The organism is Moorena sp. SIO4A1 (assembly GCF_010672065.1).
Classification (GTDB): domain Bacteria; phylum Cyanobacteriota; class Cyanobacteriia; order Cyanobacteriales; family Coleofasciculaceae; genus Moorena.
The window spans coordinates 57,672-115,342 of the sequence record NZ_JAAHHX010000003.1 but is presented as its reverse complement, the minus strand read 5'-3'; the positions used below and the strand labels follow the sequence as shown (position 1 = coordinate 115,342).

Sequence of the window (57,671 nt, the reverse complement as noted above, 5' to 3'; positions counted from 1 at the left end):
AGCAAAACTCAGCCAGTTAGAGTATGGCTCTATATCGTCGAGTCGAGCAAATCATTAGTTGAACTGCGCCCTATGTTTGCAGGTTTTGCCACCTTCGAGTGGTTTGTGTTGCTGCTATGGGGAGTGATCTTATACACCCTGTTCATTGTAGAAACCGATAATTAGGACACTAGTAATTAGCATGCTATAATTGGCATATTTATCACATGGATGTGTCCTTAAAACCTGTAGAGTGGGTTGGCAGTTCCTTGGAAGATTTGAAAAAATTTCCCTCAGAAGTTCAGCAAGTGATGGGTTATGCCTTGTACTTAGCTCAATGTGGAGACAAACATCCCGGTGCTAAACCCCTCAAAGGATTCAAAGGTGCTGGTGTACTCGAAGTTATTGACAACTTTGATGGAGACACTTATCGGGGTGTATACACCGTAAAACTCCAAGGTGTAGTGTATGTTCTGCATACATTTCAAAAGAAATCAAAGCAAGGTATCGCCACACCCAAGCAAGAGCTGGAATTAATTGAAGCCAGGTTAAAAAGAGCCAGAGAACATTACTCACAACATTACACTCACGAGTAGAGGTAGTAATTATGGTCAAAGAAATTGAAGTACAAGCTAGTAGTGGTAATGTGTTTGCCGATTTAGGTTTAGAAAACTCTGACGAATTAATCGTTAAAGCAGAACTGGCTCGTAAGATTAGTAGTATTATTTCCAACCAGGGTATGACACAAGCTGCGGCGGCAAAGGTTTTAGGAGTAGATCAGCCCAAAGTTTCCGCACTTATCAATGGTAAGTTGGCGGGTTTTTCAATTGTGCGGCTGTTTCGCTTCTTAAACGCTTTGGGTCAAGATGTGGAAATTGTGGTCAAAACCAAACCATTATCTCACCCTGTGGCTCGAACACTAGTGTCGTGAACTTGCTGATGCTGAAGCAGAGTTATTCAGATAGTTGTCCTAATAAAGATGTACGTAAGTATTAAGCTATCAGCCTTTGACCTTGGCTGATAGCTGAGATAGTTAACTGTACTACATCCGCTCCAGTACCTGGATTCCCAGTAAAGACAATCCCAGTTTGAGAGTTCTAGCAGTCAAATCACATAGCAGCAGACGGGATGTCCGCTTGGGTTCTTCGGCTTTCAGTACAGGGCATTGGTCATAGAATTGATTAAACTTCTGGCTCAGTTCAAATAAATACTGACAAAGGCGATTCGGCATCAACTCTTTCTCAACTTCACCAAGAACCTGATTCAGTTGCAATAACTTCTTCCCTAGCACCAATTCTGCGTTTTCTTGCAACAAAATTTTGGCATCGGTTCCCAGTTGCTCAAAATCAATCTCCCCTTTGCGGCTAATTCCTTGAATCCGGACATAGGCATAAAGCATATATGGTGCCGTATTGCCCTGGAGTGCCAACATCTTATCAAAGCTGAATATATAGTTACTGGTACGATTTTGACTAAGGTCAGCATACTTAACTGCACTCATGCCTACGACTTTGGCAACATGCTCTTTAAATTCCTCAGTTTCCTCCCGACCTTCTTGCTTCAGTCTCGATTCTAAATCAGCACAACCTAGTTTTCACCGAGTTATCCATCTCAATACGCTCCTTTGGGTGGGAACTTGGCCTGAATCCTGACCGTGGAAAGGCTCTTACCCCTTTCGCTTCTATGAGCGCCTTCATCGGTCGCCCCTTGATTGTAAGCATAGCAAAACTAAGGCTTTCAAGAAACTCCTGGTCGAGATGCCAGGATCGCCTAGAAAGATTTGTGGCAGGCTTGACTCCAATTGCTGATGACCACTTCTCCCTCAGGCAACAATAAATTGCACCTTGACTGTTTTATGCGGGTTTATCCTGATTTATGACGGTTTAAGAGTATCTCTACAGTTCAAACTTCCTTCGGCAAATAGGTACATCATCCTGTTATTGTGCAACACCAGTAAGGCAGAAGCATAATCCCATTACTAATTTAGAGATTTATGAGGAGTTATCGATTCTCTAGCGGCAGCACTCACCCAATCAACGAAAAAAGTCAAAAAGACAAAACAAACCAGCGTCACGCCCACACTGCGATAATCAAAGCTGCTCAGTTGTTCGGTCAACAACACCCCTAATCCTCCAGCCCCAACTAATCCTACAATGACTGTCTCCCGCATACATACCTCCCAGCGATAGAAAATATAAGCCAGAAAACGAGGTAAATTCATCGGGAATATCCCATAGAGAAACAAGAGTGCTCCTGGAGTTCCTTGTGCTTTTAAGGCTTCTAAGGGAGGCTTTTCCAAATTTTCATTGATTTCTGCCATCAACCTGCCAAGGATGCCAAGATTATGCAATCCTAGGGCGATCGCACCAGGTAACACTCCCGGAAACATGACAAACATCACCACTAATGCCCAAATTGGGGCAGGAATAGCTCTGCCAAACATTAGTATGATCCTGGTGAATACTAGGATAGACCAGCCTTGTAAGGCAGCTAATCGGGAAGCTTTTGGACTGGGATTGAGCAATCCCCCTGGTAGCAAAAAATTATGGGCTGCCGGAAAAGACAGAACAATCCCTACAAGACCAGAACCAGCACTGGCCAGGACAGACATAACTAGAGTTTGTAGTGATAACTTCCACAGCTGCGACAAGGGCACAGCCTTAAAATCGAGGGGAAATGATGCTTGGGCAATGTCACCCAAGAGTTTTTGAGTTCGGGGAGACCAAAACTTGCTCACATCAGGACTGACATACAAAAACCCCAAACAGCACAAGGCCACTAAAATTAAAACTACTGTCAAATTAATCCGGCGGCGCAAGATGACACTACTGATGTCAATTACAGCACTTAATAAAACTAGGGCATAGAAAAATGTCCATAGTTGTTCGTAACGCAGAGACTGTAAACTCAGCAAGATCTCATAGCCCAACCCACCAGCCCCAACCAGCCCCAGTACAGTAGCTGAACGAATGGAACACTCAAAGCGATAGAGGGTGTAGGACAGGAGATTTGAAAAGGCTTGCGGAATGATACTGTAAAGAAAGGCCATCAAGGGGGACACGCCACTACTGAGTAATGCCATCAAAGCACCCCGGGGCGTTTCATCCAGAATTTCTGAGAAGACCTTCGCGACTATTGCCCCATAGGGAATGGCGATGGCCATAATGGCCGCCAGAGGATCTAAACCCCAGATACTGACAAAAAAAATGCCCCAGATCATCTCATGAATTGCTCTGGGGAAGGCCAGCAGTCCCCGAATTCCCAGCCAGATGGGTTGTCGCAGAGTCCAGTGAGGCAAGACTGTCAACCACCAAACCTGGGAGGTGATAACTCCTGCCACCACGCCGAGCAAGATACTCAGAAAAGTGCCACAGGCGGCATAAGCTAGGGTCGTGAGGGTAGCCTTCAGGGTCAGCTGCAGAAACTCAGGACTCACTTCGGGGTGCCAACTCGCCCGCAAGAATCGCAATAGTTGGTAAAATCCTCCCACATTAACAAGATCTTGCTCAAAGATACCAGCTTTAACAACCGCCATCCCGATAAAAATGACAAAACAAATTGCCCACAGCAGGCTGCGATTCAGTAATGGTGGACGAGATAAACTTTGAGTCATCTAAGTTATTGCAACGGATTTTAATAGTATTTTGCTTTCAAGGGAACAGGGAACATAAAACGGGTAACAGGGAACACAAATATAGATTTATATAATACCATAACACCCGAAAAATAGAGGTTAATAGACGAAACAAACGAAATAAATGGTAGTGTAAATATGTAATAAATTAGCTTGACTGTAGTCAAAATTTATGCAATTAATATAACTAATTTGGTCACGCTAATATCGTTTATAAAATTATTTTTTAAAAATGATAATTTTTCACACGTTTAATTTTATTTATTTGACTCGATTAAAGATTATTTGGAGATTTCTAATGTGTCTTAAACTTTACTTCGAATGCTATATAAGTTTAGACGGAAATGTTCCTAAAAATTTCAAACTATACATTCATCAGATCAGTCTCTGTAGCATATAATTTGTCGATCATGCTCTGAGACAAAACCCCTGGAGGAACATCAAAGACAATCTTTCCCCGTTGCAATCCCACCAAGCGATCGCAATGACTGCAGGCGAATTCGATAGAATGCAGACTAGTTACTAATGTCTTTCCCCCGGTTTCACTTATCTCCTTTAGCAAATCCATAATTTCCCGACTCATTTGCCTGTCCAGGTTAGAAATCGGTTCATCAGCAAGAATCACGTCAGGATTTTGCACCAGCACTCTAGCTAAGGCAACCCGTTGTTGCTGTCCTCCAGACAGTTCCTCGGTTGGTGCATAAAGCTTTTCGGGAATTCCTACCTGATCTAAAGCCTTGAGAGCAGTGTCTACCTCTTGGGGAAACAATAAAGAAATAAGAGCTTTCATCAATGACCAGCGTCCTAAATGACCGGCATTAACGTTATGAATCACCCGGAGGTTATTGACTAGATTGAACTGTTGGTAAACGGTGCCAAGGCGACGCTGCACCTGACGCAATTGGCGCGGGGAGATTCTAGCTAGATTACGACCTAAGACCCAGACTTCTCCTTGACTGGGGAGTAAGATGCCATTGAGCAGGCGCATCAAGGTACTTTTACCTGCACCACTCGCCCCCACTAGGGCAACTCGTTCCCCAGGATAAATCTTGAGGTTAAGGTTAGTCAATGCCCGAAACTGGCCAAATTGCTGGGATACCTGTTTGAGTTCAAAGATAGGAATTTTAGTCATTGGTGATTAGTGATAAGCTCTTCAGCATTTGGCGTTGCTTAATATTGGAATGATTTTAAAAGTTTTTAGGTGCGCTTTCCGCATCTAATTATTAAATTCGCCACGGGTCGCACCTGTGGAATGGGCATCTTGCCTGTTCGGCGATCTTTTCTGGCTGGCAGGATGCCCACCCTACTCCTATTCAGCGCGAAGACTGACGCAACGCCACCTAAATTGCTCAAAGGTAACAGGGAACAGCGGATAAAGGAACGGGGAATAGCCAATTTAAATGTAGATCAGCTTATTTACTTAATCTTGCCAATTTTCCGTCCAATTTTCTCAATTTGGGCATAGTTGTCATTTTTTGTAGAAATAAATTTAGTAGCTCCAAATAAGTCAAGAATTTCTTTTTGCTCGGGAACATTAGGATCTAGCTTTAACAAGGCGGCTTGAACCCGCTCGACAAAATCATCCCCGTAGCGTTCTTTGACTTTAGGATTAATCACCCAGTGATAATCATAGTAAGCTGGAGTTCGCCAAATCAACTCTACTTTTTTTAAGTCCACATTCCCAGCTGCAACGCGACTCTTCCAGACCTGTTCGTTCAAGGCTCCTACCTTGTAGCTCCCTGCCTCAACCAATTGAATGGTGGCATCGTGGGATTTGGAAAACCCAACTTCACCTTTAAAATCGTCTAAGGTTACCCCTGCTTGTTCGAGAAAATACTGGGGCATCAAGCGTCCAGAGGTAGATGACTCACTGCCAAAAGTTAAGGTATGACCTTTCAAAACTTTTAAATCTTTAATATCCTTAATGGGTTTGAGCCCGCTGCTTTTATTGGCGATAAAAACGGTGTGAAATTCAGCATCAATATCCCGTTGAGCGATCGCTTCAGCCTCTTCTACCTGTAACCGTGCTTGAACCCCAGTCAGTCCACCAAACCAGACCAGATCCAAGTCCCCCACCCGAAAAGCTGTTACCGCTGCTGCATAGTCAATCACAGGCTTGTATTCTACCGGAACCTTTAATTCTGCTTCTAGGTAAGCTGCAAGCTTGCCGTAGAGTCGCTGTAACTTTTCAGGATCTTGATCGGGGATTGCTCCAGTGGTAAAAGATTGAACCTGAGCCCCATTTCCAGACGAGGATGTAGAATCGGAGCTAGGGGAACAGGCAGTAACCGGTAGTAATAGGACTAAAAGAAAACCTAGTAAGATTTTTTTGTTCATTGTTTTCTTCCTTGATCATCAAACTGTGAAGATTATACTTTGGCTAAGGTAAAAATTGAATTTTTTTTATCCCAGATTTCGCCGATCAAGTTGTAGTATTAAAGTAATACGCTAATAATTCTGTGTAGCTTGGCGATTTTTTTTCCCTATAAATAGTTAATTTGGCGCTATCGATGTTTGATCAGCCACAGATAAAGCCTGATTATTACCTATGACACTGTCAAGTCTGGGATGTGGGTTTTATTGAAGCAAAATTAGATAAACTGAAGACAGCTTTTTCAATTTTTTCAACGGGTCTCATGCAGCCAGCTCCTCAACCGATCACCACAGATTTAGTCTTAGTTGGTGGTGGTCACAGCCATGCGATCGCTCTCAAAAAGTTTGCCATGAAACCTCTGCCTGGTGTCCGTATAACCCTGATTACCGACAATGCCCACACCCCCTATTCGGGAATGCTACCAGGTCATGTTGCCGGTTTTTACACCTACGATGAAGCTCACATCGACTTGCGTCGTCTGGCGGTGTTTTCCAAAGCCCAGTTATATTTAGACCAAGCGATTGGTCTGGAGTTAACTGAAAAGAAAGTAATTTGTGCCAATCATCCCCCTGTTGCCTTTGATTATTTATCCATTGATATTGGCAGTACGCCAGCAAGGGTTGGAACACCTGGTGCAGCTAAGTATGCGATTCCTGCAAAACCGGTTCCCCTGTTTTTGGCAGCCTGGGAGCAAATCGCTGCCCAGGTGGAACACAATCCCATGGGCCCTCTCACCTTGGGTATTGTTGGGGGTGGAGCTGGTGGAGTAGAACTGGCCCTGAACATGCAAGCAAAATTGCATCAAATTTTAACCGATGCTGGTCAACCGACGGAGAAGTTACAAATTCATTTATTCCATCGAGGTACTCAACTGTTACCCCAGCACAATCGTTGGGTCCGGGGTCACTTAGAAAAAATTTTATTCCAACGAGGAATTAGAATCCATTTAAGGGAAGAAGTGAGTCAAATATCTGCTGATGCCGATCAATCCCAACCCCTCAAGGTGATCTGTGACTCTGGCTTAAAAGTTGAATGCCACCATGTCTTTTGGGTGACTCAAGCCTCGGCTCCCAGTTGGATTAAAGCCTCAGGACTAGCCACTGATGAGCGCGGGTTCATTCTCGTTGCCGATACCTTACAGTCGATTTCCCATCCCCATGTCTTTGCTACTGGAGATATTGCCACCATGCAAAACTACCAGCGGCCTAAAGCTGGGGTATTTGCTGTTCGTCAGGGAAAACCATTATTTGAAAACCTGCGACGGATTGTCTTAGGCCAAAAACTGCTCCCTTACCATCCCCAGGCTCGATATTTAAGTTTAATTGGCACGGGGGACAAACAAGCGATCGCTTCTTGGTCATTTTTGGAGTGGCGCTCACCGCTGCTGTGGCTATGGAAAGACCAAATTGACCGCAAATTCATGGATAAGTTTGACGATTTACCGTCAATGGAAGCGGAAGAACCAAGCAGTAGGGGAGATCAAGAGTCCAAAAGACAAGAAGACAATCTCTCCAGTTCCCTGTTGCCATCACCGATTAGCAAACCCAAAATGCACTGTGCAGGCTGTGGTTCAAAGGTGGGTAGTACAATCCTAGAAAAGGTGATCAAACGGCTGCCGATCATGGGAGGAGCCGATATTATGATTGGATTGGGGGACCCAGATGACGCAGCTGTTTTGCAAGTGCCAGCCGGTCAACTGCTGGTACAGACAGTCGATTATTTTCGTAGCTTGATCGATGACCCCTATATCTTCGGTCAAGTTGCCAGCAATCACTGTTTGAGTGACATTTTTGCCATGGGAGCAACCCCTCAAAGTGCCTTAGCCATCGTCACCATTCCCTACGGGACAGACGAAAAGATCGAGGAAACCCTCTATCAATTGATGTCGGGAGCCAATAAAATCCTCCAAGACTGTCAGAGTCCCTTAATTGGTGGTCACACCACTGAAGGCGCGGAATTAGCCTTTGGTCTGTCCTGCAACGGGCTAGTTAATCCCGACCAACTTTTGCGCAAAAGTGGGATGAAACCTGGGCAAGTGTTGATGCTAACCAAAGCTATTGGTACAGGAACACTGTTTGCAGCTGATATGCGCTACCAAGCTAAAGGTCGCTGGATTGAGCAGGCCCTTGAATCCATGTTGCTCTCCAATCAAACTGCTGCCCAAGTCCTTCTTGAATCCGGCGCAACAGCCTGCACTGACATTACTGGATTTGGGCTGTTCGGACACCTTTTAGATATGGTAAAAGCCTCCCAAGTGGGAGTTGAATTAGACTTAGATGCCATACCGATTTTGCCAGGAGCCATAGAAACCGTGGAAGCAGGAATTACCAGTTCCCTACACCCTCAAAATTTACGACTAGCCATCTACATCAATAATGCTACCCAGGTTGGTGATTTAGCCAAATACCAGTTGTTATTTGACCCTCAAACCTCTGGTGGACTCCTGGCTGCTATTCCAGCTGAAAACGTTGATGAATGTATCAAGAAGTTGAAAACATTTGGCCACAAACAAAGCTCCTTGATTGGTAGGGTTATTCCTGCTCCGGAAACTATGCCAATTACCCTGAGGAATGTAGAATTGGGAATTGAGAATTGAGAATTGAGAATTGAGAATTGAGAATGCAGTATTGGGCATCTTGCCTGTCCTTAGTTCTTTGTGGAATGGGCGTCTCGCCCGTCCAAAACATGCAAGTTAAATGTCGAACAGCTTAGGTGGGCAAAAATGGGCGATTTATCAGTCTAATCCTTAAAGATATTCATTTTGCCCACCCTACTAGCTTTGATTACTTGTGGGATAGACATTTTACCTGTCCTTGCCCACCCTACTAGCTCTGCTTTTGCAGATTTTGTTCAAAGCTGTAAATCATCAGCAGTCCCCCAAGTTGCACCATTAATTGTGCCATTGTTACCATGACTTGTACGATCAGAAACGGTATTGCCACTCCCTTCGTTCAAAGGCCAATATCCCTCTAGTCCTGGTTCATTCCCGATCAAACGGCGGGATATATCCTTTTGGATTTCTGCCTGAGTACGAGTCACTCCCCAAAGCCTAACTTCAGCAATCTTACCCTTAAAAAGATGGGTTTCATTGTTATCGTTATATCTGCCAATTGCTAAATCATTTTCGGGCTTGTAATCAATACCAGAAGATTCTAGAGCTCGATTTGCTTTTTCTACTCCATCTACATAGACCTTCATTTCTTTACCATCGTAAGTTCCAGCAATATGATGCCATTGATTTAATGTAAGGCTATTGCTTTTACTATTCAAATAAATAATTTTTTGAGATGAGGTTTTCAAAGCAAAAAATATCCCGCTTTTCCCATTGAGTAAGAGACCGTATCCACTCTTAGCAGCACCTGTATCAAAAACATTGGAAATAATACCAGCCTCTCTAACTTGGGCTTCACAATAAACCCAAGCTTCTAGGGTGATCTCTTTGGCAATTTTAAATTCAGGCTGATTTCCCAAATCGATATAATCATCCTGACCATCAAACGTGAGAACGGCCTGTTTGGATGACACATTGGAAGACACAGAAGATGCCGAGGGTCTTTTCCTACTATTTGCATCTTCATCATAATAGCGACCAGTATCTACATTTTCTAGTACCCCCAAAGCATCGGGAACCAGCACGGCGGCGGAAAAGTAAAGGGTGACGAGGTAGGAGGCGATCGCTTTCTGGTCAATGCCCATCAACCGCACAGAGACACCTGGAATCTCTTCATGTTCGCCAATCAAACCTGTTTTACGTAGCCCTACAACTCCTTGCTGCGCTTCACCCACGCGCATCAGCAGAATATTGGATTTGCCTTTGGCGTCCACAGCAAGTTTGTTACTGGCAATAATGGGAACTCCACGCCAGGTGATAAAGGGCGATCCAAACAAGTTCACTGTGGCTGGGGGAACCCCACGACGAGTGCATTCCCGACCAAAGGCGGCGATCGCCTTGGGGTGAGCCAAGAAAAAGGCTGGTTGTTTCCACACCTTAGCCAGGAGTTCATCAAAATCATCTGGGGTAGGGGGGCCTGTGCGCGTTGAGAGTCGCATGGAAGGATCCGCCCTGTGGAGTAACCCAAAGGCTCGGTCTGGATCACCATTGCCATCGTTGTTGACAATTTCCCATTCCTTGCGCTCCCTTAGCCCTTCAATAGTCAAGCGCAACTGCTCTTGCAACTGATCTCTGGCATTGCTGTAGAGGTCACTGACCCGGGTATGCACCCGCACAATCGTTTGAGCCACCCTTAACGGATATTCCGGCGGATCATCGTCGTAGTCAACAAAGGTTTGGGTGAGGGTGGGTTCCCCTTCGTGACAACTTAAGATGTCAATGTTCTTTTCTCCGTCATCGTTTGCGGCAAAACCCTCTGAAATCCTGACATCCCGTCGGTTGACACGGTAAGTCCCCCCTGATACTTCAACCCAAGGCAATAGCTGGAGCAACCAGCGTGGTGAAATGGCCCGCATTTGCGGCGGGGATTTGGTGGTACAGGCTAGTTTCTTGGCTGCACGAACACTTAAACTCTGTTGTGGCTGCTCCGATGTGTAAACCATGGGATGGGTTCTCTTAAACGATTAGGGTTTTTATATTGAGTTTTAAGCTCGCAACGCATCTAATTTGTATAAACAACAATCATCAGTTTCTTGTGGGATGGGCGAGATGCCCATCCGAAACATACAAGTTAAATACGCAACAGCTTAAGATAACTGGTGTTTTGCTTTTTTAATTGCTGCGATCAGCTTATCTACTTCTCCAAAGGTGTTGTAAAAGGCTAAGGATGGGCGCACAGTGCTAGTCAACCCAAACCGTTTCAGGGTGGGTTGGGCGCAATGATGTCCAGCACGTACGGCAATGCCTTCACTATCCAAGAATTTCCCCATATCCTCTGAAGAAATATTCTTAAGGGTAAACGACAACGTACTGACCTTATCCGGCGCTGTACCAATCTGGCGCAATCCTGGAATAGCTGCCATTGCCGCTGTGGCATAGGCCATCAATGCTTCTTCATGTTTAGCCGCCGCTTCAAAACCAATTTGATTGAGATAGTCAATGGCTGCCCCTAAACCTACAGCTGCTGCCAGGTTGCCGGTACCTGCTTCAAATTTAGCTGGAATGTCGTTAAAGGTGGTTTTTTCAAAGGAAACAGACTCAATCATGTTGCCACCGCCTTGCCAGGGGGGCATCTCTTTGAGTAAAGCTGCCTTGCCATAGAGAGCACCAATGCCAGTGGGGCCAAAGAGCTTGTGACCGGAGAAAACATAAAAGTCAGCCCCCAGGTCTTGAACATTGGTTCGGAAATGGGGAACCGATTGAGCCCCATCGACCACCACCGTAGCACCATGGCGATGAGCCATAGCTGCCATGGTTTTGATGGGCAGCACCGTTCCCAAGACATTGGAAACATGACTCAGAGCAACGATACGGGTGCGATCGCTGAGCAGTTTTTGATATTCCTCCAGTAGGATTTGCCCTTGATCACTAATAGGAGCAACCTTTAACACAGCTCCTTTCTCTTGGGCTAGCATCTGCCAGGGCACAATGTTAGAGTGGTGCTCTAAGGTAGTGAGCAAAATCTCATCCCCAGCTTTAACATGCTTGCGACCATAGGTTTGCGCCACCAGATTAATCCCTTCGGTCGTACCCCGTACAAAGACAATTTCCTTGGCTAAACTTGCGCCCAGAAACCGTTGAATTTTCTCCCGAGCGTCTTCGTAGGCATTGGTAGAGCGCGCCGCTAGGGTATGAGCCCCTCGGTGTACATTGGAATTATCCTGCTCGTAGAACTGGGATAGAGTATCGATCACGCTCTGGGGTTTTTGACTGGTGGCCGCATTATCCATCCAGATCAGTGGCTTGCCATGAACCTGCTGGTGCAGAATTGGGAAGTCTCGCCGTACCGCTTCCACATCAAAGCCATCCTGGGGCAGTTGCGAGGTTTGTTGCTCAGTGGAAGGCTTGGATGAAGTTGACTCCGCCGGTTTTGAGTCTGGCAAAAAGTAAAACTTAGGTGTGCTTCCAGGGGGCAGGGGCACCGCTGCTGGAGGTTCGGTTAGAGACTGATGCAGATCTGCTTCACTCAGAGGAATGCGACCAACCCCTTCCTCTAAAATGCTCAGGAACTCGGCACCGGGTAGCATCTCAACCTGAGGTAGAGCCTCGCTGGTGCTCCGTCCCCCAAGTTGTTTGAGGTTTTGGATTTCCCCTTCCCCTTGACCTTGTAGCTCACGGCTTTGGGTTTCTATTACCCCTCCGAGTTGTTCGGGAGCCACCATGTTGCTACCGGATGGGTCACCAGCAGGTAGCGTAGAGGCAGCAGAGGTCATGGTTGGAGACAGATTTGGCAAAAAGTAATAATCGGGGGAACTTTCATCAAATAAAGACGCAGGTTGGGAAGAAGCCGGTGTTTTCCCCTGGATATCAGGAGAGGATTGTTGGCCCACTGCACCAGCTTGTTCAGGGTTTAGCACCGTTTTAGCTTTTGGTTCAACCTCCGATCCTACCTGTTCAGGGTTCTGCAATGCTGTACTGGTAGATCCTGCTGCTCCCATCTGGTCTGAGCCAGATTGAGGGGAAGCTGGAAGAGCTGGTTCTGTTGGCAGAACGGCTGCCATGCCTTGCTCAAACAGACGCTGTAATTCGGCTGAGTCGGGTAGGAACTCGCTGAGGCTGAGATCCCCCATCCCTGTCATGCCATTGCCACTGCTTGGAGATTGACTGGGTACTTGACGCCCTTGCCGATTGGCTTCGGTAGCAGCAGTGCTGGGTGCAGTTGTGCTTTTGGTTGCTGCCTCACTGGTTTGAGTCGGAGACAAGTTGGGGGTTTGTGCTGAGGAGATCTCAGGCATTAAGGCAGAGCCAGAGGTATCCCCCTGAGGCACTGGCGTTAATGGGGCAGATGTGGGTGTTTTTCCCTGCAGATCAGGAGATTGCTGACTAGTTCCAGCCATCTGGTCTGGGGTTGACCCGCTGGACAGCTGCTGTTGAGCTTCAGCTCCCAATAGGTCTAGGCTCTCCAGACCAGACATAAGTGGTTGAGCCTCAGAGATGATTGGGTCTATTATTTGGCCTAGACCCTGTAGGCTGGACAGCTGCTGTTGGGCATCACAGAGCAATTGCTCTGAACTTTGCCCACTATTGGTCTGCTGGGGTTGAGTCTCTTGTTGCTTGGGACTCTGGCTGCTGGATTGAGCTTGAGCAGCCGCCACAGGTTGACTTGAACCCTGTCCAGTCAGCATTTGTGGTATCATGCCAGCTATTGCCTCTGGTGAGGTTAGCGGTTCGGGTAGCTGGGCAAAGAGCTGATTCAATATCTGATCTAACATTTGGGGATCGGATAGATCCCCTCCGAAAGAGCTTTCAAGGGGTTGACTGTTCTGAGGCGATGGGGAAAGATTTAAACCTTGTTGTTCAGTCATAATTATGGTAGGTCGTAATATCTACGTTCTCCAGAACGCCTAGGGCGTCGGGCACAAGGCAGGCTACGGAAAAATAGGTGGTAATCAGGTAAGTGGCAATCGCCTGGTCATTGATCCCCATTAAACGCACGGACACACCTGGCACTTGTTCTCCAGACACGCCAGTTTTGTGTAGACCCACCACCCCTTGGGCGGCTTCGCCAACTCGCATCAGCAGAATATTGGTTTTGCCCTCGTTTACCTTCAACTTATTACTGGGAACTACCGGAACCCCTCGCCAGGTGATATAGGGAGAACCAAATAGTTGAACGGTTGCAGGGGGAACACCCCGAAGCGTACATTCTCGGCCAAACGCAGCGATCGCTTGGGGGTGGGCTAAGAAAAATGCTGGCTGTTTCCAGACCTTTGTCAATAGTTCATCAAAGTCATCCGGTGTGGGTGGCCCAGTACGAGTGGAGATGCGCATAGATGGATCTGCGGCATGGACTAAGCCATAGGCTTTGTCGGGATCACCATCACCATCATGGTTAATAATGTCGTTTTCCTTACGTTCCATCAATCCTTCAACGGTGATGCGCAACTGCTCTCGCACCTGATCCGTGGCATTGCTGTAGAGATCACCGACTCGGGTATGAACCTTCAAGATTGTCTGGACAATACTCAGGGGATACTCCCGAGGTTCATCATCGTAGTCAACAAAGGTTTGGGTGACGCTGGGTTCGCCTTCGTGACCACTTAATATTTCAATGTTCTTTTCCCCATCATCGTTCGTGGGCATCTCTTCTGTAACTCTGATATCTCGGCGGTTCACCCGGTAAGTACCACCTGAAACCTCAACCCAAGGTAGAAGCTTGAGGAGTAAACGTGGGGTCTTCCCCCGCATTTGGGGCGCTGTTTTAGTCGTCGTCGCTAAATTACGCGCTGTTTGAGTACTTAAGCTTTGTTGCGGTTGGTCTGGTGTATAAACCATCTTTTAAATCCAAGCAGTACATTAATTTAATTCACCAGCATTAATATACTATATGCTGACGCGGATAGCAATTTAGAGTAAACAAATCTTGTCTCTTGTTAGGTAATCGGTAATATTTTTTAATTAACCATGGCTTATTGTGCTTGTTGACAATGGATTTTACAAATTCTATAGTGTTTATTGAATTACCAAAACACTATAGAATCAAATATTGCACAACTACAAAAAACTTAATAACGGCAGTGATAACAATCAATTTCAGTACTTAAATAGTCAAATATTATCACTTTTACCTGTTCGCCGTTCCCTGTTCCCTAGTTTGACAGGTAAAATTTTAACTTGGTGCAGTATCTAAGTATACTCAGCTCTTGTACCTGATCAGACAAAAATAAAAACCTAGCTCATTTAACCAATGCATAAGTATATCTAACCAGGGCTATTTCATTGTAGAAAATGCGCTCTTTGTTTATCTAGTCCAAACTGGCACCATCTTTGTGCCTAAGCTATATTTGAAAAGTAATCAGAATGAAAGATATTTAGAGCAAAGTTACGAGCAACGACAAAGATTTAAGGTAACTGATGCATCCAAATACGTGAAGCATTTCACCAACAAGCAGCATTTTCGACCTTGCTTGTCAGTCAATATAATATAAGGCATCTTGCTGGTTTTGTGTCAAAGACTTTGTGCAAAAATCCCACACTCACACTTGGCGGTAGGCCATGGGTGGTCGATCACGCTTGCAGATTTGGGGCTTTTTTTCCTGGAAGCTAAAAGCTGATCAGGTCATCGAGAATCCTAAGTAAGTTGATTTGACTATAACCAATCAGCCCTCTTAGGGAGTGAGCAAAGTGCGATGTTGAGTTTGCGATCGCATCAGGGTTTGTATACAGTTCTAAAAAGTGTCACATAGTCTAGCAATATCTCAAACTATTTGGTATACTTAAGGGAGGTTAGTGAACAGCACAAGAAAATGTCGCAGAGTCTACCAAAAACTCTTATTATTTGTTAAACTTAAGTTAGGGTAACACCGACAGGGATTATTATGTAACTTAAATTAAAGCCGAAAACCAAGGGTTTAATAGTTGCGCTCTCTATCCCGGTGTTATAACTTTTTTGACATTTTTATGGCGCTCGCGGGATATTCCGTCAGAGAAGCGCGGAGATACCCCCTGGATGTGAAAGCATCTTGCATTGGCGGATCAAAGTCTATCTTGGTAGACTTTGGTAGCTAAAAAGTATCGGAAACGATCACAAACCCATAAGTCACATACTCCTACACTGAACTCAAAGAGTCAGTTTAGGCTTCTTGCCAACTACACCCAGCGGTATCGACTTTCGCCGACGCTGCGCGAACGGATACCTAGGCTTGCTTGATTAACGACACGGTCAGAAGTTACCGCTAGAATAGGGCAGCCTTTATGGTTAGTCGGTTATGCGTAAAGGGTTAAAACTTTGAGGCGCGCTTTCCATGATTAAGGCTGCCCTATTCTAAGGTTTCCTCTCCGGGATGCCCCTACGCATGAAGTTACCGTAAGGATAGTGGAGCCTTAATCATAAAGTTGTAACCCTTTTCTGCATAGCCTGCTGACCATAAAGGATCCACTATCCTAAGGTTTCGTCTCTGAGCCGGAACAATACAAAAATTCGATTTTTTCGCGCTGTAAATAGCTGACTTGCCCAGCATTTAAGGCCGTAGGCCACGCTACGTGAACGGCTTTGTTTATCAGTAGATATATTATAGCAATTCCATACATACTCTGTGCAAAATTCATCCCACACCTAATGCGCAGCATAGGTGTGGGATGAATTTTGCCGGACAGCTAATCAATAAGCATCCTGTAATTCGTAGAAGTCCGGTGATATATAATCCTTCCGCAAAGGCCAACCCACCCAATCTTCTGGCATCAAAATCCGCTTCAGGTTAGGGTGCCCTTCAAAAACTATACCGAACATATCGTAGGTTTCCCGCTCCTGCCAATCAGCAGCTTTCCATATCCAGTAAACCGAGGGAAGCTTAGGATTATCTCGCGGTAGGAATACTTTTACACGCACTTCCTCAGGCTGATCAGTATTATCACTCACTTTAATTAAGTGGTAAAAGCTTACCAAGTCTGCCCCAGGACCAAAATCATAGCCTCCTTGACATTGGAGGTAGTTAAACCCATAGGCATACAGAGCAGTAGCAATGGGAAGCAAGACATCTGGTTCAACTTTGAGTACCTCAACGCCTAGGTGATCCAACTCCATGAACTCATGCTCAAAACCGTTTTCCTTGAGCCATCCCGAGACTTTTCCCGCTTCAACTATCTCAGAGGATTGTGTGGTTTGCTCTACTGGTTTTGACTCTTCAGCCACGCTCTACCTCCTGCTTTTGATAGGATTTGAGTGCTGGTGGTACTGCCATTCCCATCCCCTCGGTCAACTCTTTGGGGGGAGTATAGCGCTCCTCCGATTGCAGGTACTTACCGGTCAAAATCTCTGGTACCACTTTCATGTTGTGAGTGGTGCTGTAGTAACGGTGGGTTTGCTTGAGCTGACCACGCTCCTGAATCGACTCGTTAGCCACCTTTTTGCGAAGCTTGACAATAGCATCCATGATTGCTTCTGGACGAGGGGGACACCCAGGTATATAGACATCCACTGGAATCAATTTATCCACACCACGCACTGCTGTTGGAGAATCAACGCTAAACATGCCGCCAGTGATAGTACAAGCTCCCATGGCAATCACGTACTTCGGCTCTGGCATCTGCTCATAAAGACGAACCAGTGCTGGTCCCATTTTCATGGTTATGGTACCCGCTGTGATAATTAAATCCGCTTGTCTGGGGCTAGAACGAGGAACCAAACCAAAACGGTCAAAGTCAAACCGCGACCCAATCATTGCCGCAAATTCAATGAAGCAACAAGCGGTACCATACAACATCGGCCAGAGGCTGGAAAGCCGCGCCCAGTTGTAAAGGTCGTCTACTGTAGTTAAGATTACATTTTCCGATAAGTCTTGAGTGACTTGGGTTCGCTCAATCGGGTTAAGAATTTTGTTTGTTTGCTGCTGTTCTATAGCAGCACTATCCTTTGTAAGATTAGATTTCATGACCATTCCAAGGCTCCTTTGCGCCAAGCGTAAACCAGAGCAACCACAAGAATTGCAATAAAAATTAGGGCTTCCACAAATGCCAGTAATCCCAGGCGATTGAAGGCGACAGCCCAGGGATAGAGGAATACAGTTTCAACATCGAAAATCACGAACACCAGGGCGAACATATAGTAACGAATGTTGAACTGAATCCAAGCACCCCCCACTGGTTCCATACCAGATTCATAGGTGGTGCGCCGCTCTGGCTCCCGATGGCTAGGTCGCAAAAGCTTGGAAGCCGACAGGGCTAGTAGGGGAACTAAGCTGCAAGCTAGTATGAAGCCTAAGAGATACTCGTAACCGCTAAGAACAAACACAATTGGTCAGTGCCAGGTAAAAACTGGCGTTAGTACTTCTTTACAAACTTTATTATAGGTGGTCTGCCCTTTTGAACGGTCCTCAGGGGTCAGTGGTTGGTTCTCAAAAGCCAATGACTACCATAGACTTCAAGGTTGCTCGTAGTTGATTGTACTCCCTCTCCCTAGAAGACCCTACTCTTTCAAGGGTTCATCAAAAATCGGGTCAGGCATCTCGGAGAAACTCCTGAGCTTAAATCGAAAGTTAAGAAAATCTGACACTTAGTGTGTGATAATATTTTTTAACATAGTTATTAAGATTTGCTGCTTAAGCTTACAGAGGAATGACTGAACGAGCCCCAGAGCAAACCCTAGCTGAACAGGCACCCAGCAGCTATGAATGCCGTGCTTGTGGCTATGTTTACGATCCGACTAAGGGAGATAGTAATCGCAATGTTCCAGGAGGGACATTATATAAGGATTTGCCAGATGATTGGCGCTGTCCAGTGTGCGGCGCTCCGAAAATTCAGTTTATTAATATTGGTGCTGTTAATGCTCCGTCTGGATTTCAGGAGAATCTTACCTATGGCTTCGGTGTTAACCGCATGACACCAGCACAAAAAAACCTTTTAATTTTTGCCGCTTTAGGATTAGGCTTTTTGTTTTTTCTGAGCCTTTACGGTTTGAACTGAAATCAGGGCAGTTGGCTTGTATGCGTGAACGTGAGCAACTGCTGGCATCACCAAAGCTTAGATCTAGAAGCCATCGCCCTTGGTGGGGTCTGAAAACCTACGGAGAACGCTGCCATACTCAAGAAGTTCTGGAAATAATGAGATATTTGATGAAAACGCTGAAACAAATTTTAATATTACTGGCGGTGGCATTAATTTGTGTCAGCTGCAAATTTCCTTCATCCATAAGCTATAATCCTTGGGCGGTTATTTCCTTACCTACAGAAGCGACCATGCAAGACCTTGGCTTTACCGGGGATCTTAGTCATGGATGGATTGTGGGTAGCTATGCCACAATTTTTGAGACTAAGGATGGGGGTAATACATGGCAACAGAAAGGCTTGGATCTCGGAGATGAAAATTATCGCTTCTCCTCTGTAAGCTTTGCTGGTGATGAGGGGTGGATTGTTGGTCAACCCTCGATCATGCTTCATACTAATGATGGGGGGGGATCTTGGTCTCGCATTCTCTTAAGTGAAAAGTTACCAGGTTCACCCAACAGAATCCTGGCTCTCGGACCCAACTCAGCAGAGATGACCACTGATGTTGGCGCAATTTATCAGACTAAGGATGCTGGTAAAACCTGGAAGGCTCAGGTAGCACAAGCGGTAGGAGTCACCCGTAATATTTCCCGCTCTGAAGATGGTAGTTACGTTGCTGTGTCTGCTAGAGGAAACTTTTACTCCACTTGGGATCCAGGTCAGAGTGCTTGGTTACAGCATAATCGTTACAGTTCCAAGCGTCTCCAGAATATGGGGTTTACCCCCGATGGTCGTCTGTGGATTTTGGCCCGGGGTGGTCAGGTACAATTTAGCACTGCCGAAAACCTAGAAGAGTGGGAAGAACCAATTTATCCAGATTTTTCCAACAGCTTGGGATTACTTGACTTAGCCTATCGCACACCCAATGAAATTTGGGTAGCAGGTGGCAGTGGTAATTTGCTTTGTAGCTTTGATGGTGGAAAAACCTGGCAAAAAGACCGGGATCTTAGGGATGTTCCCTCGAATTTTTACAAAATAGTCTTTGTAACACCAGAACAGGGGTTTGTCATTGGTCAGAAAGGGATTTTACTCAAGTATGAGCTGCCTAGCCAGGAAGCTTAGGGCTTGGAAATCCCTATGATCGATGCCAGTCAGTTTCGTTTTATCTTTCAACATCGAAGATGTAGAAAAAAACGGCACTTAGAACTATTATAGTTATGGAATTTTAAACGGTTGTTGGTAGGAGGAATCTACGATGGCAGGTACAACTGGAGAACGTCCGTTTGGTGACATTATTACCAGCGTTCGTTACTGGGTCATTCACAGTGTTACTATCCCAGCCCTATTTATCGCTGGTTGGCTTTTTGTGAGCACTGGTCTGGCTTACGATGCGTTTGGCACACCCCGTCCTAATGAATACTTTACTCAAGAGCGGATGGAACTACCAATCGTTTCCGACCGCGACAATGCTAAACAGCAAGTTGAAGAATTTGCTCCATAAGGTTTTTTAGATAAAGGCAGACAATCATGACTAGCAGTAATCCCAATCAACCAGTTTCGTATCCGATTTTCACGGTTAGATGGTTAGCGGTTCATACCCTAGCCGTTCCTTCAGTCTTTTTCTTAGGCGCGATCGCAGCCATGCAATTTATTCAACGATAGGAGAAGCAATTATGGAGCGGAATTCCAATCCCAATAGACAGCCGGTTGAACTCAATCGGACGTCTCTTTACTTAGGTCTATTACTGATTTTTGTGCTTGGTATTCTGTTTTCCAGTTATTTCTTTAATTAACTGATTTAACAGATTCGCCTAAATCCCCATCTTGGAGACGGCTCGGATGTAAACTGGAAAAGACTCTTAGTTAATTCCCTGGTAATTTCCGGTTAATCGCTAATTTCCTAGCTAAGATGCACCGCGATAGACATTTTTCCTAAGTTGTTTAGGTTATGGCACCTACGAATGAACGCTATTTCGTAGCCCTGTCACTAGTAGTTAAGTTAAGGGAAAAGTGCTGCTAGCTCAACAAGCCTTTACAATATTGCCGTTCGCGGAAGCAGGAAGAAGTCCGGCAAAGATTACTCCTGATAGGAGTTGCGCAAAATCTAAGCCACGAGGGAGGCTTTTCAACGAAATTACTAGTTATTAAGCCTTCTATCGTTAACTACATGTAAGAAAAAAAACTTGATTTAAAATTGGAGGTATAAGCTGTGTCTGGAGGGGGAAGAATTCCTTTATGGATAGTTGCCACTATCGCTGGTACTGGTGTCCTCGTAGTGGTTGGTCTTTTCTTCTATGGTGCCTATGTGGGAGTTGGTTCTTCCATGTAAGGTTGACCGATTTCTCTGATTAACACCCCGGCGAGGTTCCCTCGCCAAGGTAACGCGCACCAAAAGAAAGGCGCGAAATTAAACATGAAGTAAATCCACAGGTGCCCTTGACCCATTAAGAATTTAATTCTTAATGGGTCAAGGGCACCTAAGGATAATCGCTAGTTTAACTTGTAGCTGGCGGTATTTTTTTTGGTGATTAGCTTTTAAGACAGCCTGCCGGATATAGGAGTTTGTTGACAGGCTTCAAGCCAATTTAAAACAGGTGAAATTTTTATCGAATGTTTATCAGCTGATCCGGCAACATCAGTAATAATAAAGCCCCAACTTCCAATAAACAAAGAAGACCCACTATCCCAGCTAACGGTTTTCCTCCCAAACCCGTTATCCAAATTGGTCCAATGCCTGTGTAAGCAATTAACTCAGCTGAGTCCAAACAAGTTAAACCCCAAATCCAACCAGCATGTAGTCCCCATGCTAAACCCAGACTGCCTCCATCCACCCAACGGGCTAGGACTAATACCATTCCCATTAGCCATAATCCTGGTAACTGAGGGATAGTATCTTTTTGTTCCCAAACTAGGTGTAACAGGGCAAAAATCCCACTAGAGATGGCTGCTCCTACCCAGATAGAATAATCCTGCTGTAGTTGATTCACTAAGAAGCCACGAAAGACTAACTCTTCTGTAAGCCCAATCCACAGCCCTAATAACATCACTGGCAGTAATATCGGTCCCAAACGCTGCCAATTTTCAGAATTCCACCTCACCCAGCCTAGTAATAATTGCCCAGTAAATACTATGATTAAGCTGAGAATACCTACTCCTAGTCCCAATCCTAGAGAGCCTAAAACGCTTAATTTCCACTCCAATCCGTAATCGGAGAAAGGCACCCCCTCTAGTTGAGAAGCTCCCCATAAAATTAGGGGAGCAATCAGGTAAAGTGCTGCGAGTAGTGGTAACTTTTGGTCTGGTGCTAAAGGCTTATTTGGACGCCACTTTAAAACCATAGCTATAGGGAGAGCTAGGGGCAGCCACAAAACTGCCCAAGCTAGGAAAAAAGTGCCTACCTTGAAAAGAGTAGTTGACGTCATTAATGACACAAACGACCCATTAGTTGCCTGATCAAGAATAGCCATTGGCGAGATTGGCAAATTACTATCAAATGACTATAAGGTCTAAACTAAACTACCATAAGCGGCTGCCGTTTTCCTATGCCTTGCTTCCCTAACCACAGAGCACATCGGGCTGGTTAATAATAGCCTGCTTTATCAACTCCTCAGGTAGTAGAAAGAAGATTTTTGTTTCTACTGTCTTATTATGGGGCATCCTCACCGTAGGCATATGCTTGATTCTTGGTCATCAGCTTTTCAGCAGATCAACCAGTCCACTTGCTTAAAAAATGACATTTTCCAAGTAGAGGTTGGTCTGTCCTTTTTCGCCCAGCGTGCGCTTAGCGGAAGCTTTTTCAGGTTCTTTCCCTGGAGTTTCCTTGTACCTTATGGTACCGATACAATTATTTTGACACTCCCCGCTCGCCCAGAGACGGGGATTCTTGGCTCAACGATTCCCCTTGCCATGACAGGTTTTCACCAAGCACAGATAAGGCCAAATCTCCCCGGAGACGAAACCTTAGAGAGGGTCGCCTTTATAGTCAGCAGGCTATGCAGATGCATGGTTAAATCTTTTTTAATAAGGTGACCCTCTCTTACGGTAACTTCAAACCCAGCGTTTGGATCATTGATCCAGGTTCCGGTGTGCCGGAAACGAAACCTTAGTAGAGTGGAGCCTTAGTTAATAAGTTTTGACCCTTTTTATCATAGCCAGTCCCCTGTAAAGGCGACCCTCTACTTACGGTAACTTCAAACCCCACCGTACCTTGTTTAGAATGGGAGACAATCAACTTTAATACAATATCTACCTTACTTGTTTCATAGACTCCCAGATCGTTAGACGAAACCGAGGTGCACGTATCATTCTTTTAACAGGTTTTTACGTTGTCTATTTATATTAAGGCAAGTTGGTTGTCTGACTTCCTATTATATAGGACAGCGCTAGTTTAGGGATTACCGACAACAGAAGAAAAAAATATCCATTGACGCATAAATTCGTCAAGCAAGGTTATATCCCCCGGATAAATCACGGGGGCTTTACCCATAACGTCGGTAACAGATTCTTACAAGCTCACGTGCCCAAAAAATCTTCAAGGCTCGCCCCACACGGTCGTTTTTCATCCCCGCTCGCTTAGAGACGGGGGTTTCAAACTCGCAGGATTTTCTGTAAGAAGGATTACTTCTTTACGGTGCGACCCCGCGCTTTTAAAAAGCGCTAGGGAACACGCACTAAGAGGTGGCTTTCTTTGGTTTGTGAGTAGATACCTCTTCAGATTCAGGCTCTTCATCCACCTGCTTAAGATGGATATGCTTGTAGCCCAGTTTAATTTCAAACTCATCACCAGGCTCTAATCCCATGGCATGAGTGTAGGTTGAACCAATAACAATTTGACCATTTTTATGGACACTCACACGATAAGTCGGTTCACGCCCCCGACCATCTTTTGTGCCTTCTGGATCCAGGGGAACACCCTTGGCTCCTAAAACCGCATCATAAAAATCTGTTAAATTGACGCGGGTCTGGTCTGTTTTAGTTATAGTGTAATAGCCGCAACGCTTGGCTGTCTCTCGGCGAGGCAAGTGTGATAGCTCTTTTACTTTTTGAAGTAATGCTTTACCAGTTAGGGGAGTACTTGAAATCTCTGGCATAATCTCACGAGATATCCTTTAAACTTCAGAGTGGTCAAGATCATTAATGGCCAAACTTTGGCTCTATTAAAAATATATCGTTAAATCTATCTCAGTTGACAAGATATTTTGGATCATTTGTTTAAATCTTTACGTATTTCAATAATAACAGATCAGACAATCTCTGCCTAAGCCTTTAGGGGCAGTAAGATGATAACTATGAAAATAATCCAGGAAACATACCAATAGGATTGCACTCTTACACCAGAAGTCAACTAGCGAGGGGTATTGCTTCCCTAGGGACTACTCAAACAAGTATGGCCTAATTATCAAGAGTAACTACTTACCTCAACAGTAGTCCTGTTGCTCATATCATCCCTTAACCTTACCGATTATCCTTGTATATGTTGGAATACTCAACAGCTTAGTTTTATGCAAGTTGATTTTAAAATCATTCGACAGACTCAAAACACTGCGCCACTACTCCAGACTTATAGGCTGGATGTCCAGAAAGGAAACACGATTCTGGAATGCTTGAATCGTATTAAGTGGGAACTTGATGGTACTTTAGCTTTTCGCAAAAATTGTCGCAACACGATTTGTGGTAGCTGTGGCATACGAATCAATGGTCGCTCGGCTTTGGCCTGTAAGGAAAATGTGGGCAATGAATTGGGCAAGCAAAAGCTGCCAGATGACTCTAAAATCCCGGAGATTACTATAGCACCTCTGGGTAATATGCCAATAATCAAGGATTTAGTCGTTGAGATGAGCAGCTTCTGGGATAACTTAGAAGCTGTTGATCCCTACGTCAGCACTGCTGCTAGGAAGATTCCCGAACGGGAATTTTTACAGAGTCCTGAACAGCGATCGCATTTGGCTCAGGCAGGTAATTGTATCATGTGTGGTGCCTGTTATTCTGAGTGTAATGCCAAAGAAGTTAATCGAGATTTTGTCGGTCCTCATGCCTTGGCTAAAGCACAGCGTCTGGTGGTAGATTCCCGTGATAATACCACGGAAAATCGTTTGGAGAAATATAACGAAGGAACAAAAGGAGTCTGGGGTTGTACCCGCTGTATGATGTGTAATGCGGTTTGCCCGATGGGTGTGGCTCCTATGGATCAAATCGGTAAGATTAAACAGGATATTCTTGAAGGCATTGAGACCTATGATAGTCGTCCAATCCGCCACCGCAAAGTCCTAATTGATTTAGTCAAAGAGGGAGGCTGGATTGATGAGCGTAAGTTTGGCTTGCAGGTGGTTGGTAACTCATTTCGAGATATCCAAGGTTTGGCGAGCCTAGGACCACTGGGATTACGAATGCTAGTTAGAGGTAAGTTTCCCTTGAGCTTTTCTCCATCAGCAGGCACATCACAAGTGCGATCGCTAATTGAATCGGTAAAAAATTTGGAGTCTGAAGGATCTGATCAGTCATGAGTTCTGAAACACCCAATTCTAGTGAATCGTCTCAGGAGTCTTTTAACCAACCTGAACCAGCTTTTGGTTGGACTCCCTATGCTGAGCAAATCAATGGCAGGTTTGCCATGGTTGCCTTAGTTTGTATCGTGTTACTGGAGTTGCTCACTGGTCAAGGTTTGTTGACTTGGCTGGGTCTACTCTAAGGAATTTCCAACTACTATATAATGATCCCGAGCTTGAGATTTATTTGCTCTTACAATCAGGATTGTTGACGGTTGACGGTTGAACGCGCACGTGTGGCCGAAAGGCCAAGGTTGACGGTTTACTACCTCTGTTGGGATTTCCTCCTTGCCCTGACCAGCCAATTGTTGCGGCTACACAAATGTAGAGACCTAGCATGCTAGGTCTCTACAAAACTCTGGGCAATGAAAAGCTAATTAAACTGGAGTATTGCACCCGGATTGGCTATTAGTTGTGTTAATTAGATAGATTTTGGACCGCTGCTATACGAAAGTAGGCATTCTACAGAAAAGTCTACAGATTCAAGCTGTCTTACCATTGGGGAAAGAGCTATGGGGCTTTGGATTTGCTATCTGGCCATGACTTCCTGCTCGGGGAAGGTCTTGCTGAGCCATAACTTCGCTGATGTATATTTCCTGCTGAGGCAGTGGGATCACAATCCCCTCTTCTTCAAATCTTTCTTTTATAATTCGGCTGATGTCACAATAGGCTGTCCAGTAATCCTCTTTCTTAGTATAGGCCATAAACCAAATATTAACAGCATATTCAGCCAATTCCCCAGTGTCAATCCAAGGTGCAGGGTCTTCTAATACTAAAGGATGAGAGTTGGCAATATCCTTAAGAACTTGGATCGCTTGAGTAATACTATTGCTATAGCTGATCCTTACCGTGAGGAACATAGCGCGGACGGGGCTACTGGTTTCATTCTCAATAACGTTACCCCAGATTGAGTTGTTTGGCACGATAATGATTTTATTTTCATAAGTCTTGATGGTGGTGCAAACTAAGTTGACATCCTTAACCGTACCTTTTACCCCAGCTACTTCAATCATATCGCCCACGTCAAAAGGTTTATAGAGCAAGATCATTAACCCATTGGCAAAGTTACCGAGGGTATTTTGGAACGCAAATGCTACCACAAAACCAGCAGCTCCAATCATGGCCATCAGTGGACCAATACTGACCTCTAGGGCAGTGATCCCTAAAAGAAGACCCACCAAAAATAATCCTTGGCGGGTTATCCTAACCACGAACTGACGCAGCATAGCTGACATATTCGGGAACATCCACAAAGATTTCTCGAGCACTGTCCCTAAAATCAGGGAGAGGATGCTAAAGCCAGCGACAATTCCTAAAAATTTGCCAATGTTATTCGCCCAGCGCAGACCTCCTTCTTTAGACTGGAGCCAGCCGACGATGGTAATCCAGGTTCCTTCAGTGTCAGTGACGTCTACCTTAATCCCACTGATGGCATCGATGTATTTGTCGTACAACTCAACATCACCGCCTTTAGTTTCCAGCTCTTCCAGTACCACCTCAAAGCGATCGCTTAAAGCAGTGCGTTGCTCCCGCAGTGTGGTCATGTTGACCAGCACTTGCTTTTTAACTTCGGTCTTCGCCTCGACCGCTTCTTCTAGGTCTTGCTTGGCTTGGTCAATTCCCTGTCCAGTCTTTTTCTGCTCTTGTTCATCAGTAACGATTTTGTTGCTAATTGTTCCAATCTTATCTTGAACCTTAGCAACTTCTTCGTTTGAGGTTTTGGCTTTATCTTTCTCCGTTTCAGTACCTTCAACTGCTTTATCAATCGCCCCTTGCAAGGTTTTATCTTGCTTGGTCTTTTCCTCTTCTTTGACTGCTTCTTCTACTGACTCCTGAGCTTTTTCGAGAGCTTCCTGTGCATCTTCAGCAGCTTTTAAAGCTTTAATACGATCCTTAGCCGATCCCTTAGTCTCTATTTTTTCCTTAGTATCTGTCGCTTCCTCAAGAGCATCTTTGGCATCTTCTAGGGCATCAACAGCTTCTTTAGTTTGTTGAAGCTCTCGATTTTTGCGCTTTACAGCAATTTCCGCATCGCTAAGTTCTTTAACTTTAGTTTTAAGCAAGAACATCCACGCCTCAGCTTCACCATCCAGCTCATCCTTAGTCAAAGGCTTGAGCATTAGCTCTAGCTCCTCAATCGGAATAGTTGGATCGTCAGTGGTAACGGCTTTCTCTAAGACTGGATTAGTGGTCTGTTTAGCTTGAGCAGGTAACCACCATGCCCCAATAATTAAGAGACTGCCAAATAAAATGCTAATTTTCTTTTGTCGGTAACGAATCATTGGTTTTTCGTGTTAATAAGACGTTAATGAAGATGTAACCTGTATAGTTTGCTTGACTGCTGAGTGTTAACCAATGAAGATGTAACCTGTATAATTTGCTTCACTGTTGAGTCTTAACCGTTGACTGTCAACAGTTGCTCCCCCCATTACCCCCGAAGATCGGCAGAGCTGTTTCATTTTCGATTTAGACTGAGGGGGGCAGAGCAGTAGAGCAGCGGAGCCTAATTTTCGGCAAATATTCGGATTTTGACAGAATTTATCCCTTTATAATTCTCTCTATCTAACTAAGAAATGAAGATCCCGGGGGCAGTCAATAGTTAACGTTTAACAGTCAACACTCAACAGTCAACAAGGTATAGATAGCCTTTTATTGGTTCAAATCGAGCCATGTCCTTATTGTTGCCCAATATTTTTCATCAATAAACATCTTGAACAAAAATTTTGCAAAATCTTTGCTGAATACCGACTCCGCTTTGATCATATCTTTATTTCCCTGGCTGATAATTAATTTTTCATGGCTGCCATCATCCATAGCTTAGTTATCGGTAATGGTAGATTTACCAGCCGTATTTGGTATAATCTGCTTCTGTAAAACTCGGTAAAACCCTTTATTTTTACTGGGCTGTATTCTTAACAATTCGTTGAATGCTCCTAGAGAAACAGAATACTATCAAATCCGGTTGAATAACTTACTTCCTGGTGAGTATAGCAGGGGGAGCAGGAATCCTCATAAGGGTAGGTTTTTAACTTTGACCTCAGGTGTGGGGTGAGGTGTGGGGTGAGGTGTCGGGTGTGGGGTGAGGTGTCGGGTGTGGGGTTTGTCGTTAAAAATCATCATTGTCTTGATGCAATAGCGAGTAGGGAAAACCACGGCAATAGCGAGTGGGGGAAACCCCCGTGAGGCCACTGCATCGCTTCTTCGTTGTTTTCCTTTTCCTCTGATGAGGTTAAGTCCCATGTTTTACCCAAATGTAAAAAACCTACCCCTGTGAGGAGCAGGAATCCCCCCTAACCCCCCTTAGTAAGGCAGGGCTGTTTCATTGTCGATGTCAAAATTTTTTCTGAGGTTTTGAAACCGCCTTGGAGTAACGGAATCACCCTTTTTTTGTCTGATTAAGTATTTTAACCTGAAAAAAGTCGTTAAATTCTCTAAGCGCAAAAAGCTTGGGCAACGGAATAAAAAACCGAATGATATCACCAAAACAAAAAGCGCTCGCCGAGAGTGTAAAATAAAAGCTAACGCTATTTAATCAAAAAAAGTTTATCTATGAATAGCCTAATTCAAGCCCTCAAAAAAGTATTTGAAGTTACCGTATAACAGGGTCGCCTTATCACAAATAATCAACCCTTTTATGCGTAACCTATCACCCATGCGACCCTTTTCAAGGTTTCGTATCCGAAGGACTTTCGTCAACTCCAAGGACAACGGCATCCTTGATCAAGGGTTTTATTAATTATCATTATCGAACTTATCCAAGGATATACTAGGTATATATCTTTAGAAAATTTAGATAAATTTCATCAAGATTTGTTAGAGGTTATCTGAGAAGTCTCATTTGCTACATCCAAGCCCCCTAAATCCCCCAATTTTGGGGGACTTTTAGAAGCCAATTGACTCTTGTTCCCCCCAAACTTGGGGGGCTAGGGGGGCAAAATTCAGTATCAAAAAACTTTTCAGATATCCTCTTATTTAATAACTTAAATATTTTTTCGGATATAGTTACTTATTACTAAACCATTCGACCAGTGATGCTAGGAGTAAATTTATCAAATTTGTGAAAAATTTTTCATCAGTGGGCAAGTCAGTTTGCTTTTTATAAATCCTTAAGATATTGGATAGCTACTGATGGGAATATTATAAATATTAAGGTTAACTTATGTCACAATAATTCAATTAATTTTTTTTATTGTGGTAATCTTTTATTGATTTAGTCAGGAGTTAGGGTTAGTTTTAAATTTAACTCGTTTCTCTTGGTGCGCGTTCACGCTTAGCTTTGAAAAAGCGCGGGGTCGCACCGCTTGAGAATAATAAAAGTTCATAAATTCACCAAGTTCAAGAAGCTATCAGAACTTGCCCCCTTCAGAATCAAGTATTTACTCTGGATGCTATCCACTGCCAAAAACAAACCACCTTTGATATTATAAACTCCAATAATTATTATCTTATTGCCGTTAAAAAGAATCAAAAAAAACTCTATTATTATCTAGAATATGTGAGTAATCATCAAACCCCAATTACAGTTAATCGAACGATTGACAAGAGTCATGGCAGACAAATTGAGCGCATTACTTCAGGTGCGACCGGTCGCACCTGTTGAATATATTTGGTTAAAAACTAAAAATTTATTAATAAAATTTTGGGATAAATTACGGTAATTTGCGTTAGTTAAGTGGTTATTTACTTTTTTTATTCAAAGAGAAGTTTTTGATTTTAATAAACTTCATAAGTATGGTTTTTTGAAAAAAAAATAATAGGAAATAAACGATTAATTAAGCCAAGTGGATTTTTACGAATCATTTAGTACTGCTATAATTGGATACATTACTTGATTTTATTTATGGGGGGGTGACATCCACGCTAAAATCCTTACTGGGTAATAATTTCAGCCCATCAGTTATAAAAAGATAGATGCTGTTTTGGGCTGACATTGGATGTAGTTATAAGGGTTTGAGCTTCCAGAAAATGAAAGGAGGGTCAATTGGCTGTATCAAGCCATAGCTCATTGGCATCAAAGCCTTATATAGTAATGTTTTTAGGGCTCATGTTACCCCCTCATATTTTATTTAAGGTTTTATCTATAAGTTTAGCATACTAGATACTGAAGAACCCCCAATCCTTATTATTTCGTTTAAAGTGAACGCATTTGTGAATCATTGCAAACATCTCAAAGCTAGTGATGGACTTGCTTCGCAATTCCTGGAGATGTCTATTTTCCAAAAACAAACTTCAACCTAACTAAGCCATGTTCGACGATCTGCTCTCAGCCTTAAAAAGGCTAGATAAATTACTAGAGCAAGCAGTAATAACAGCACAAGCTGTCTACGGTTCAGAAGCAGCTACTGACCCTTATCGAGGTCTTCGTATTAATCGCGATCAGGTCAAGCAACTCCTAGATCGTGAACCAGGGATACCTTTGTTTGCAGTAGATGCAGAAAAAACTGAGTCCGCTCAGACTAACAATACACCATTAAACTGGCTGAAACAGACTTTCGGTTTGTCTGAATTTGATTTAGACGTGATGTTGATTGCCCTGGCTCCAGAAATTGATTTAGGTTACGAGCGTCTATATGCCTATCTCCAGGATGATGTCACTCGCAGGCGACCTAGTATTGATTTAGCCTTAAATTTACTATGTCCCTCTGCTGAAGCCAAACTGTTGCAACGAGTTCATTTTGCTCCTGACGCACCCTTAATCAAACATGGCTTACTTCACTTAATTCCTGACCCTCATCAGGTTAAACCACCAATATTATCCTATTATCTCAAGCTAGACGAGCAGGTTATCCATTCTCTGTTAAAACAAAAGCGTCTTGAACCGCGTTTAGAATCTTGGTGTCAATTGATAGATAGTCCTGCGGTTGAGGACAAGTTACCGATTAGGGATGACATTAAACACATACTTCCTAAGCTAGTCAAACACGCTCAAAATACCAGCCAGTCTCTACATCTGTACTTCTCTGGTTTGTCTTCTACTGAAAAACGCCGTGGAGCGATCGCCCTTGCCGCTCAACTCAACAAGCAGTTATTGATTGCGGATTTAGCTCAATCTTTAGCAATTAAGGAAGAGTTTGACCAACTGCTAAAACTGTTGTTCCGTGAAGCCTGTTTTCACAATGCTATCCTCTATCTAGAAAGTCTGGAAAGTTTAGATGCACTACAGACCAAAGAGCAGCATCTGTTATATAAAAGCTTACTTGACAGACTAACTGAGGAAAAAAGTGTGGTGATCTTATCTGGAACACAGTCGTTGGTGCCAAAGTTTACCAATCTCCAGGGTATGATTACTGTACCTTTTGCTACACCGGATTTTTATCAACGGCGCGTTTACTGGCAAGCTAGTTTAGAAACTAAAGAAATTGTACTTAGCGATCGCGACTTGGATACCCTCGCCAATCGTTTTACCTTGAGTTCAGCCCAAATAGCAGGAGCAGTAACAACTGCTTGTAATCAGGCTTTGTGGCGTGCTGCTGCCGAATTTGAAGAATTGCCATTAAACAGTACAATTAAGCCAACCCTAAATGACTTATTAGCAGCGGCTCGTGACCAATCTGGTAGCAATTTAACTGAATTAGCTCGCAAACTTAACCCTAAGTATAGTTGGCAAGACATTATCTTACCCCCCGATCAACTCGCTCAGCTCAAAGAAATTTGTAATCAAGCCAAGTATCGTCATATTGTCTATGAGAAATGGGGCTTTCACCGCAAGCTATCCATTGGTAAAGGATTAAATGTACTATTTTCAGGTCCACCAGGCACAGGTAAGACCATGGCGGCGGAAGTGATTGCTAATGAACTACAGCTTGAGCTATACAAAATTGATTTATCCCAAGTTGTCAGTAAGTACATTGGCGAGACTGAGAAAAATCTGAACCGCATTTTTATGGCTGCGGAAACAGCTAACGCTATCCTTCTGTTTGACGAGGCAGATGCTCTGTTTGGCAAACGCTCTGAAGTTCGAGATGCTCATGACCGCTACGCCAATATTGAAGTTGGGTATCTGTTGCAGAAGATGGAGGAATATGAGGGGATATCAATTTTGACAACAAATCTGCGCCAAAACTTAGACGAGGCATTTGTGCGTAGGTTAGCCTTTACAGTACACTTTCCCTCACCGGATGAAGCTAGTCGTCGGCGCATTTGGGAGGGGATTTGGACTGAGGAAATCCCCTTGTCAGCAGATGTAGATTTTGAGTTTTTGGCACGGCAGTTCAAATTGAGTGGAGGGAATATCAAGAATATTGCCCTAGCAGCAGCTTTTCTAGCAGCTGAGGCAGGTAGTGCAGTGATGATGGAACATCTGTTACAGGGCACTCGCCGGGAGTATCAGAAGATGGGTAAGGTCTGGAGTGATGGAATGCGATCGCATACATAATCCGCCCACGGTCAGTAGTTAGCCAGTTTTACACTAACGACGTACCTAGTGCTATTGTAAGCATTCAGCCGTTGGCCTTTGGCCAAGGCTGAGAGCTGAATCCTTACGTGCTATTTACCTGATTAAGCCACAAGTATAATACTGTAATCCTTGGGCGATCGCGAACATATTATTGATCAAGTTATTTCTTTTTATTCCTGTTATCTTATTTCTAGAATTATTTTAGTGAATTCGTATAAGGTGCTATGGATGACTTAGGGAGAAGAAAGTACACAGGTGACGGTAAGTGTCGCTACAAACCGCTTCCTGGTGCATGGCAAGAGCCAGAACCTTACATTGCTTCTAAGGCTTTGGCAGATGCAGTTAATACTGCTCTCTACCTGCGTCGTCCTTTATTATTAGAAGGTGACCCAGGCTGCGGGAAAACGCGATTAGCTTATGCGGTTGCCTATGAACTGGGTTATCCCCTCTACAGCTGCTACATCCGCTCTACCAGTCGAGCCCAGGATTTACTTTATGATTATGATGCCATAGGTCGGTTGTATGACATTCAGGAACGTCAAACTGCAGGTAATCCCAGGCAACCTTTGTACCGCAGAAATTATGTTAACTTAGGAGAATTGGGCGAGGCAATTCAGCAATCACAAAATGACATTCCTTCCGTGGTTCTAATTGATGAAATTGATAAAGCGGATCGGGATTTACCTAATGACTTGCTCTTAGAATTGGAGCGATTGCAATTCCAAATTAAAGAAGTACTAAACGTTCGTTTTGATGCTTTAAAAGGTAAAACCAAAGAAGAACGAATATATTTTTTACCGTTAATTATTATCACCAGTAATAGGCAAAAAGAATTGCCAAAACCCTTCCTACGTCGTTGCTTATTTTACTACCTTAAATTTCCAGAAAATGCTACCCTAAAACAGATTATCCAGAGTCATTTTAAAACTGAGATTACACGCCTATCCGAAGCAGCTATCCAAAAATTTGGGGAACTGCGGGAATTGAGAAATTGGCAAAAAATACCAGGTACCAGTGAATTTTTGGATTGGTTGAGAATGTTGGAACGAGATCAACAAGAGACCTCTCCAAAAAACAAATTTATGGTAAAATAAGATAAAATTTACCACTTTTATCAACCTCAAAAACCATGAGCTATACTTGGGATTACATCCAGAAAAATCCTAAACAAACAAAAAGATTGGTAGGAATAAATTATGAGCAACTATCTCAACTGATAGAACAAGCCAAGTTATTACATCGTCAACATCAAGAAAAAATTGAAAATCAAAAAGTCCGGCTAATAAAGCCTGGGGGAGGTGCTGGACAAAAATTATCAATTGAAGACCAAATAGTCTTGACATTAATTTACTTACGACATCACATAAACTTTCAACTTCTCGGACTACACTTCCAGGTGAGTGAATCTAAAGCAAACTCTACTTTTAACTACTGGCAATCTCTTTTCAGGGAAGCTCTACCAGCTTCTTTGTTAGAACAAGTAAAAAAGTGCCAAGAATCCGAGGATATAATTCGAGAAGCCTTAACTGAGTATGAGTTAATAGTAGATAGCGCAGAACAAGTCAGAGAAAGACCTTCAGACTATGATCAACAAAAATCCTTCTATTCTGGCAAGAAGAAAAACCATACATTTAAAAATCAATTTATTGTGTTGCCAAAAGGGGAAGATATTGTAGATGTAGTGGTCGGTAAACCAGGCCCCAAAAGTGACATAAATATTTGTCGGGAAAGTTTAAAAAAATTTGATGATAAGCAAAGACTGAGTGGTGACAAAGCTTATCTAGGAGAAGAACAAATAAGAACTCCCCATAAAAAACCAAGAAATGGTGAGTTAACCTCACACCAAAAGAAATATAACAAGCTATTATCTTCAAACAGAATATTTGTAGAACATGTGATTAGGTTGGTAAAAATTTTTAAAATAGCGGGAGAAAGGTTTCGCCTAAATTATAATAAATATTCTGGGGTAATTTTGACAATATGTGGTTTGGTAAGATTGAGAACAGGATCCTTAGTATTACAAGTAACAAAAGCGTCTGAAAGTGCTGAAACAATTGAGGTTGTTTATGCTCATAGTTTTGGTGATAAATTAACATCAATAGCTGGTTAAGCCTATTATAGCGTTAATTCAACGTAAAATTGAATTGGTCAATTTGAGCGCTGAAAAGCAGTGCCTGAGATACTTTCAAGTTTTTGGAGAGGTCTAAGGGAATCAAAGTACTGCTGAAGCATTAGCCGATACTCCGACCGCAAATCTGCCTCATCTAGAAACTCTAGTTAAAACTCAACAGGATCACGATGCCCTGAGCAAGACCAGGATACCAGATTAGTCACTGAGAGTATGATTGAGACTATGGGATTGGCCTTGGCCTTGGCCAAAAGGCCACGCTACGGGAATGGTCACGCTACGGGAATGGTCACGCTGCGCGAACGCGCCCGAAAATGAGCAATGACTACCTAAATTCAATTCCCAGACTGACGCCCTAATTCATACACACCACAGCTCATGCAAGCAATAATCCCAATACTGATTGCCCAACTGTGTCCCAGGCTAATTTCGACGGCGTAGTTACAAACTGCACCAATGACTAAAAAAGGCACAATACTGACAACTGACGCATAGAAAGCGTTTTGAGATTCTCTGACCTTGCTGGTTCGTTCAAATTCCTCAGCCGACATGTAAAATAATCCCTCAGCAAAGTTAAACCAGCGGTTCAATTGCTCCATAATCCATTGCCTCAAGGACGAGAGGCTTAAATATAGCGCTAGAGACCACAAAGATGCTCCTGCGATCGCGGTAGTATCCACCTCAAATCGGAAGGGTAAAAATTCAGTCAGCATCAGTTCACGCATAGGGTAGGCTGGGGCAAGGTGAAGTACCCCAGCCTGCTTCGCTGAGGCTGGGGCTTCCAATCTCAACTCAAATCAGGGACGGTCTTATTCGTCAATAGGGTTTCCCGCTTCATCCGCCGACGCCTCAACCAGAGGCGCTTTCCAATGGCCGGGGAACCCGGCCATTGGAAAGCGCGCCTGCTGATGAAAGGTCTTACTCAGCGTCCACAGGCAGACATCCGCCTTCCGCAGACGTATAGTTCTTTTCGACAGACTCACCTTGGAATTACGACTCTATGGTCAACCAGCTGGGGCTTGTCTCTTCCCTGAGCTCTGCTAGTACTTTTACACCTTTAAGGTAGCCTTTTAGTCAGTCAGGCGGGTCATCGACCAATTATATTCTAACACGATTCGCAACAAGTCCTCGTCTGGCTATCCATCCCAGAGATGAAACCTGATTGTTAGGGTCGCCTTTAGGGTTAGTCGATTATGCGTAAAAGAGGTGCCCCAGACGCGCGCCAAGGGTGTAGTGGAGCCTTTATAGGTGATTGGCTATGAGGATGCATGGTTAAAACTATTGTATTAAGGCTCCACTACACTTACGGTAACTTCAAGACCCGTGGCGAATTTAATTCGCCTACGGAAAGCGCACCTTTGGTTAAAACTTTGCCGATTTTGGCGACCCTATCCTTACGGTAACTTCAACACCTTTAAAGAAGGTGGGGAATTCCGCGAGTTTTGTTAATCACTAAGTTAACCAAGATTTAACTGCTTTATTTAACTTGATCGCTTTAGTGTTAACCGTTAATAGTTAACACTAAAGCGATCAAGTTAAACAGTTTACATTTAACCGTCAACCCTTAATAAAAAATTCAATCCTTAAATTGTGCAAGTTAAATTTGTATTAGCTTATTCAGGTATCTTAACAAAACTCAAGATTTTGATAAATATCCCAAAAACCCCAAACACCCTGCTGCTCGCAGGTGATCTGGAGGGATATAAATGGAAAGACCCCTAACTAGCTAAAGCCAGACTAGAACTAATGCGCAGTGGTTATTTATCAAGGCTTCTAATTTTCGCTGGACTGAGTTTAACGAGTTTAATCGGTTTAAGTACCCATTCGAGTTTCCCCAGCCAGCGAGTAACTGCATCAGAACCTCCCTCAACCTTGGTAGCCGGAGTAAGAAGTTTTGCCAAAGGGGGTTCCTTTCCCGTAGAAAACTTCCGGGGCTACACCTCTGGCTTCGGTTACCGACCCTCTCCTAGAGGTTCTGGATGGGAATTTCACCGAGGTTTAGACATAGCTGCCCCTGAAGGAAGCTATATTCGTAACTGGTGGAGTGGTAAGGTTATTAAAATTTCTGATGGTACTGCTTGCGGCACCTCAATAACTATCCAATCAGGCAAGTGGCAGCACATCTACTGTCACATGAAAGGATACGCAGTTAAAAATGGAGGTACTCGCTATTTAATTGACAACTCCGGTGGCATTCAGATCAAGGAAGGCCAACTGTTGCCTTCTGGAGCCAGAATCGGTCGAGTAGGGATGACTGGTCGTACCACCGGTCCTCATCTGCACTGGGGATTGAAGTATGGCAAGCAATACGTTGACCCAGCCCAGGTGCTGCGGGCAATGTATAAAACACGAGCTTGATTGGGACAAATGTTAATGGTTAATGGCCATTAACCATTAACATATTTCAAACATGCATGCCTTTGATCTTTTTAGTGCAAACTACGAAACTACCAATTGTTCCTTGTGCATCTGGGTGTGTTCTTCTATAATTCTGCGTAACTGGTCTCCTTCGATAGTTTCTTGATCTATCAACAGGTCTACTAATCGGTCAATTATTACCCGATTTTCCCGGATTAATTGACGAGCATGGCCATGGCAATGCTGCACAATTGTGCGAACCTGGGCATCAATGTGGGCAGCAATTTTCTCTGAGTACTCAGCCCTATTAATCACATTACCCCCTAGAAAGACTTCTCCCCCTGGGTCTTCTAAGGACAGAGGACCCAAATCACTCATTCCAAAGCGGGTTACCATCTGCCGTGCTCGTGAGGTAACTTGTCGCAAGTCCCCAACAGCACCAGTCGTAACTTCAGCCTCACCAAAAATTTCTTCTTCTGCCGCTCTACCCCCTAAAGTAGCAGTGATTTGGGCTTTGAGTTGAGCCCGAGTAATCAAACCTTGTTCTTCATCAGGAATAAACCAGGTCAAACCACGGGCTTGCCCTCGGGGAATTAGGGTTACTTTCTGTACCGGGTCGTGATCCGGTAGGAGGGTAGAAATTACAGCATGTCCTACTTCATGGTAGGCAATTAATCGCTTATTCTTGCTGTCCACTAGAGGAGTGCCTTCCATCCCAGCCACCACCCGGTCAATAGCATCATTGATCTCGAGCATAGTGATAGCATCTTTGCGGCGGCGAGCAGTCAGGATTGCCGCTTCGTTGAGTAGGTTGGCTAAGTCAGCACCAGTAAACCCAGGGGTACGCTTAGCAACAGTTTCTAGACAAACCTCAGGGTCAATCTTTTTGTTGCGAGCGTGGACTTCCAGAATGTTATTCCTGCCTTTGTAGTCAGGGTAATCCACAATGACTTGTCTGTCAAAGCGTCCAGGACGTAATAGTGCAGCATCCAGGACATCTGGGCGATTAGTGGCAGCAATAATAATAATACCTGTGTTCCCTTCAAACCCATCCATTTCCGTGAGCAATTGGTTAAGGGTTTGCTCCCGCTCATCGTTTCCACCGCCAATCCCTGCTCCCCGTTGCCGTCCTACCGCATCAATTTCATCAATGAAGACCAAGCAAGGGGCATTTTCTTTGGCTTTTCTGAACAAGTCACGAACACGGGAGGCACCAACACCCACAAACATTTCCACGAATTCGGAACCAGAGATGCTAAAGAAGGGAACTCCTGCTTCACCAGCGATCGCTTTGGCTAACAGAGTTTTACCAGTTCCTGGAGGACCCACTAGCAGCACACCTTTCGGGATGCGTGCTCCAACAGCAGTAAAGCGTTCTGGTTGTTTGAGGAATGTGACGACTTCTTGCAATTCCTCTTTAGCTTCTTGAATACCTGCTACATCATCAAACAGAACCCCGGTTTTGGCTTCCATCTGAAACCGTGCTCGGGATTTGCCAAAGTTTAAGGCTTGACCAGAATTACTCGCAGAGCGTCGCAGGATCATCATCAAGCCTGCTAGTAACAACAGAAGCAAAAATAAGTTGGCAATTAGACCTAAAGCGGCTGAGTTATCCGCAGAGCGCTTAATTTCAGTGGGAACATTCTGTTGACGGAGTTCCTTGAGTAGCAAGGAGTTTTGATCGAACAAAGCAACTCGTTGAGGAGGTTCATTCTCCTTGGCCTCCTTTAGGCTAACTTTAGCAATCTTAGTGGCTTCATCGATTTCTATTTTAGTGACTTCCCTATTTTTAACTTTCTTTAATAGCTCACTATAGGTTAGAGATTTCTCTTCTTTAAGCTGTGCTTGGGCTGGGGTACCCAGTATCACCCCTTGCCAAAGGAGCAAACTGGCAGCAATACGCCAGAATTTGACTAACTTGCGGTTTTCCTGAGGTTGCTGTAATCTAACCGAAGGATTTGCCAGCGGATGTGGAGAGGTGTTTACCTCTGCATTAGCCATCCATGCTCTCATCCAGAAACGTTTCTTCATGGCTGTTTGCTCTTTGGTCTTGCCTTGACTCAACTCCTGGGTAAACCTAGTTAGGCTTCAATAGAATTCACGCCCTTGAGTTGAAAATTCTTTCACTTTCTAGTCTAGCTCCCTAAAATCTGGCTTTAGCTGTAAGAAACTCATATTAAGTCCGGTAGCATCGGTAACCTGCTCTTGCCTAGATCGGGTTTCCAAACCTCACGCTGGTTTGTTTCTTAATCCTTCCTCCTGTAGAGACCTTGCCTGGAACATCTCTACAAATGGTAACCATACAACTGGACACGAGACCACTAGTTGACCTTGTAGGTTTGAGAGTCAACCATCAACCGTCAACCATGAACAAACATCTGATCAATTACACCGAAGTCGATGTCTTTATTTCTTCTACATGATCTGAGGGGGTTGGCGGAACCTGGGGGATTTCCATTGGTAAATCTTCCTGTTGGAGATCCTCTAGGGTAGTGACAAAATCTCTAATCCCTTGAAATTTTCCATAGACCGAAGCAAAGCGTACATAAGCCACTTCACTCTCCGAACGTAGGTAGCGCAAGACTAACTCACCAATTTCGTGACTGATGACTTCCCGACCAAATCGCTGTTGCAATTCTGCTTCAATCTCATCAACCAATGCTTCTAGGCGTTTTTGGAGAATGCCTGTTTTTTCACAAGCACGTATAATTCCTCGTAACAACTTGGAACGGTCAAATGATTCCCGCTTGCCATCCCGCTTGATCACAGTTATTGGCACAAATTCGATCCGCTCATATGTCGTGAAGCGATGTTTGCATCCCAAACACTCCCGGCGTCGCCTCACACTTTTTCCTGCCTCAGTAGAACGAGACTCAAGAACGCGGCTCTCGGTGTGGTGACAAGAGGGGCATCGCATAAGATAATTTTTTTTCTTGCTGAGTGGACTGATTGGCGGCAGATATTTGGAACGCCCTAAGAGTCGATACTTTCAAAATAACAAGTCTAACAATTAGATGGAAGATGAGCCGATATATACCTGTCCACTTACCTATATCCTATAGGCTCATGACAGGCTATTGCGGCTCAGAGCATCCACAGAACTGTTGAATTTCGATCTGAGAAATCGAGGTAAACTACTTCCCAATCTTAGGGGGTTCCCGAAAAGCAATGGCAAAAAATAGGGTGCCTAGGGCTAAGGTCAAGATTAAGATATAAGCAACTGATTCCATAGCTATAATTCCTGATTATCTCCTCACTTATCAGTCTACCTTGCATGGACCACAGAAATAGCAAAAAGGCAAAAGAAAAATTTCTTTTCTTCTGCCTTTTGCTTTTGAGTCAAACTGTGATAGGAGAGATTTAACCTCTAGATAGGCTCTGTCCTACGGGTAGTCTTATCACCAAGCTTCTGGAAGAAGCCCCACTCGACTTGCTCTTCCTCTAGGTCAGGATCGACACCAGCAAACACATCTCGATAGAGAGTGCGTGAGCCATGCCAGATGTGCCCAAAGAAGAACAACAGTGCAAAGACAGCATGACCAAAGGTGAACCAACCCCGAGTACTAGTGCGGAATACACCATCAGAGTTTAGGGTTTCGCGGTCAAATTCAAAGCCCTCACCCAGCTGAGCAGTACGAGCGTATTGCTTCACATCGAAGGGGTCAGTAAAGGTTTGACCATCAAGAACTCCACCGTAGAAGCTAGCAGTGACACCAGCTTGCTCGAAACTATACCTAGATTCAGCCCGTCGGAAAGGTATGTCCGCACGAACTACACCATTAGCATCGGTCAAAATGATCGGGAAGGTTTCAAAGAAGTTCGGCATCCGACGAACGGTCAGCTCCCGACCTTCACTGTCTGTGAACACCGCATGACCTAGCCAACCTTCAGCAATGCCATCCCCTTTGTCCATCGGACCTGTACGGAACAAACCACCTTTGGCAGGGGAGTTGCCGATATAGTCATAGAATGCCAGCTTCTCTGGAATCGATGACCAAGCTTCTGACAAGCTAGCACCATCAGCCAATTCAGCTTGTACCCGTTGGTTAATTTCCTGTTGGAAATACCCCTGATCCCACTGATAGCGAGTTGGACCAAACAGTTCAATTGGGGTAGCAGCACTGCCGTACCACATGGTGCCTGCTACTACAAATGCAGCAAAAAACACAGCGGCGATACTGCTGGAGAGTACCGTTTCGATATTCCCCATCCGTAGAGCTTTAAACAAGCGCTCTGGTGGTCGTACTGTTAAGTGGAATAAACCAGCAATAACCCCAACAACACCAGCAGCGATATGGTGAGCGACAATACCTCCAGGGTTATAGGGGTTAAAGCCTGCTGGTCCCCATTCTGGTGCGATCGCTTGAACACTACCAGTGAGACCATAAGCATCAGATACCCACATCCCAGGCCCCCAAAGCCCAGTCAAGTGAAAGGCACCAAAGCCAAAGCAGAGTAAACCAGATAAGAACAGGTGAATGCCAAAAATTTTTGGCAAATCGAGAGCTGGGTCGCCACTCCGTGGGTCTCTGAACACATCTAAATCCCAGTAAACCCAGTGCCATACGGCAGCCAGGAACAATAAACCAGAAAGGATAATATGAGTTGCAGCGACACCTTCAAAAGACCATAAGCCCGCATTGGTTACAGTTTCACCAGTGATACTCCAGCCCCCCCAGGAATCAGTAACCCCTAGACGAGCCATAAAGGGCATGACGAACATCCCCTGACGCCACATAGGGTTAAGAACCGGGTCACTCGGATCAAAAATTGCCAATTCGTACAGGGCCATTGAACCAGCCCAGCCTGCCACCAGGGCTGTATGCATCAAGTGCACAGCTAGCAGACGTCCTGGATCATTCAGGACGACCGTGTGTACTCGGTACCAGGGTAGTCCCATTGACTACGCTCCTCCTAATATAGAGTTTTTACTTCGACGCTTCTTTTGATCAATATGTTAGAAATCCCCTTGAAGTCTCCCCCGCTTGAAACACAGGGGATTCTAAGAGTCACGTTGTTCGAGGGGTTAAAAACCTGATCTGACAACGCTTACGGTATGATTTCTCAAATTTGACACTGTTTGGAGAGCTTTAACACTCTCCGACCGACCTTGGTTAGGTGTGAACCTAACTGTATCGCTACTTTGGTAGCCGCCCTAGATTTTGCCATTGGCAACTTAGGTAGGACAAAGTATGTATGAAACTAAAGTTTGTTTAAAGAAGTGTAACTATTGTTAGAGCCGATTGCAAGCGAACGGTCATGTTCTCAGGTTAGGGTCGGAAGCGCTTAACCAGCTATATTGGTCAAATTTCCGTTGTATTTGCCTAAATTTAAGCAATATAGCTTCTAAAACCTAAAAATTGTCAAATTCAGTCCGGTAGCCTCTTTACTGATTAGTAATAGTCGGACACAAATCAACATGAAAAAGGTATATGGAAAAAGGCACAAGGCTAGAACTTATGCCCAGTCGAGTTGAGTTCAAACGATATCACCTACAGCACTTAAGAGGGGAGGGGGAAGAGGGGGCAGAGTCTGGAGTTCGCGAAAGCTGGGGATCAAAGGGCTATTGATATGCCACTCGGTATTACAACTCGGTATTAGGGTTCAATCCTATGGCTAGGGTTTTTTGATTAATTGCTAACCCTAGCTATAACTTTGATCACAAGTCGCAATCAAAAGTATAACTTCTTCATCATTCCTTATCCTTACCCTCTTCTCCCTCTTTTTCCTTGTTCCCTGGTGCCTTTTCCCTGTACCAGTTAACCTTTGCCCCCTACCATGATTTCAGTATGTGTCATCGCTAAGCGCTCGATAACTTGCTCAGCAGTGATCAAGCGTTTTAGGACAACTTGACCAATAGTTTTTGCTGACTCAGGTGAGGTGTTAGCCATGGGTTTGACTTCAACCATAACCACAAGGTCTTCAACCTGATAGAGCCACAATTTTTCTCCTTGCTCTAGGATAGAAAGGTTAATTTGCTTAATTTCTGGCAGGCGTCGCCAAGCGTTTTCGTTCCAAAGACCTCCAAACTCCCAAACGCGCCCGACTATCCAGCCTTCCGATAAAAAGAAATATTTCACGTTGCTCTTCGCTAATCCTGCTCTATATTCCTATTTTCCACTCAAATTGAGTTTTTCAGCTTAAATTGACGATTTAATTCAACTTTTATCCAACAACGGCAATTGGTTAATTTCAGGACTTACGCACCAAGCTTGTCGGTTAAGACTGGGTGTCAGGTGTAGTGGAGATTTATAGAAGTTGACAAAATGATCAGTATATGATTAACAGCAGTAAGCATTGTTACTTGACCATAGTCTTTTGAGCTATAGCTGGTTACGGTATCAATTGATGGGTAAACTAATCTATAATTCAGATAAAAAAACGATAATACAAGCCAATCCAATTCTTATATAACCTGGCTTTATACAATCTATTGGATTGGCTATATATAGACTTAAAGCTTGATCTAACAAGCATTTAGTCCTCTTGAGAGGACTTGATTTACTCGCGGTGGGATTTTCATCCCTGGCGGACTATTGGTAGTAGTTCAAGATGTGATTTAAAATCGGCTGAGATAAAATTGTCATTGGTAAATTAACAAGTAATAAGTAACCAGTAAATAATTACTAATAACAAACTACTTTTGATTTAACTTTTGATTGATCTAAATTAGATACTACTTCATATAAATCCTGGGGTTCGTCGATCAAAAAATCTGGTTTGTATTGAGCTAGGACTTCTTTATAATTAAATCCCCAACTGACAGCAACTACTTTAATAGTATTTTTCTTAGCTGCCTCAATATCCCTAGTTTCATCTCCCACATAGATCACATCACCAGGATTTAAATTATGTTTTTTTAGGAATTTACGAATAACTTTTTCTTTTCCAAAGATGGGACTGCCTGAGTCAACAAAATCAAAAAGCTTTACCCAAGAATTATTTTCCAGGAAAAGGTTAACGTTTTCTGCCGAGTTAGATGTCAATATCCCTAATTGGTAACCTTCATATTTCAAATCGTTTAAAACGTCTATTATTCCAGGAATAGGAGTTAAACTTTGAATATCTTCGCGTAAGATTTTTTGGACTTTTTTCAACAAAAACGGGATTATAAACCTCGAAATACCCGATTGCTTAATAATTTCCCTAGAGCTTAAATGTCTAACTTGCTCCAATTTTTCAGCTGATGTGGGCTGATATCCAAATTCTCCCGCTAAGCTATTACTAATCTTGACAATGGCAGTAAGGGTATCAGCCAGAGTCCCATCAAAATCAAAAAGAATTACTTTTACACTCATTGAGCAATTAACAATTAACAATTCGCAATTCGCAATTCGCCACCCGCCACCGAAGTAATCAATGACTAGTCAGACTAGTCAACCGATTTTTGAGATGCATCAATATTAGCTTGGGCATTGCGCCGTAGCATATTTGGCTTAATACGCCGCAGCGCAGAAGCTGGAAACCGTCGATTCCACTCCTGATCAGATATAGTAGCTAATTCTGTGAGTCGAGGAGCCACATTCCAAGGGTAGGGCTGAAACTCTACCACATCAGTTTCTTTAGCAAAACGTTGGTTCCAGGGGCAAACATCTTGACAGATGTCGCAACCAGCAACCCAGCCTTCTAAATGGGGTTTAATCGATTCCGGCAAGTTTTCAGCCCGATTCTCAATGGTATGATAAGCGATGCAGCGGTTGGCATCAACGACAAACGGTTTGGTAATAGCACCCGTTGGGCAGGCTTGAATACAGCGGGTACAGCTACCACAGTGTGAAGTGTGAGGGGTATCTGGGGTCAAGGCTAGGTTAGTCAACACTTCCCCTAAAAATACCCAACTGCCATACTCCCGCGTAATTACATTACCATTTTTAGCAATCCAACCAATACCTGAGCGCTGCGCCCAGACTTTATCTTGTACTGGCCCTGTATCAGCATAGTAACGCACCTGGATTTCTTCTGCTTGTGCTTGTAACCAAAAGGTCAATTCCTTCAATTTTTTATGCATGACCTTGTGGTAATCTCTGCCCCAACCGTAACGGGAGATTTTCCCATACTCAGGGTTTTCGGGACGCTGGTGAGGGGTGTAGTAGTTGAGAGCAACACAAATTACCGACTTCACCTCTGGCATACAGCCACGAATACCCAAGCGTCGAGGATTTGCCATCCAAGCCATGTCTGCTTGATACCCTAACGCTAGCCAAGCCTTCAAGTTTTGCTCTGCTGAGTCATGATGATCAACATCCACAGCTGCAATTCCGACCTTATGAAAGCCCAGCGAGCGAGCTTTCTGTTTTACCTCAGTGCTAGTAACTGGTATATCCAAGCTGTATTTACGAAGTAACTCTACCTGTAGGGTGTGTTAATAACGCACCTTCACCCAACACTTTTCACCCAACACCATTCATCCTTTCCCCAATCTCTACAATAACCACAGTAATGTTATCCCTACCGCCTTCTTCTTTAGCTGCTTCAACAAGGATATCCAGAGCCTGCTCAATACTTGAACTATCTTGGAGAGAGGAAGCAATCAATTCATCGGAAAGTTCTTCGGTGAGTCCATCGCTACAAAGCAAAAGGCGATCGCATAATTTAACTTCTATCCGATAGACATTGACTTTAGGTAAGTCCTTTCTGCCTAGACATTGAGACAGAACATGACGCCAGGGATGCATCCGAGCCTGTTTAGCTGTTAGTTCTCCCAACTTAACGGCTCTGGCTACCCAGGTGTGGTCTTCTGTAATCTTCTCTAACTTAGAATTTCGGAACCGATAGAGGCGAGAATCTCCTACATGAGAAAACCAACACTGGTCTTGACGGAACATCACCACTACGGCAGTGGTTCCCATATCTGACCGTTCTGGATGAGTTTGCTGATCGTTGAGGATAGCCTGATTGGCCTGATAGATCGCTTGTTCTAGTAACTCATCAGAAGGAGTTTGAGAGTTCCAATCTTTATTCAAATAAGTCTTAATCGCCTCAGTGGCGATTTTACTTGCCTCTTGTCCACCGGCATGACCACCCATGCCGTCGGCAACAATAAAGAAGCGACCGTCCGGGTCTATGTAGTAGTCATCTTGGTTAACTGTACGTAGTAAGCCCGGATCTGTAATACCGGCGAAGCAACTTTTCATCACATCGGTTGTTTACTGGCTTGATGCTTTCTGCTCGTCTGTGAGCTTCAGTTTGATTTTGATGGATAGAAACATGATTATTATCGACCTGATTCAGTTGAATTAAGGAAATGTCCAACAATGTCCGGATAAATGCCGAAACATCCAACGATTTTCCCTCCTAGTACTTGCTACTACGGTGGATAGATCGTGGGATAAGGAGCTATTACGACTTTACAACAACTAAAACATGCGATCAAACCGGTCAAGCCGTCGGAGCAACCTAATTAAGGCAAATCCTAACATAGCTGCCACCAAAACGACTACTAAGGCTAGTACGACATTACCATTGACAAATAATATAGTAGCCGAAAGGGTGAAGGCACTGATTAATAAAGTATAGTTGGTTCCCAACTGAATACCACTCAGCCGTCGTAAAACCCGGTCTGATTCAATAGAGCGCACTCGAATGCGCAGGTCTCCTCTTTCTAATTTTTCAATAGTACTTTCAATGCGTTGGGGCAAACCTAATGCTGTACTACTCATCTGTGCGGCTTGGCGTCCCAGTTCATTAATAAAGCTATTGTTGTCGGGAGTGTTGCCGTTGGTCATAATCTCTAGTGCGAAGGGTTTTGCAACTTCCATAAAATTAAATTCGGGGTCTAAGCCTTTACCCACTCCTTCCAGTGTAGAAAAGGCTCGCATCACAAATGTGAAGGTTGCTGGGAATCGAAAAGGCTGGCCATAGGCAATTTCGTAGAGGTCATCGCTGATGTTAGTGATCGATTGATCCTCAAAGGGCTTATCCATGAAATTATCCAGCATGTACTGAACTGAGCGCCTTACCGGTCCCATATCACTCACTGGTGAGAGCGCACCCAATTCAATTAGGGAAGTCACCACTCGGTCGCCGTCTTTTTGGGCAATGCCAAACAGGGTTTCCATAAGTTGCTCGCGCACATTGGCCTTAATCTGCCCCATCATGCCAAAGTCGTAAAAGATCAGGGAACCCTGATGACTAACCGCAATATTTCCTGGATGGGGGTCAGCATGGAAGAAGCCATCATTTAGCAACTGCTGTAGGTAAGCTTCTGCTCCCAGACGAGCGATTAATTTGCGGTCTAGACCAGCTGCTTCTAGAGCTTCGTAACTACTAATCTTAATCCCTGGTAAAAATTCTAGGGTCAAAACTCGTGATGAGGTATAGCGCCAGTAGATACGGGGTACCTTCACCCAGTCATAGTTGCGGAAGTTGCGGCGAAACGTATCTGCGTTTCGGCCTTCATTAAGATAATCAATTTCTTCCCAAAGAATACGACAGCACTCTTCATAAATCCCGCTCCAGTCCCGACCACGCCCCCAGTCTGGATGGTTTTGAAAGTAATAGGCGATCCCCTTGAGAATTTTTAAATCAATGGTAAACAGTTTTTTTAAGCCTGGTCTTTGGACCTTAATCGCTACCTCTTCACCACTGCGAAGTTGAGCTTTGTGAACTTGCCCTAAGCTAGCCGCCGCCAGAGGAATTGGGTCAAAAGCACTGAACAGTTCCTTGATGGGCTTGCCTAAATCTTCCTGGATGATCTGCTCAACTTGCTCGTAACTAAAGGCAGGAACCCGGTCTTGTAGTTTGCTCAGTTCTTCTACATACTCACTAGGGAATAAATCGGCACGGGTGGAGAATAACTGTCCAACTTTGATAAACGTTGGTCCTAGATCTAAGAATGTATCTCGAATCCAGATAGCTTGTGTTTTGCGTCTATATGCGTGCTTTTGCTCTGTATATCCTCCCCGATAACTCCAAGGTTTACCATCAAGCCACAACCCAGTGATGAGGGTTAAAACAAAACGCCAAATATCAATAAAACGCCTTTGACGGGAGTAATTTTCTTGATTCCACCGATAAGCTTTTTCGCTGTATTGCTTACCTATAGAACTTTGGCTAGACACATTGCGTTCCTGATTTATTGTAAGGTTAATAGAGTTTTGAGAAAGAGCAGACACTCGGATTTCTCTGTAAGGTTTTTATCAAAAAAATAGCAGGTTATTAAAAATTATGTCGAAACTACTCACTTCTGTAGATAATCTAGGGTAGTAACGATAAATCTTATCAAGATTGCTTGCCATAGTTTTTTAATTCAGTACGCAAGCTGGCAATTTCTGCTCGCAGCTCATCAATCATGGCTTGCAGATCAGCTGGCTTCGATCCTGTTTTCCCTGTGTTACTAGCTGTGTTACTAGCTGTTTTACTACTAATAGTAGAATCAGCTTCTGCTCCGGCTTCGCGATTGGCACTTTCTATTACCTGCTCGGTAAACTGCCGCAGTCGCTCACGCTGCTCAGCATCAAACTTGCCTAACTCACTCAGGGCATTGGTTAGAGCATCCTCGAGCTGCCGATTAATGGCTTGAGCTGCAGCCCTACCCAGAAAAAAGGCATGAATTACAGAGTTACTCATTGATAAGTTTCTTTAGCTTACGTAACAAATTATAACGTACTTGCCCAGGATTATGACTTAATTCAAATCCAGTTGCTTGCCTCGTATATCCTCAGTTTGTGCAATATCCCATGTCGTTATAATTTAAAAATCACATATTATATCATTTTATGTATTTAAATCTCACAGGACTTAGGCAGTAACTTTTCCTTCGTAGCCCTACTAATTATTAAGTGCGTTTGGTGGCCAGTGTGCTGTAAGTCCTGTGGAAGTATGAATATGAATAAAGCACCTTGATCAGGTTGAAAGTGTTTCAGAGTTGGGGTTCTGACAAAGGCCAATTGCTGCGAGGAGGGAAGGATTGATCGGTGTGGAAGATGGTAGAACCAGGTTCTTTTTGAGAGTTAATTCGCAGTGCGAAACCAAATCCTAATCCGGCTGAGGCGGCAAGGGCACCGGTCATCAGTAGGGCTTTCAGTGGGAATCCAGCTTTGGTAGTTTTGAGTTTTGAGGTTTGAGTTTTGAGCTTGGCGTGGACAGTTTTGAGAACAGCTAAGGTCTGAGTGCTCAGTTTTGAGGTCTGAGTGCTCAGTTTTGAAGTCTGAGTGCTCAGTTTTGAGGTCTTAATGCTCAGTTTTGGGGCAATTAATGACTTTTGCTGAGGACTCAGCACTTTCAACTGAGAACTGCTTTGAGGCACTTTTTCCTGAGTTGGCAGCAGCGATAACCAAGCTTCTACAGTTTTAGGACGTTGATTGGTGACCATGTGCAAGCCACGCCAGACTGCTTGTTTAACTACTGGAGTTAGGTTTTGTGGACATGGTGGTAAGTCCGGCAGGAAAAGAATATAGAAACCTTCCTGGGCATGCAATACTTCCCTGACTGGTGCAGGTAGGGGTGGGTTTCCAGTAAGCAAGCAGTAAAAGGTTGCGGTTAAGGAATAGACATCGGTTGCCTGGGAAAGTTGCCCTTTAGAAATGTACTGTTCCGGGGCGCTATACCCAGCAGCAATTAAACTGGCGTGGGTTTGCCTGACTCCTAGGGTGAGTTGACTAGTAATACCAAACTCACATAGCACTAGTGTATCGGTATCTTGACGCAGAATGATATTTTCTGGTCTAACATCTAGATGCAGCAAACCCTTTTGATGTAAGATACTAAGGGCATCGCCAATTTGACGAATGTATGCAATAGCTTGAGCTTCTGGAACCAAATTGGCTTGGATGAGTTCAGCTAACCTCTGCCCCGGAATATATTCCATGACTAGGTAAGGTCGTCCGTCAGCTTCAAAGGATTCGATTACCCTGACTAAATGCTGATGCTGACAGCCGCTCAAGAGCCTACCAAGGGCAAGAAATTGCCGCTTGAACTGGTCACCATGGGGATGGTGGCACAGATTGTCGCTGAGGGTTTTGATCACGACGGTTTGACCAGACTCAGCGTTGATGGCTAGGTAGGTGATGCTAAAGACACCTTTGCCTAGCTGGCTATGAAGAACATATTTGCCGTTGTGCAAGACTGTGCCTGCCTTTAAGTCCATGAAACTTCAGTTCAACTCCCACCTATGCTAACCTTAAGTGGTGCAGAATGGTTGACACCACCTAGGTTTCGTTTCTCACTTGTTGACAATCAAGGATCAAGGAAAAACCAGGATAACTATCAGTCAAATTATTCAGCTTAACTATTCTGTAGCAGGAGTTGTTAATCAGGATCAAACATTACCAAGGGTTACCAATTAGGGTAAAAGCGCTCCAATAGTAGGGATGTCGTAACTCCACATCTGGCAACTTAGCTAACGCTGGCGGTAAAGGAAAACTGCCCTGATCCGTTACCAACTGCCCTCTCTCGAGACGTACTGTGCCCCTGAGCAAATTTAACTGAGCTTTCCGTATAGCCTCGGCTTTGACTGGGAGTTGCTGTAATTTTTCGTAAAACGTTGTCATTAGCCCCAGGGTACCCTCATCGCTGACATACCAGAGACTTCCCAATGCGGACTTGACCCCCGCTAGCACTGCTAGACCGGCAAATCCTAATTCGGCTTGCTCGTCTCCTAAGGCAGTACGACAGGCACTTAAGACCAACAACTCCACCTTAGGCTTACTTAAGCCTAGTTTAGGCAACTGGTTAAGTTGCAGCTTGGTATCCCACAGCTGGATGTAGGAATTACTTGGCTTACCGGCTAAAAATTCACTATGGGTAGCCAAATGAACGATACCAAAGGGTTGTGAGGCACGAGCTTTTATCAAATTTGCTACGGTGAACGCTTCGTTAAGTAATGCCTTTCCTGACCACAGTTGTTCTGTAACCATCGATAACTCTACAGGAACTGCTGGTAATGGGTTTTTGTTCTTAAACTGGGATGCTCCCATCGCCAAGACTTGAAATTTCCTAATGTCTACATAGTTCATGTTGGTTAATGATAGAGTTGGCATCAAACCAAGGCTATATCGTTCTACAAGAAACCCAGTGCCATCATGAAGTGCTGCCATGGGTAAGGAGCGCAAACCAACGTCCATGATAAAGGCAAGATTATTTATTTTTTGGGCTTTTAGCTCCTGCTCTACTGGATCAATCAACCAACGATACAACTGCTGAGCCAAGGGTAGGTAGACATTTGCGCTTTCGAGATTGGTGATACTCCTGTGGAATTCCCGAGCAACAGAGAGAACTTGCGATCGCGTTGCTCCCTGCACCTGTTTTCGAATTACTGCTCCCGAAGCCGTAACGACTAGTAATTCCAGCTGTGTATCGAGATTTTCTTGCCAGTGTGACCTAGTCTTTTGCCGATTTTCCGTTCTCTCTCGTTCCGGTTTGGTTGACGTCAATCCTTTAGAATTGACTAGATTGCCCTTAGTAGTTTCCGGTTTAAATTCTGGTTTAAAGAAGAGGTAAATTAGGGCTGGTTTGAGTCCAGTAATATTTTCAATCTGGCGCAGGTGGGCTTGGGCTTCTTCCAGGGTGACTATGGGAGTGTTGCTAATGCCTAGATGTTTTTCAAAGGCATAGGTAAAGCCTCCCTCAAGTTGTTTAACATCAGCTTCAGCTTCTAGGGTAGATTTAGAGGATTTACTGGTAACTTGCTGTGGGACTGATTGTGCCAGTGATTGACTAATATTAGTACTATTAGTATTAGTAATCTCTGCTATAGTCTGTGGTGCTGGTTGATTGTAATAAATGTTGATTAAATTCGATTTAGGGGGAAAATTAACAAACTCAAGGTTTTTAAGATTATAATTAGGTTCTAATTTAGTATTTTTATGGTTTATTTGAGTGTATTCTGTTTTGGGAGCAATTGCCTGAGGCTTTGGTTGAGTAAGAATTGGTAAGAATTCAAGGGAATACTGATATAGTTGAGGGCGACTGGGGAATATATTAGCCGGATTTGAATAGGGATTGGTAGCCATTGCTTGACCTTGGCTAGTCGAATTTGAAATCACATCTTCAGCCATTGCTTGACCTTGGCTAGTCGAATTTGAAATCACATCTTCAGCCATTGCTTGACCTGCGCTAGTCGAAGAATTACCGAGCAAATTGGTAGCCATTGCTTGACCTGCGCTAGTCGAAGAATTCCCCAACAAATTGGTAGCCATTGCTTGACCTGCGCTAGTCGCATTTGAAGATGGCTCCCCAGTATTAATTTCTATATCACCTGAATCTGAGCTCGTTGAAGTCAAAAAGGATTCTGGTGGAAGAATGGTAGAATCACCTGTAGAAATAGCTCCCTCTGTACCATTAGTAATACTATTTCCCACCTCAAAGGGGGTTTGCCCGTTTCCCCCATGACTGATGGTGATTTTTCCTCCACCATCTCCCCCAACTGTAGCAATGCTGACTGCTGTTTCTTTGCCCTCGATTAAGGTGTCAAACGTCCCAGTGGCTCTAAAAAAACCTTCTGTGGTAATTTCCACATTGCCGCCTTTCCCATCAATACCACCTTGGGCATTGATCCAGCTAACCTGAATATTATCGCCATCGAGGGTAACATCCCCTCCCTTGCCAACTGTTGTTGATGAGTTAAGCTCTTCTGTGCTCAGAGCCTCAGACGCTGTGATTGTAATCGCTCCCCCATTTGTCTTGATATCACCTAGAGTGACATTAACGCCATTAATGGTGATATCTCCAGAAAAGTTCAGAGACACGTTAGGGGCGGTAATATCATTACTAGTATTCAGAACAATGTTGCCCAAAACTTGTTCTAGGGCATTCGCGCCAAGGGTAAAGCCAGATGTCCCCCCATCCCCCGACAAAATTTCCATCACATCAAAACCAAGGGGATTATCTGCTAGCTGCTGACCAGCAATCCCTGTCCCAGGTACAATACTAATGTTATTGTGGTCGAATGTAATCGTGCCGTTTTCACCAAGAGGGGCGGTGACATCAACTTTTGTGCCATCAAAGATTAAAGTCTGTTGGCTAGATATCTCAACTGTCCCAGCATCTGGGGACAATGGGGACAATGAAGTTTGCTCTCCAGCGCCACGGGCAGTAATCTCGCCATAGAATGCTGTGGTTTCCTCTGACCAGACAGTAACTCGACCTCCGTCTCTATCTGCCGCTTCTCCATCAGCCTTAATCAAGGAATCACCGCTGACAAAGGTGCGATTGGCATTTAAATTTACATTGTCTGGATTGTCTTGGGGGTGCTTCCCAATCCACACCTGGCCACCATTACCGCCGGAAGAGTCAATGGTGGCATTAATTACAGCAATGCGATCGCCTAATACTGTTACACTGCGTCGCCTAAGTTCTGGGCTGGAAACATCTAGGGTCCCCGAGACAATGGTTGTTCCTGTCTCAGTGGGAACTGTGGTGCCAGAATCTGTCAGCTGCACGGTTCCATTGGAATTGGCACTGAGTCCCGTCTCAATGCCTTGGGCTTGTCCTGTCAGTAGCTCTGGTATATCTAGTGCGGTAATTAATGGTTGCCCATTTGGTGTACGAGGGGGGTCAATCTCTAGATTCAACAAATTTCCAGATTGAGAAATCTTAACCAGACTTTCCCCTGGTACAGCAGCGATAGTAATATTGCCTCCCGGTGCCTTCACTTGCCCAGTGTTAATCACACTACCCCCGATCAAGGCGATAGTGCTATTGTCTGGCACTTCCAGCTCACCAGCGTTAATGATACTTCTTTGTTGGGCTAAATCAAAGGCAAAGCTAGTGGGGTCACCAATTAAGTTCTGGTAATTATTATTGTCACCAAAGGCATCAAACCAATTCCCGTCCTCAAAGCCAATCCCAGTCGCTGTGGTTGCTGTAAAGGAAGCAGGGACATTTATTCGAGCACCAGCCCCAAAAATAATTCCTGCTGGGTTCATTAAGTATAAGTTAGGGCTGCCACCGCTTGTGATTTTAATTAGACCATTAATAATTGAGGGATCACCGCCTACGACTCGTCCCAAAATATTCCTAACCTGGGGATTATTAGAGATAAAATTGGCAATCTGACCGGAATCGAGTCCAAATTCCTCAAAACTGTGGAACAGATTCGGTTTATCGCCACTAGAGAGGCTACCACCAGTAATATCGAAGCTTTGACCATTAGGAGTTACAATTGTCCCTGCACTGTCTTCTGCTGAGGTGATTTGTGCTATTGCTGGTAGCCCAGTTGGGGAGAGCAACATGGCTACCCCCCAGGGCATGACTTGAGCTAGAGATTTGCGGTTGAGGAATGAAGGAGAGATTGTTCGGTTAGAGCCTTGAGGAGGGAAAATCTTGCCCTCTAGGCGGCTCCACCGTCCTTGGTACTTAGAATAATTGCTGCGCTTGGGTTTTAATACCGGTTTCCCCATAATCTTCATAGCAACCCCCCCTAAGGTTCTCTGTCTAGTAGTCATGCAGTCTAGTAGTCATGCACCTAATTTGAAACAGCTGTAGCACCAATCCACTAAGGGAAGGCCATGGTAATTTTACTAATTTAAAACTAAATTAGCCATATTAAATTAGCGGTAGTGGTACACAAGTAGTGATTTTAGCTCCTGTTACTTTGACCAGACTGTAGCCAAATCACTACTTGTTGATCACTACCAAATTAGCCATCCTTAGTGATCACTGTTCACAGTAACAGAATAGGTGTAACTTATGGAATGTTCTGTCTAGCTGGCAACAACTAAATGGTTGTCTTGTGGTACATGTTGAGGTACTTCTGCCGGTAATCCTACCAGATCTTGGTACATATTGATATATTCCCTGGCTGACTTCTCCCAACTAAAGTCTTGGCTCATAGCTCGTTGCTGCAAACTCCGCCATTCTTTCTGGTAGCGGAAACCTTCCCAAGCCCGAACCATACAAGTATAAAAATCTAACGGTTCATAGCGGTCAAAGCAGTAACCGGTGCCAGTTTGCTTGATCGGATCATGGTGGGAAACGGTATCCACCAAACCCCCAGTACGTCGTACTATGGGGATACAGCCGTAACGCATAGCCAGCATTTGGCTAATCCCACAGGGTTCAAAGCGGGAAGGCATTAAGAATAGATCACTACCAGCATAGATGCGTCGAGCTAGAGGATCGTTATAGAGGATTTGAGCAGACATTCGTCCTGGATAGCGGGATGCGATTTCCCACAGTTGGGTTTCATAGTAGCGCTCTCCCGTACCTAGGACTAAAAATTGACAATCGGTGTAAGCTAGGAAACCCTGTAAAACTTGCACGAGCAGGTCAATCCCTTTCTGTTCCACTAAGCGGGAAACCATACTGATCACACAGGTATCCGGGTTGATGGCTAAGCCGACTTCTTTCTGGAGGGCTACTTTGTTTTTGCTGCGGATGTCGAGAGTATCTGCGGTGAAGTTGTGAGGAATGTAGTTATCGGTTTCGGGATTGTAACTTTCTGTATCAATACCATTGACAATTCCAACAGTTTTACCACTGATAAATGACAGCAAACCTTCTAAGGATTCACCGTATTCAGCCGTTTGGATTTGTTGAGCGTAGGTGGGAGAAACAGTATTTACCCGGTTAGCATACTGTACAGCTGCTGCCATAGTATTATGACCTTGCATATACCAGGGACACCAAGTAATTTCTTCTAAGCGCCAGCGCTGGGGGCCTTGATAAGCCAGGTTGTGAATTGTGAAAACTGTGCTGATATCTGATGATTGGTGCATCCAAACCGGAATCATGCCCGTGTGCCAATCATGGCAGTGAATAACATCAGGCTTCCAGTAGTTCCAAGCAAACTCAGCTGCACCATTGGCAAATAGGGTGAATCGCCAGTCTTCATCATCTCCAGAATAGATTTGGCGACCAGCAAAGGCAGCATGACCAAATAAATATAAGGGGACATCAGTCTTGGGTAGTAGGGTTTCAAACACATTGAAGTGTTGAAACATAGCATCACCGGACCACACTGGTTCCTCTGGAATCTCCATTTTATCGGGCAAAAAGCCGTAGTAAGGCATGAAAATTCGGACATCGGGTCCCAATTGCCTCAAGGTTTTGGGTAATGATCCCACTACATCCCCCATACCGCCAATTTTCGCGATGGGAGCTGCTTCCGCCGCAACGAATAGAATCTTCATCTGTTAGTTGTCAATTATTTGTTGTTAGTGCCTAGGAAATAGCTGCAAGCTTGAAGGATGAAGTGCATTTGATCAAGCCTGAAACATGGAGCAGAACTTTTCAGGAATTGACCTTTAACTCCTCTGTTGACTTGATCGAAGAACCTTCAGCTTTCCGGCTATCCTAGCTTACTCTAGCCTTCTGAAAAATTCTACGGTAAAAGAAAAAGGCTATGGCTTAAAAAACCTTTTCCTTAGCCTTTTCCTACACTAAAAGCGGCTTTGCGAAAATTATAAAATCTATAGCGTTTCGGACAGGAATTGGATTGAATTTTCAGCTATATTCCTATTCCCGCTCGATTTGAGCCAAAATTTCATCCAAAATCTCTTGTGCTCCCTGTTGTTTGAGCTGTTCGGCAAGTTCGAGTCCCAGATTTTCTGCTTGACTCTGCTCCCCTTGAATGGTATCTTTGACAAGTCTTTGCCCATCCACACTAGCCACTATAGCTGTTAGGGTTAGGGTATTGCCTTCCAACTGAGTGTCTACACCGATGGGAACTTGACAGCCACCTTCGAGCGCTCTTAATAATGACCGTTCCGCGTAACAGCGTTGAGCAGTGGGGGGATGTGCGATCGCATTGAGTAGTTCTAAGACTTCTTGATCATCCTCACGGCATTCAATTCCCAAAGCCCCTTGTCCCACAGCATGGAGTGAGATCTCTGGTGGTAAAATTTGGTGAATGCGATCGCTCATGTCCAGTCGTTGTAGCCCAGCTACTGCTAAAATTAGTGCATCGTAGTCACCAGCATCCAGTTTGGCCAGTCTGGTGTTTAGGTTCCCTCTAACATCTTTAAAACTCAGATGGGGAAAATGGTAGCGCAGCTGAGCCAGCCGTCTGAGGGAGGAGGTTCCAATTATCGAGCCTTCTGGCAACGTTTCTATCTGTTTATCTTGGTGCTTTTGGTGCATTACTAAAGCATCTGCGGGGTTCTCCCGTTCTGTGACGCACCCTAACACCAACCCTTCTGGCAATTTGGTGGGCAAGTCTTTGAGGGAATGCACCGCAAAATCGATCTCATCCCTAAGCATTCCCAATTCCAGTTCCTTAGTGAATAACCCTTTATCCCCAATCTTAGATAAAGCCACATCCAGGATTTTATCTCCGTGGGTACTCATGGTCTGGACTTCAAACTCTCGGTCTGGAAAATGTTTTTTCAGTTGCTCTTGTACCCAGTAAGTCTGAATCAGAGCAAGTTGGCTTTTCCGAGAACCGATGCGAATTGTCCGGGCAGGACTGGTAACGGTAGAGGTCATAGGGCTGTCAATTTCTACAAGGCAGATCAATTTACTTGTTCTAGACTACCGCAGAAGGTGACGTTTCCCTTTCCGTTTCTGTCATTAGCTAGTTGTCATTTGTCATTTGTCAAAAACTAAGGTGTAGTATATAGCATTTCTGTAAGCTATCAGCTATCAGCGTGTCGCGTATCAGCTATCAGCTTTGGAATAAAACAAGTAACCATTGGAATAATGCTGAGTTATAGCAGAAGTCAGAAGTCAGAAGTCAGAAGTCAGAAGTCAAACTCTTGCGCTTACTTAGGTTTGAGACTTTTGTCATGTCCGCGCCTGCCCTGGCGACTGCTATACCTCAAGCGCGTCGTTCGCACAGCGTGGCCAAA

The 57,671-nt window shown here is 44.2% G+C and carries 45 protein-coding genes and 2 pseudogenes; 16 read left to right on the top strand and 31 right to left on the bottom strand.

Annotated features, from left to right (window positions below; all coding sequences use genetic code 11):
- The first annotated feature begins 206 nt into the window (after nt 1-206).
- The gene (locus F6K53_RS03620) at nt 207-575 is read left to right on the top strand and encodes a type II toxin-antitoxin system RelE/ParE family toxin (protein WP_293021351.1); all 369 of its coding nucleotides are present in this window, start codon (nt 207-209) and stop codon (nt 573-575) included.
- Between the two features lie 11 nt (nt 576-586).
- Complete coding sequence (locus F6K53_RS03615; RefSeq protein ID WP_293072406.1) at nt 587-910, top strand: helix-turn-helix transcriptional regulator; 324 nt, start codon at nt 587-589, stop codon at nt 908-910.
- Between the two features lie 111 nt (nt 911-1,021).
- Here F6K53_RS03615 and argS read toward each other — a convergent pair.
- The 4 genes and pseudogenes from argS to F6K53_RS03595 form a co-directional block, all read right to left on the bottom strand.
- Nucleotides 1,022-1,558, bottom strand: a pseudogene (gene argS, locus F6K53_RS03610) (arginine--tRNA ligase); the annotation flags it as partial.
- A 399-nt stretch (nt 1,559-1,957) separates the two neighbouring features.
- Nucleotides 1,958-3,592, bottom strand: a complete 1,635-nt coding sequence (locus F6K53_RS03605) for an ABC transporter permease subunit (RefSeq protein ID WP_293070279.1) — start codon at nt 3,590-3,592, stop codon at nt 1,958-1,960.
- Nucleotides 3,593-3,977: 385 nt separating this feature from the next.
- On the bottom strand, nt 3,978-4,745 hold the full coding sequence (locus tag F6K53_RS03600; RefSeq protein ID WP_293021574.1) for an ATP-binding cassette domain-containing protein: 768 nt from the start codon (nt 4,743-4,745) through the stop codon (nt 3,978-3,980).
- Nucleotides 4,746-5,029: 284 nt separating this feature from the next.
- Nucleotides 5,030-5,950, bottom strand: coding sequence for a putative selenate ABC transporter substrate-binding protein (locus F6K53_RS03595; RefSeq protein ID WP_070391728.1), 921 nt, complete (start codon nt 5,948-5,950; stop codon nt 5,030-5,032).
- A gap of 299 nt (nt 5,951-6,249) precedes the next feature.
- Here F6K53_RS03595 and selD point away from each other — a divergent pair, with 299 nt between their 5' ends.
- A complete protein-coding gene (gene selD / locus F6K53_RS03590) occupies nt 6,250-8,583 on the top strand; it encodes a selenide, water dikinase SelD (protein WP_293026121.1) in 2,334 nt (777 codons plus the stop codon).
- Between the two features lie 254 nt (nt 8,584-8,837).
- On the opposite strand, the gene F6K53_RS03585 is transcribed toward selD, so the two are convergent.
- The 4 genes and pseudogenes from F6K53_RS03585 to F6K53_RS03570 all read right to left on the bottom strand — a co-directional run bounded on the left by F6K53_RS03585 (nt 8,838) and on the right by F6K53_RS03570 (nt 14,373).
- Complete coding sequence (locus F6K53_RS03585; RefSeq protein WP_293043618.1) at nt 8,838-9,512, bottom strand: LamG domain-containing protein; 675 nt, start codon at nt 9,510-9,512, stop codon at nt 8,838-8,840.
- Between the two features lie 54 nt (nt 9,513-9,566).
- Nucleotides 9,567-10,541: pseudogene (locus F6K53_RS03580) on the bottom strand (family 2B encapsulin nanocompartment shell protein); the annotation flags it as partial.
- Nucleotides 10,542-10,685: 144 nt separating this feature from the next.
- On the bottom strand, nt 10,686-11,915 hold the full coding sequence (locus tag F6K53_RS03575; RefSeq protein ID WP_293070285.1) for a cysteine desulfurase: 1,230 nt from the start codon (nt 11,913-11,915) through the stop codon (nt 10,686-10,688).
- A 1,480-nt stretch (nt 11,916-13,395) separates the two neighbouring features.
- On the bottom strand, nt 13,396-14,373 hold the full coding sequence (locus F6K53_RS03570; protein WP_293026123.1) for a family 2A encapsulin nanocompartment shell protein: 978 nt from the start codon (nt 14,371-14,373) through the stop codon (nt 13,396-13,398).
- Nucleotides 14,374-14,789: 416 nt separating this feature from the next.
- Here F6K53_RS03570 and F6K53_RS45690 point away from each other — a divergent pair, with 416 nt between their 5' ends.
- On the top strand, nt 14,790-15,026 hold the full coding sequence (locus F6K53_RS45690; RefSeq protein ID WP_364303623.1) for a M protein trans-acting positive regulator PRD domain-containing protein: 237 nt from the start codon (nt 14,790-14,792) through the stop codon (nt 15,024-15,026).
- A gap of 1,172 nt (nt 15,027-16,198) precedes the next feature.
- On the opposite strand, the gene F6K53_RS03565 is transcribed toward F6K53_RS45690, so the two are convergent.
- From F6K53_RS03565 to ndhC, 3 genes are read right to left on the bottom strand one after another with little or no spacing between them, the layout of a single operon-like run.
- On the bottom strand, nt 16,199-16,729 hold the full coding sequence (locus tag F6K53_RS03565; protein ID WP_070391732.1) for an NAD(P)H-quinone oxidoreductase subunit J: 531 nt from the start codon (nt 16,727-16,729) through the stop codon (nt 16,199-16,201).
- Complete coding sequence (ndhK, locus tag F6K53_RS03560; protein WP_293070274.1) at nt 16,722-17,468, bottom strand: photosynthetic/respiratory NAD(P)H-quinone oxidoreductase subunit K; 747 nt, start codon at nt 17,466-17,468, stop codon at nt 16,722-16,724. Before ndhK ends, F6K53_RS03565 begins: the two co-directional genes overlap by 8 nt.
- Nucleotides 17,465-17,827, bottom strand: coding sequence for a photosynthetic/respiratory NAD(P)H-quinone oxidoreductase subunit C (gene ndhC, locus F6K53_RS03555; protein ID WP_070391734.1), 363 nt, complete (start codon nt 17,825-17,827; stop codon nt 17,465-17,467). The genes ndhK and ndhC overlap by 4 nt, the downstream gene beginning before the upstream one ends.
- A 323-nt stretch (nt 17,828-18,150) precedes the next feature.
- Between ndhC and F6K53_RS03550 the strand changes: the two genes are divergently transcribed.
- The 6 genes from F6K53_RS03550 to F6K53_RS03525 all read left to right on the top strand — a co-directional run bounded on the left by F6K53_RS03550 (nt 18,151) and on the right by F6K53_RS03525 (nt 20,847).
- Nucleotides 18,151-18,498 (top strand): rubredoxin, encoded by a 348-nt coding sequence (locus F6K53_RS03550; RefSeq protein ID WP_293070272.1) that lies wholly within the window; start codon nt 18,151-18,153, stop codon nt 18,496-18,498.
- Nucleotides 18,499-18,635: 137 nt separating this feature from the next.
- The gene (locus F6K53_RS03545; protein ID WP_293070283.1) at nt 18,636-19,640 is read left to right on the top strand and encodes a photosynthesis system II assembly factor Ycf48; all 1,005 of its coding nucleotides are present in this window, start codon (nt 18,636-18,638) and stop codon (nt 19,638-19,640) included.
- Between the two features lie 133 nt (nt 19,641-19,773).
- Nucleotides 19,774-20,019, top strand: coding sequence for a cytochrome b559 subunit alpha (gene psbE / locus F6K53_RS03540; RefSeq protein WP_075897538.1), 246 nt, complete (start codon nt 19,774-19,776; stop codon nt 20,017-20,019).
- 26 nt (nt 20,020-20,045) lie between these two features.
- Nucleotides 20,046-20,180 carry a cytochrome b559 subunit beta gene (gene psbF / locus F6K53_RS03535; protein WP_075897540.1) on the top strand — a complete coding sequence of 45 codons (135 nt, stop codon included), beginning with the start codon at nt 20,046-20,048 and terminating at the stop codon, nt 20,178-20,180.
- A gap of 11 nt (nt 20,181-20,191) precedes the next feature.
- The gene (locus F6K53_RS03530) at nt 20,192-20,311 is read left to right on the top strand and encodes a photosystem II reaction center protein L (protein WP_071986819.1); all 120 of its coding nucleotides are present in this window, start codon (nt 20,192-20,194) and stop codon (nt 20,309-20,311) included.
- Between the two features lie 416 nt (nt 20,312-20,727).
- Nucleotides 20,728-20,847 (top strand): photosystem II reaction center protein J, encoded by a 120-nt coding sequence (locus tag F6K53_RS03525; protein ID WP_071986820.1) that lies wholly within the window; start codon nt 20,728-20,730, stop codon nt 20,845-20,847.
- A gap of 274 nt (nt 20,848-21,121) precedes the next feature.
- Here the strand turns inward: F6K53_RS03525 and F6K53_RS03520 are convergent, their stop codons facing one another.
- Together F6K53_RS03520 and F6K53_RS03515 are read right to left on the bottom strand one after the other, a co-directional pair.
- Nucleotides 21,122-21,985, bottom strand: a complete 864-nt coding sequence (locus F6K53_RS03520) for a type II CAAX endopeptidase family protein (RefSeq protein WP_293070269.1) — start codon at nt 21,983-21,985, stop codon at nt 21,122-21,124.
- Nucleotides 21,986-23,188: 1,203 nt separating this feature from the next.
- Nucleotides 23,189-23,608: an AbrB family transcriptional regulator gene (locus F6K53_RS03515; protein WP_293026137.1), complete on the bottom strand. Its 420-nt coding sequence runs from the start codon at nt 23,606-23,608 to the stop codon at nt 23,189-23,191.
- Nucleotides 23,609-24,019: 411 nt separating this feature from the next.
- On the opposite strand from F6K53_RS03515, the gene F6K53_RS03510 reads away from it, so the two are divergent.
- Together F6K53_RS03510 and F6K53_RS03505 are read left to right on the top strand one after the other, a co-directional pair.
- Nucleotides 24,020-25,021, top strand: coding sequence for a succinate dehydrogenase/fumarate reductase iron-sulfur subunit (locus F6K53_RS03510; protein WP_293026139.1), 1,002 nt, complete (start codon nt 24,020-24,022; stop codon nt 25,019-25,021).
- The gene (locus F6K53_RS03505) at nt 25,018-25,206 is read left to right on the top strand and encodes a chlorophyll a/b-binding protein (protein ID WP_071103444.1); all 189 of its coding nucleotides are present in this window, start codon (nt 25,018-25,020) and stop codon (nt 25,204-25,206) included. The genes F6K53_RS03510 and F6K53_RS03505 overlap by 4 nt, the downstream gene beginning before the upstream one ends.
- 339 nt (nt 25,207-25,545) lie before the next feature.
- On the opposite strand, the gene F6K53_RS03500 is transcribed toward F6K53_RS03505, so the two are convergent.
- From F6K53_RS03500 to F6K53_RS03490, 3 genes are all read right to left on the bottom strand, one after another.
- The gene (locus tag F6K53_RS03500; protein WP_293026143.1) at nt 25,546-27,345 is read right to left on the bottom strand and encodes a mechanosensitive ion channel domain-containing protein; all 1,800 of its coding nucleotides are present in this window, start codon (nt 27,343-27,345) and stop codon (nt 25,546-25,548) included.
- Between the two features lie 367 nt (nt 27,346-27,712).
- Complete coding sequence (locus F6K53_RS03495; RefSeq protein WP_293026145.1) at nt 27,713-27,877, bottom strand: hypothetical protein; 165 nt, start codon at nt 27,875-27,877, stop codon at nt 27,713-27,715.
- A gap of 195 nt (nt 27,878-28,072) precedes the next feature.
- A complete protein-coding gene (locus F6K53_RS03490; RefSeq protein ID WP_293026147.1) occupies nt 28,073-28,303 on the bottom strand; it encodes a hypothetical protein in 231 nt (76 codons plus the stop codon).
- 2,005 nt (nt 28,304-30,308) lie between these two features.
- Here F6K53_RS03490 and F6K53_RS03485 point away from each other — a divergent pair.
- From F6K53_RS03485 to F6K53_RS03475, 3 genes are all read left to right on the top strand, one after another.
- Nucleotides 30,309-32,438 (top strand): ATP-binding protein, encoded by a 2,130-nt coding sequence (locus F6K53_RS03485; protein WP_293070264.1) that lies wholly within the window; start codon nt 30,309-30,311, stop codon nt 32,436-32,438.
- A gap of 245 nt (nt 32,439-32,683) precedes the next feature.
- A complete protein-coding gene (locus F6K53_RS03480) occupies nt 32,684-33,553 on the top strand; it encodes a MoxR family ATPase (RefSeq protein ID WP_293070262.1) in 870 nt (289 codons plus the stop codon).
- Nucleotides 33,554-33,588: 35 nt separating this feature from the next.
- Nucleotides 33,589-34,569, top strand: a complete 981-nt coding sequence (locus F6K53_RS03475; protein ID WP_293070260.1) for a transposase family protein — start codon at nt 33,589-33,591, stop codon at nt 34,567-34,569.
- A 353-nt stretch (nt 34,570-34,922) separates the two neighbouring features.
- On the opposite strand, the gene F6K53_RS03470 is transcribed toward F6K53_RS03475, so the two are convergent.
- Complete coding sequence (locus F6K53_RS03470; RefSeq protein WP_293028594.1) at nt 34,923-35,300, bottom strand: hypothetical protein; 378 nt, start codon at nt 35,298-35,300, stop codon at nt 34,923-34,925.
- A 1,033-nt stretch (nt 35,301-36,333) separates the two neighbouring features.
- On the opposite strand from F6K53_RS03470, the gene F6K53_RS03465 reads away from it, so the two are divergent.
- Nucleotides 36,334-36,945: a M23 family metallopeptidase gene (locus F6K53_RS03465; protein WP_293038267.1), complete on the top strand. Its 612-nt coding sequence runs from the start codon at nt 36,334-36,336 to the stop codon at nt 36,943-36,945.
- An 81-nt stretch (nt 36,946-37,026) separates the two neighbouring features.
- Here F6K53_RS03465 and ftsH read toward each other — a convergent pair whose 3' ends face one another.
- The 14 genes from ftsH to hemC form a co-directional block, all read right to left on the bottom strand.
- Nucleotides 37,027-39,009: an ATP-dependent zinc metalloprotease FtsH gene (gene ftsH, locus F6K53_RS03460; protein ID WP_366511322.1), complete on the bottom strand. Its 1,983-nt coding sequence runs from the start codon at nt 39,007-39,009 to the stop codon at nt 37,027-37,029.
- A 322-nt stretch (nt 39,010-39,331) separates the two neighbouring features.
- Nucleotides 39,332-39,862, bottom strand: a complete 531-nt coding sequence (gene nrdR / locus F6K53_RS03455; protein ID WP_293028577.1) for a transcriptional regulator NrdR — start codon at nt 39,860-39,862, stop codon at nt 39,332-39,334.
- A gap of 217 nt (nt 39,863-40,079) precedes the next feature.
- Nucleotides 40,080-40,175 (bottom strand): photosystem II reaction center protein T, encoded by a 96-nt coding sequence (locus F6K53_RS03450; protein ID WP_008180851.1) that lies wholly within the window; start codon nt 40,173-40,175, stop codon nt 40,080-40,082.
- 137 nt (nt 40,176-40,312) lie between these two features.
- Nucleotides 40,313-41,845, bottom strand: coding sequence for a photosystem II chlorophyll-binding protein CP47 (psbB, locus tag F6K53_RS03445; protein ID WP_293079909.1), 1,533 nt, complete (start codon nt 41,843-41,845; stop codon nt 40,313-40,315).
- An 859-nt stretch (nt 41,846-42,704) separates the two neighbouring features.
- Nucleotides 42,705-43,025: a hypothetical protein gene (locus tag F6K53_RS03440; RefSeq protein WP_293038276.1), complete on the bottom strand. Its 321-nt coding sequence runs from the start codon at nt 43,023-43,025 to the stop codon at nt 42,705-42,707.
- 546 nt (nt 43,026-43,571) lie between these two features.
- Entirely contained in the window at nt 43,572-44,243 is a 672-nt protein-coding gene (locus tag F6K53_RS03435; protein ID WP_293079906.1) for an HAD-IA family hydrolase, read from the bottom strand.
- A gap of 74 nt (nt 44,244-44,317) precedes the next feature.
- Nucleotides 44,318-45,271 carry a tRNA epoxyqueuosine(34) reductase QueG gene (queG, locus tag F6K53_RS03430; RefSeq protein ID WP_293079903.1) on the bottom strand — a complete coding sequence of 318 codons (954 nt, stop codon included), beginning with the start codon at nt 45,269-45,271 and terminating at the stop codon, nt 44,318-44,320.
- 64 nt (nt 45,272-45,335) lie between these two features.
- Nucleotides 45,336-46,079: a Stp1/IreP family PP2C-type Ser/Thr phosphatase gene (locus tag F6K53_RS03425; protein ID WP_293018357.1), complete on the bottom strand. Its 744-nt coding sequence runs from the start codon at nt 46,077-46,079 to the stop codon at nt 45,336-45,338.
- A gap of 222 nt (nt 46,080-46,301) precedes the next feature.
- Nucleotides 46,302-48,005 carry an AarF/ABC1/UbiB kinase family protein gene (locus F6K53_RS03420; RefSeq protein ID WP_366511323.1) on the bottom strand — a complete coding sequence of 568 codons (1,704 nt, stop codon included), beginning with the start codon at nt 48,003-48,005 and terminating at the stop codon, nt 46,302-46,304.
- A 160-nt stretch (nt 48,006-48,165) separates the two neighbouring features.
- Entirely contained in the window at nt 48,166-48,513 is a 348-nt protein-coding gene (locus F6K53_RS03415; RefSeq protein ID WP_293065065.1) for a DUF6825 family protein, read from the bottom strand.
- A gap of 292 nt (nt 48,514-48,805) precedes the next feature.
- Entirely contained in the window at nt 48,806-50,032 is a 1,227-nt protein-coding gene (locus tag F6K53_RS03410) for a serine/threonine-protein kinase (protein WP_293065067.1), read from the bottom strand.
- 178 nt (nt 50,033-50,210) lie between these two features.
- The gene (locus F6K53_RS03405; protein WP_293065069.1) at nt 50,211-54,329 is read right to left on the bottom strand and encodes a CHAT domain-containing protein; all 4,119 of its coding nucleotides are present in this window, start codon (nt 54,327-54,329) and stop codon (nt 50,211-50,213) included.
- A gap of 258 nt (nt 54,330-54,587) precedes the next feature.
- Nucleotides 54,588-56,015 (bottom strand): glycogen synthase GlgA, encoded by a 1,428-nt coding sequence (glgA, locus tag F6K53_RS03400; protein ID WP_293065071.1) that lies wholly within the window; start codon nt 56,013-56,015, stop codon nt 54,588-54,590.
- A gap of 325 nt (nt 56,016-56,340) precedes the next feature.
- Nucleotides 56,341-57,309: a hydroxymethylbilane synthase gene (hemC, locus tag F6K53_RS03395; RefSeq protein ID WP_293065073.1), complete on the bottom strand. Its 969-nt coding sequence runs from the start codon at nt 57,307-57,309 to the stop codon at nt 56,341-56,343.
- Nucleotides 57,310-57,671 lie beyond the last annotated feature (362 nt).

Excerpts from the sequence above, each read along its gene's own strand:
- F6K53_RS03620 (WP_293021351.1), top strand. The coding sequence starts at position 207 with ATGGATGTGTCCTTAAAACCTGTAGAGTGGGTTGGCAGTTCCTTGGAA.
- F6K53_RS03615 (WP_293072406.1), top strand. The coding sequence starts at position 587 with ATGGTCAAAGAAATTGAAGTACAAGCTAGTAGTGGTAATGTGTTTGCC.
- F6K53_RS03605 (WP_293070279.1), bottom strand. The coding sequence starts at position 3,592 with ATGACTCAAAGTTTATCTCGTCCACCATTACTGAATCGCAGCCTGCTG.
- F6K53_RS03600 (WP_293021574.1), bottom strand. The coding sequence starts at position 4,745 with ATGACTAAAATTCCTATCTTTGAACTCAAACAGGTATCCCAGCAATTT.
- F6K53_RS03595 (WP_070391728.1), bottom strand. The coding sequence starts at position 5,950 with ATGAACAAAAAAATCTTACTAGGTTTTCTTTTAGTCCTATTACTACCG.
- selD (WP_293026121.1), top strand. The coding sequence starts at position 6,250 with ATGCAGCCAGCTCCTCAACCGATCACCACAGATTTAGTCTTAGTTGGT.
- F6K53_RS03570 (WP_293026123.1), bottom strand. The coding sequence starts at position 14,373 with ATGGTTTATACACCAGACCAACCGCAACAAAGCTTAAGTACTCAAACA.
- ndhK (WP_293070274.1), bottom strand. The coding sequence starts at position 17,468 with ATGAAATCTAATCTTACAAAGGATAGTGCTGCTATAGAACAGCAGCAA.
- F6K53_RS03550 (WP_293070272.1), top strand. The coding sequence starts at position 18,151 with ATGACTGAACGAGCCCCAGAGCAAACCCTAGCTGAACAGGCACCCAGC.
- F6K53_RS03545 (WP_293070283.1), top strand. The coding sequence starts at position 18,636 with ATGAGATATTTGATGAAAACGCTGAAACAAATTTTAATATTACTGGCG.
- psbE (WP_075897538.1), top strand. The coding sequence starts at position 19,774 with ATGGCAGGTACAACTGGAGAACGTCCGTTTGGTGACATTATTACCAGC.
- psbF (WP_075897540.1), top strand. The coding sequence starts at position 20,046 with ATGACTAGCAGTAATCCCAATCAACCAGTTTCGTATCCGATTTTCACG.
- F6K53_RS03530 (WP_071986819.1), top strand. The coding sequence starts at position 20,192 with ATGGAGCGGAATTCCAATCCCAATAGACAGCCGGTTGAACTCAATCGG.
- F6K53_RS03520 (WP_293070269.1), bottom strand. The coding sequence starts at position 21,985 with ATGGCTATTCTTGATCAGGCAACTAATGGGTCGTTTGTGTCATTAATG.
- F6K53_RS03515 (WP_293026137.1), bottom strand. The coding sequence starts at position 23,608 with ATGCCAGAGATTTCAAGTACTCCCCTAACTGGTAAAGCATTACTTCAA.
- F6K53_RS03510 (WP_293026139.1), top strand. The coding sequence starts at position 24,020 with ATGCAAGTTGATTTTAAAATCATTCGACAGACTCAAAACACTGCGCCA.
- F6K53_RS03505 (WP_071103444.1), top strand. The coding sequence starts at position 25,018 with ATGAGTTCTGAAACACCCAATTCTAGTGAATCGTCTCAGGAGTCTTTT.
- F6K53_RS03500 (WP_293026143.1), bottom strand. The coding sequence starts at position 27,345 with ATGATTCGTTACCGACAAAAGAAAATTAGCATTTTATTTGGCAGTCTC.
- F6K53_RS03495 (WP_293026145.1), bottom strand. The coding sequence starts at position 27,877 with ATGGATGATGGCAGCCATGAAAAATTAATTATCAGCCAGGGAAATAAA.
- F6K53_RS03490 (WP_293026147.1), bottom strand. The coding sequence starts at position 28,303 with ATGGGACTTAACCTCATCAGAGGAAAAGGAAAACAACGAAGAAGCGAT.
- F6K53_RS03485 (WP_293070264.1), top strand. The coding sequence starts at position 30,309 with ATGTTCGACGATCTGCTCTCAGCCTTAAAAAGGCTAGATAAATTACTA.
- F6K53_RS03480 (WP_293070262.1), top strand. The coding sequence starts at position 32,684 with ATGGATGACTTAGGGAGAAGAAAGTACACAGGTGACGGTAAGTGTCGC.
- F6K53_RS03475 (WP_293070260.1), top strand. The coding sequence starts at position 33,589 with ATGAGCTATACTTGGGATTACATCCAGAAAAATCCTAAACAAACAAAA.
- F6K53_RS03470 (WP_293028594.1), bottom strand. The coding sequence starts at position 35,300 with ATGCTGACTGAATTTTTACCCTTCCGATTTGAGGTGGATACTACCGCG.
- F6K53_RS03465 (WP_293038267.1), top strand. The coding sequence starts at position 36,334 with ATGCGCAGTGGTTATTTATCAAGGCTTCTAATTTTCGCTGGACTGAGT.
- nrdR (WP_293028577.1), bottom strand. The coding sequence starts at position 39,862 with ATGCGATGCCCCTCTTGTCACCACACCGAGAGCCGCGTTCTTGAGTCT.
- F6K53_RS03450 (WP_008180851.1), bottom strand. The coding sequence starts at position 40,175 with ATGGAATCAGTTGCTTATATCTTAATCTTGACCTTAGCCCTAGGCACC.
- psbB (WP_293079909.1), bottom strand. The coding sequence starts at position 41,845 with ATGGGACTACCCTGGTACCGAGTACACACGGTCGTCCTGAATGATCCA.
- F6K53_RS03435 (WP_293079906.1), bottom strand. The coding sequence starts at position 44,243 with ATGAGTGTAAAAGTAATTCTTTTTGATTTTGATGGGACTCTGGCTGAT.
- F6K53_RS03425 (WP_293018357.1), bottom strand. The coding sequence starts at position 46,079 with ATGAAAAGTTGCTTCGCCGGTATTACAGATCCGGGCTTACTACGTACA.
- F6K53_RS03415 (WP_293065065.1), bottom strand. The coding sequence starts at position 48,513 with ATGAGTAACTCTGTAATTCATGCCTTTTTTCTGGGTAGGGCTGCAGCT.
- F6K53_RS03410 (WP_293065067.1), bottom strand. The coding sequence starts at position 50,032 with ATGGACTTAAAGGCAGGCACAGTCTTGCACAACGGCAAATATGTTCTT.
- F6K53_RS03405 (WP_293065069.1), bottom strand. The coding sequence starts at position 54,329 with ATGACTACTAGACAGAGAACCTTAGGGGGGGTTGCTATGAAGATTATG.
- glgA (WP_293065071.1), bottom strand. The coding sequence starts at position 56,015 with ATGAAGATTCTATTCGTTGCGGCGGAAGCAGCTCCCATCGCGAAAATT.
- hemC (WP_293065073.1), bottom strand. The coding sequence starts at position 57,309 with ATGACCTCTACCGTTACCAGTCCTGCCCGGACAATTCGCATCGGTTCT.